The sequence below is a fragment of the Paenibacillus sp. J22R67 genome (assembly GCF_059692175.1).
In genome coordinates, this window is sequence record NZ_JCAUAX010000003.1 from 288357 (window position 1) to 346027 (window position 57671).

The 57671-nt window shown below is 46.5% G+C and carries 53 protein-coding genes (2 of these 53 cut by a window edge); 46 read left to right on the forward strand and 7 right to left on the reverse strand.

The features are described from left to right. From AC58VC_RS13240 to AC58VC_RS13290, 11 genes are all read left to right on the forward strand, one after another. Positions 1 to 193, forward strand: partial view of a glycoside hydrolase family 95 protein gene (locus AC58VC_RS13240; RefSeq protein ID WP_497369236.1) — the 3' portion only. 2195 nt of this gene lie to the left of the window's left edge; the window shows 193 of its 2388 coding nt (coding positions 2196-2388); its start codon lies off the left edge, out of view; it ends in the stop codon at positions 191 to 193. Positions 194 to 502: 309 nt separating this feature from the next. Beyond that, on the forward strand, positions 503 to 1357 hold the full coding sequence (locus AC58VC_RS13245; RefSeq protein ID WP_161409899.1) for an ABC transporter permease subunit: 855 nt from the start codon (positions 503 to 505) through the stop codon (positions 1355 to 1357). Positions 1358 to 1379: 22 nt separating this feature from the next. Further along, positions 1380 to 2279, forward strand: a complete 900-nt coding sequence (locus AC58VC_RS13250) for a carbohydrate ABC transporter permease (protein WP_497369237.1) — start codon at positions 1380 to 1382, stop codon at positions 2277 to 2279. Positions 2280 to 2395: 116 nt separating this feature from the next. Further along, positions 2396 to 4057, forward strand: a complete 1662-nt coding sequence (locus AC58VC_RS13255) for a type 2 periplasmic-binding domain-containing protein (RefSeq protein ID WP_497369238.1) — start codon at positions 2396 to 2398, stop codon at positions 4055 to 4057. A 76-nt stretch (positions 4058 to 4133) separates the two neighbouring features. After that, complete coding sequence (locus AC58VC_RS13260) at positions 4134 to 6515, forward strand: glycosyl hydrolase family 95 catalytic domain-containing protein (protein WP_497369239.1); 2382 nt, start codon at positions 4134 to 4136, stop codon at positions 6513 to 6515. A gap of 300 nt (positions 6516 to 6815) precedes the next feature. Continuing rightward, on the forward strand, positions 6816 to 7757 hold the full coding sequence (locus AC58VC_RS13265; protein WP_497369240.1) for an aldo/keto reductase family protein: 942 nt from the start codon (positions 6816 to 6818) through the stop codon (positions 7755 to 7757). Between the two features lie 57 nt (positions 7758 to 7814). Continuing rightward, on the forward strand, positions 7815 to 8711 hold the full coding sequence (locus AC58VC_RS13270) for an aldo/keto reductase (RefSeq protein ID WP_497369241.1): 897 nt from the start codon (positions 7815 to 7817) through the stop codon (positions 8709 to 8711). Positions 8712 to 8931: 220 nt separating this feature from the next. Then, positions 8932 to 9933, forward strand: a complete 1002-nt coding sequence (locus AC58VC_RS13275) for a sulfonate ABC transporter substrate-binding protein (RefSeq protein ID WP_497369242.1) — start codon at positions 8932 to 8934, stop codon at positions 9931 to 9933. 40 nt (positions 9934 to 9973) lie between these two features. Next, positions 9974 to 11158 carry an FMNH2-dependent alkanesulfonate monooxygenase gene (gene ssuD / locus AC58VC_RS13280; RefSeq protein WP_497369243.1) on the forward strand — a complete coding sequence of 395 codons (1185 nt, stop codon included), beginning with the start codon at positions 9974 to 9976 and terminating at the stop codon, positions 11156 to 11158. Then, positions 11124 to 11909, forward strand: coding sequence for an aliphatic sulfonate ABC transporter permease SsuC (gene ssuC / locus AC58VC_RS13285; protein WP_497369244.1), 786 nt, complete (start codon positions 11124 to 11126; stop codon positions 11907 to 11909). The genes ssuD and ssuC overlap by 35 nt, the downstream gene beginning before the upstream one ends. Before the next feature lie 20 nt (positions 11910 to 11929). Then, positions 11930 to 12709, forward strand: coding sequence for an ATP-binding cassette domain-containing protein (locus AC58VC_RS13290; protein WP_497369245.1), 780 nt, complete (start codon positions 11930 to 11932; stop codon positions 12707 to 12709). A gap of 63 nt (positions 12710 to 12772) precedes the next feature. Here the strand turns inward: AC58VC_RS13290 and AC58VC_RS13295 are convergent, their stop codons facing one another. Both AC58VC_RS13295 and AC58VC_RS13300 read right to left on the reverse strand, forming a co-directional pair. Next, positions 12773 to 13585: a WYL domain-containing protein gene (locus AC58VC_RS13295; RefSeq protein WP_497369246.1), complete on the reverse strand. Its 813-nt coding sequence runs from the start codon at positions 13583 to 13585 to the stop codon at positions 12773 to 12775. Next, a complete protein-coding gene (locus AC58VC_RS13300; protein ID WP_497369247.1) occupies positions 13560 to 14885 on the reverse strand; it encodes a helix-turn-helix transcriptional regulator in 1326 nt (441 codons plus the stop codon). Before AC58VC_RS13300 ends, AC58VC_RS13295 begins: the two co-directional genes overlap by 26 nt. Before the next feature lie 163 nt (positions 14886 to 15048). On the opposite strand from AC58VC_RS13300, the gene AC58VC_RS13305 reads away from it, so the two are divergent. From AC58VC_RS13305 to AC58VC_RS13340, 8 genes are all read left to right on the forward strand, one after another. Continuing rightward, positions 15049 to 16461, forward strand: coding sequence for an RtcB family protein (locus AC58VC_RS13305; RefSeq protein WP_497369796.1), 1413 nt, complete (start codon positions 15049 to 15051; stop codon positions 16459 to 16461). Between the two features lie 222 nt (positions 16462 to 16683). Beyond that, positions 16684 to 17538, forward strand: coding sequence for a nucleotidyltransferase domain-containing protein (locus AC58VC_RS13310; protein WP_497369248.1), 855 nt, complete (start codon positions 16684 to 16686; stop codon positions 17536 to 17538). Positions 17539 to 17553: 15 nt separating this feature from the next. Then, positions 17554 to 18975, forward strand: coding sequence for an RtcB family protein (locus AC58VC_RS13315; RefSeq protein WP_497369249.1), 1422 nt, complete (start codon positions 17554 to 17556; stop codon positions 18973 to 18975). Positions 18976 to 18989: 14 nt separating this feature from the next. Further along, positions 18990 to 20285: an ATP-binding protein gene (locus AC58VC_RS13320; RefSeq protein WP_497369250.1), complete on the forward strand. Its 1296-nt coding sequence runs from the start codon at positions 18990 to 18992 to the stop codon at positions 20283 to 20285. 29 nt (positions 20286 to 20314) lie between these two features. Then, positions 20315 to 20893, forward strand: coding sequence for an RNA 2'-phosphotransferase (locus AC58VC_RS13325; protein WP_497369251.1), 579 nt, complete (start codon positions 20315 to 20317; stop codon positions 20891 to 20893). Beyond that, positions 20886 to 21680, forward strand: coding sequence for a TatD family hydrolase (locus tag AC58VC_RS13330; protein WP_497369252.1), 795 nt, complete (start codon positions 20886 to 20888; stop codon positions 21678 to 21680). Before AC58VC_RS13325 ends, AC58VC_RS13330 begins: the two co-directional genes overlap by 8 nt. Before the next feature lie 738 nt (positions 21681 to 22418). Then, the gene (locus AC58VC_RS13335) at positions 22419 to 23510 is read left to right on the forward strand and encodes a hypothetical protein (protein ID WP_497369253.1); all 1092 of its coding nucleotides are present in this window, start codon (positions 22419 to 22421) and stop codon (positions 23508 to 23510) included. An 82-nt stretch (positions 23511 to 23592) separates the two neighbouring features. After that, positions 23593 to 24549, forward strand: coding sequence for a 3'-5' exoribonuclease YhaM family protein (locus AC58VC_RS13340; protein WP_497369254.1), 957 nt, complete (start codon positions 23593 to 23595; stop codon positions 24547 to 24549). Between the two features lie 58 nt (positions 24550 to 24607). Here AC58VC_RS13340 and AC58VC_RS13345 read toward each other — a convergent pair whose 3' ends face one another. After that, positions 24608 to 25066: an Lrp/AsnC family transcriptional regulator gene (locus AC58VC_RS13345; RefSeq protein WP_497369255.1), complete on the reverse strand. Its 459-nt coding sequence runs from the start codon at positions 25064 to 25066 to the stop codon at positions 24608 to 24610. A gap of 276 nt (positions 25067 to 25342) precedes the next feature. Between AC58VC_RS13345 and AC58VC_RS13350 the strand changes: the two genes are divergently transcribed. From AC58VC_RS13350 to AC58VC_RS13400, 11 genes are all read left to right on the forward strand, one after another. Next, on the forward strand, positions 25343 to 26728 hold the full coding sequence (locus AC58VC_RS13350; RefSeq protein WP_497369256.1) for an amidohydrolase family protein: 1386 nt from the start codon (positions 25343 to 25345) through the stop codon (positions 26726 to 26728). Positions 26729 to 26786: 58 nt separating this feature from the next. Continuing rightward, a complete protein-coding gene (locus AC58VC_RS13355) occupies positions 26787 to 27782 on the forward strand; it encodes an aromatic ring-hydroxylating dioxygenase subunit alpha (protein WP_497369257.1) in 996 nt (331 codons plus the stop codon). Between the two features lie 203 nt (positions 27783 to 27985). Further along, positions 27986 to 29077 carry an ABC transporter substrate-binding protein gene (locus AC58VC_RS13360; protein WP_497369258.1) on the forward strand — a complete coding sequence of 364 codons (1092 nt, stop codon included), beginning with the start codon at positions 27986 to 27988 and terminating at the stop codon, positions 29075 to 29077. 23 nt (positions 29078 to 29100) lie between these two features. Next, complete coding sequence (locus AC58VC_RS13365) at positions 29101 to 30480, forward strand: amidohydrolase family protein (RefSeq protein ID WP_497369259.1); 1380 nt, start codon at positions 29101 to 29103, stop codon at positions 30478 to 30480. An 8-nt stretch (positions 30481 to 30488) separates the two neighbouring features. Continuing rightward, complete coding sequence (locus tag AC58VC_RS13370; RefSeq protein ID WP_497369797.1) at positions 30489 to 31202, forward strand: NAD(P)H-dependent oxidoreductase; 714 nt, start codon at positions 30489 to 30491, stop codon at positions 31200 to 31202. Positions 31203 to 31305: 103 nt separating this feature from the next. Beyond that, positions 31306 to 32118, forward strand: coding sequence for a creatininase family protein (locus AC58VC_RS13375; RefSeq protein WP_497369260.1), 813 nt, complete (start codon positions 31306 to 31308; stop codon positions 32116 to 32118). Between the two features lie 39 nt (positions 32119 to 32157). Beyond that, a complete protein-coding gene (locus tag AC58VC_RS13380; RefSeq protein ID WP_497369261.1) occupies positions 32158 to 32961 on the forward strand; it encodes an ABC transporter ATP-binding protein in 804 nt (267 codons plus the stop codon). Between the two features lie 18 nt (positions 32962 to 32979). Next, entirely contained in the window at positions 32980 to 34317 is a 1338-nt protein-coding gene (locus AC58VC_RS13385) for an FAD-binding oxidoreductase (RefSeq protein WP_497369262.1), read from the forward strand. Between the two features lie 136 nt (positions 34318 to 34453). Beyond that, positions 34454 to 35233 carry an ABC transporter permease gene (locus tag AC58VC_RS13390; protein ID WP_497369798.1) on the forward strand — a complete coding sequence of 260 codons (780 nt, stop codon included), beginning with the start codon at positions 34454 to 34456 and terminating at the stop codon, positions 35231 to 35233. A 21-nt stretch (positions 35234 to 35254) separates the two neighbouring features. Continuing rightward, a complete protein-coding gene (locus AC58VC_RS13395; RefSeq protein ID WP_497369263.1) occupies positions 35255 to 36511 on the forward strand; it encodes an amidohydrolase family protein in 1257 nt (418 codons plus the stop codon). Between the two features lie 141 nt (positions 36512 to 36652). Continuing rightward, complete coding sequence (locus AC58VC_RS13400) at positions 36653 to 38548, forward strand: ATP-binding protein (RefSeq protein ID WP_497369264.1); 1896 nt, start codon at positions 36653 to 36655, stop codon at positions 38546 to 38548. A gap of 49 nt (positions 38549 to 38597) precedes the next feature. Here the strand turns inward: AC58VC_RS13400 and AC58VC_RS13405 are convergent, their stop codons facing one another. After that, positions 38598 to 38837: an NHLP leader peptide family RiPP precursor gene (locus AC58VC_RS13405; RefSeq protein ID WP_497369265.1), complete on the reverse strand. Its 240-nt coding sequence runs from the start codon at positions 38835 to 38837 to the stop codon at positions 38598 to 38600. 284 nt (positions 38838 to 39121) lie between these two features. Further along, positions 39122 to 40066, reverse strand: coding sequence for a hypothetical protein (locus tag AC58VC_RS13410; protein ID WP_497369266.1), 945 nt, complete (start codon positions 40064 to 40066; stop codon positions 39122 to 39124). Between the two features lie 250 nt (positions 40067 to 40316). On the opposite strand from AC58VC_RS13410, the gene AC58VC_RS13415 reads away from it, so the two are divergent. The 3 genes from AC58VC_RS13415 (at position 40317) to AC58VC_RS13425 (ending at position 43799) form a co-directional block, all read left to right on the forward strand. Beyond that, the gene (locus AC58VC_RS13415; RefSeq protein WP_497369267.1) at positions 40317 to 41240 is read left to right on the forward strand and encodes an ABC transporter permease; all 924 of its coding nucleotides are present in this window, start codon (positions 40317 to 40319) and stop codon (positions 41238 to 41240) included. Between the two features lie 43 nt (positions 41241 to 41283). Further along, a complete protein-coding gene (locus tag AC58VC_RS13420; RefSeq protein ID WP_497369799.1) occupies positions 41284 to 42153 on the forward strand; it encodes a carbohydrate ABC transporter permease in 870 nt (289 codons plus the stop codon). A gap of 74 nt (positions 42154 to 42227) precedes the next feature. Beyond that, the gene (locus AC58VC_RS13425; protein WP_497369268.1) at positions 42228 to 43799 is read left to right on the forward strand and encodes an extracellular solute-binding protein; all 1572 of its coding nucleotides are present in this window, start codon (positions 42228 to 42230) and stop codon (positions 43797 to 43799) included. Between the two features lie 42 nt (positions 43800 to 43841). Here the strand turns inward: AC58VC_RS13425 and AC58VC_RS13430 are convergent, their stop codons facing one another. Continuing rightward, the gene (locus tag AC58VC_RS13430; protein ID WP_497369269.1) at positions 43842 to 46109 is read right to left on the reverse strand and encodes an AraC family transcriptional regulator; all 2268 of its coding nucleotides are present in this window, start codon (positions 46107 to 46109) and stop codon (positions 43842 to 43844) included. Between the two features lie 202 nt (positions 46110 to 46311). Between AC58VC_RS13430 and AC58VC_RS13435 the strand changes: the two genes are divergently transcribed. The 6 genes from AC58VC_RS13435 to AC58VC_RS13460 all read left to right on the forward strand — a co-directional run bounded on the left by AC58VC_RS13435 (position 46312) and on the right by AC58VC_RS13460 (position 50902). After that, a complete protein-coding gene (locus AC58VC_RS13435; protein WP_497369270.1) occupies positions 46312 to 46755 on the forward strand; it encodes a MarR family winged helix-turn-helix transcriptional regulator in 444 nt (147 codons plus the stop codon). Between the two features lie 36 nt (positions 46756 to 46791). Beyond that, positions 46792 to 47121, forward strand: coding sequence for a DUF1904 family protein (locus tag AC58VC_RS13440; RefSeq protein ID WP_497369271.1), 330 nt, complete (start codon positions 46792 to 46794; stop codon positions 47119 to 47121). Between the two features lie 9 nt (positions 47122 to 47130). Next, positions 47131 to 48051: an AEC family transporter gene (locus tag AC58VC_RS13445; RefSeq protein WP_497369272.1), complete on the forward strand. Its 921-nt coding sequence runs from the start codon at positions 47131 to 47133 to the stop codon at positions 48049 to 48051. 92 nt (positions 48052 to 48143) lie between these two features. Next, positions 48144 to 48446 carry a hypothetical protein gene (locus AC58VC_RS13450; protein WP_497369273.1) on the forward strand — a complete coding sequence of 101 codons (303 nt, stop codon included), beginning with the start codon at positions 48144 to 48146 and terminating at the stop codon, positions 48444 to 48446. Between the two features lie 36 nt (positions 48447 to 48482). Then, positions 48483 to 48848 carry a DUF423 domain-containing protein gene (locus AC58VC_RS13455; protein WP_497369800.1) on the forward strand — a complete coding sequence of 122 codons (366 nt, stop codon included), beginning with the start codon at positions 48483 to 48485 and terminating at the stop codon, positions 48846 to 48848. A 200-nt stretch (positions 48849 to 49048) separates the two neighbouring features. Beyond that, a complete protein-coding gene (locus tag AC58VC_RS13460; RefSeq protein ID WP_497369274.1) occupies positions 49049 to 50902 on the forward strand; it encodes a putative bifunctional diguanylate cyclase/phosphodiesterase in 1854 nt (617 codons plus the stop codon). A gap of 39 nt (positions 50903 to 50941) precedes the next feature. Here AC58VC_RS13460 and AC58VC_RS13465 read toward each other — a convergent pair whose 3' ends face one another. Continuing rightward, positions 50942 to 51445, reverse strand: coding sequence for a hypothetical protein (locus tag AC58VC_RS13465; protein ID WP_497369275.1), 504 nt, complete (start codon positions 51443 to 51445; stop codon positions 50942 to 50944). Positions 51446 to 51560: 115 nt separating this feature from the next. Here AC58VC_RS13465 and ybaK point away from each other — a divergent pair, with 115 nt between their 5' ends. The 7 genes from ybaK to AC58VC_RS13500 all read left to right on the forward strand — a co-directional run. Then, entirely contained in the window at positions 51561 to 52034 is a 474-nt protein-coding gene (ybaK, locus tag AC58VC_RS13470) for a Cys-tRNA(Pro) deacylase (RefSeq protein WP_497369276.1), read from the forward strand. Positions 52035 to 52380: 346 nt separating this feature from the next. Continuing rightward, positions 52381 to 52683 (forward strand): YunC family protein, encoded by a 303-nt coding sequence (locus tag AC58VC_RS13475; RefSeq protein ID WP_145659671.1) that lies wholly within the window; start codon positions 52381 to 52383, stop codon positions 52681 to 52683. 217 nt (positions 52684 to 52900) lie between these two features. Then, on the forward strand, positions 52901 to 53695 hold the full coding sequence (locus AC58VC_RS13480) for a basic amino acid ABC transporter substrate-binding protein (protein ID WP_497369277.1): 795 nt from the start codon (positions 52901 to 52903) through the stop codon (positions 53693 to 53695). Positions 53696 to 53776: 81 nt separating this feature from the next. Beyond that, on the forward strand, positions 53777 to 54424 hold the full coding sequence (locus tag AC58VC_RS13485) for an amino acid ABC transporter permease (RefSeq protein ID WP_477498319.1): 648 nt from the start codon (positions 53777 to 53779) through the stop codon (positions 54422 to 54424). Between the two features lie 13 nt (positions 54425 to 54437). Further along, positions 54438 to 55160 (forward strand): amino acid ABC transporter ATP-binding protein, encoded by a 723-nt coding sequence (locus AC58VC_RS13490; protein WP_497369801.1) that lies wholly within the window; start codon positions 54438 to 54440, stop codon positions 55158 to 55160. Positions 55161 to 55606: 446 nt separating this feature from the next. Continuing rightward, entirely contained in the window at positions 55607 to 57364 is a 1758-nt protein-coding gene (locus tag AC58VC_RS13495; RefSeq protein WP_497369278.1) for a sensor histidine kinase, read from the forward strand. Then, positions 57361 to 57671: the 5' portion of a response regulator gene (locus tag AC58VC_RS13500; protein WP_497369279.1), read on the forward strand. Its footprint extends 1243 nt past the window's final position; the window shows 311 of its 1554 coding nt (coding positions 1-311); the start codon lies at positions 57361 to 57363; its stop codon lies beyond the right edge, outside the window. The genes AC58VC_RS13495 and AC58VC_RS13500 overlap by 4 nt, the downstream gene beginning before the upstream one ends.

Genomic DNA, 57671 nt, shown 5'->3' on the forward strand with positions numbered 1-57671 from the left:
CTCGTGGGAGGAAGGCGCTCTTCAGGAAGCAGAGCTCGAAGTGCAGTTTGGTGGAGGCTGCCGCATTCGCACCAAGAAGGCTTTGCTCTCGATTGAATCGGAAGGCAAGCAAGTACCTTTTGAACGCTTGATGGACGGTGTTATCCGTTTCGATGCGGAGGCCGGTCGAACGTACACGCTGCGCTGTGTATAAATGCTTATTATCAAACGGCGGGTTCCATCCGGATCCGCCGTTTGGTGTTTCTTCTGAGAAATGTACCTGTCAAATCCAAGTGTACCTTTTCTGATTTCAGCGGGTGTACGCACTATTTTGAGGTGTACCTTTACGCTGGAGGGAGAAATGTGGTCTTGTAGAGATAGAAAGCGCTACCAAACAGGAGGGATTGATCTGGATACCGTATCCGTCAGAGAAACACGCGCTCCGAGTGTCACCAAGAAGAAGTCCAGGCTGTGGATGGAGGCGAGAAGGAGCTTTCGGAAGCACTGGCAGTTCTACTTACTTATTATACCGGCTGTTCTTTACTTCCTTATTTTTAAGTACATTCCGATGGTGAATGCGGTCATCGCCTTCAAGGATTATAGCGTTGTCAAAGGGATTTGGCACAGTCCTTGGGCTGGTTTCAAGCATTTCAACCTGTTCTTCAATAATCCGCAATTTTGGGTGTTGATGAAAAACACGCTGTTCCTTAGTTTATATCAGATCGCTATTGGCTTTCCCGTTCCGATTCTGCTCGCCTTGGCGCTAAATGAAGTACGCAATGGCATTTTCAAAAGAGCCGTACAACTTGTCACCTACGCGCCTTACTTCATTTCAACCGTTGTCATGGTCTCCATGATTATGCTGCTTCTCTCCCCGAGATTAGGCGTGATCAATATCATTTTACAAAGCTTCGGCTTAGAAACGATCAACTTTCTTGGCATCCCGAGCATGTTCCGTAGTGTCTACGTATGGTCTGACGTATGGCAAGGTGCAGGGTACTCAGCGGTTATTTATTTGGCCGCACTGGCTGGGGTTGACCCATCGCTGTACGAAGCGGCTAAAGTCGATGGAGCTTCTCGTTTTCAGAAAATTATTCATATTGATATTCCCGGTATTATGCCTACAGCCGTCATCATTTTGATATTAAGCGTAGGGAACATTATGTCTGTCGGGTTTGAAAAAATTTATTTGCTGCAAAATCCGCTTAATCTCGAAACCGCTGAGATTATCGCTACTTATGTCTATAAAATCGGTTTGCTGAATGCGAACTTCAGCTTCGCAACAGCCGTCGGTTTGTTCAATTCGGTTGTGAATTTGATTCTGCTCTTGCTGGTTAATGCCATAGCCAAAAGAATCTCTAGTACAAGTCTTTGGTAAAAGAAAGGAGAGGACCCGCCAAATGATCAAGATGGGGCGTCGTATTCGCGAATCGACTGGGGACCGGCTGTTCCTAACGGGCGTGTATATCATTCTGGGAATCGCACTGATCGTCGTTCTTTATCCGCTAGTATTCATTGTCAGCTCATCCTTAAGCAGTCCGCTCGCTGTTTCATCAGGACGTGTGTGGTTATGGCCAGTGGATCTTACATTCGTGGGATACAAGGTTGTATTAAGCAATCCGCAGGTACTTCAGGGCTATGGGAACTCGTTGTTTTATGCCTTCTTCGGCACATTAATAAGCGTTACGTTAACGATTATTTTGGCTTATCCGCTATCGCGAAGAACTTTCTTTGGACGCAGCGCACTTATGATGTTCATTACATTTACAATGCTTTTCTCTGGCGGTCTAATACCTACGTATTTGGTCGTCAAACAGCTTGGTCTGCTCGATACGAGGTGGGCACTGCTTATCCCGCAAGCCATCTGGGTATGGCAAATCATTATTGCCAGGACGTTTTTCCAGTCTTCCATTCCAGATGAACTGGCGGAAGCGAGCGAAATGGATGGTTGCAGCGACTTTCGTTTTCTGTGGAGCGTTGTGCTTCCCTTGTCCAAACCGATCATCGCAGTGCTGATCTTGATGTATGCCATCGGGCAGTGGAATGCTTACTTTGATGCTTTGATCTATTTGAAAACACAAAGTTTATATCCGTTGCAGTTGATTCTTCGCAGTATTCTGATTCTCAATTCGGCGGCGTCAGGCAACATTGATGCGGCTGAGCAGCTGAGAAGACAGCAGTTTGCTGATTTGACCAAATACTCGCTCATTGTCATAGCAAGCTTACCTGTGTTGATCATATATCCTTTTGTGCAGCGGTATTTCGTCAAAGGGATGCTGATTGGCTCTGTGAAGGGATAAGAGACACCTAGGAGAGGTGGTGGTGCGGCCCCGAGATTACACGGAACAAAGCGTAATAACTTGGATAATAGCACATGCAGGGGTTACCATTTGACAACGAAAGGGAGAGGGCGCATTTGAAAAAAACAGTTTCAACCTTATGGATAATGCTGCTAACGATCAGCTTAGTTCTCACAGCTTGTACATCCCCAACTGCTTCTGATACGAGTACGCCGGGCGCAACGGGCGTGGCGAAACCATCGGAGGGCACTGGCGCTCCGGTTCCGATCATGATTTTTGCTCAACAAGATGCGAATATCGACCTGGCGACAAACAGCTTCTCCAAATTGGCGGAGCAGAAATTCAATATTAAATTTTCATGGCAGACGGTTCCTTTCGATGGTGCGGCTGAGAAAAGACAGATTTCACTGGCCAGTGGCGATTATCCGGATCTGTACATGCTGATTCCGTGGGTTGATAAATTTTCACAGACCGATATTCTTCGGTATTCCCAGCAGGGCGTGATTCTTCCGCTTGACGATCTCATTAAACAATATGCACCCAATGTACAAAAGGCTTTGGACAAATACCCCTACTTTAAGGCGATGAACACCGCGCCGGATGGCAAAATATATGGATTAACGCAATTGGTCGAATGTTACCACTGTTCGTATCCGAATAAAATGTGGATCAATTCGTCCTGGCTGAAAAAGCTAAATCTAACCATGCCCAAAACGCTGGATGATTACAAAAAAGTTTTGGAAGCGTTCAAAACAAAGGACCCGAATGGCAATGGCAAAGCGGACGAAGTGCCGCTTAGCGGATCTATTGAAGACTATGGGGTTCACATCATCCCTTACTTTATGAATGGCTATATCTATGATGACGATCGCACCTATCTCCTGCTGAATGATGGCAAAGTGGATGTAGCAGCTAACAAGGAAGAATGGAAGCAGGGACTACAGTTCGTGAAGTCTATGTATGACGGCGGCTTGATTGATAAGGGAGCATTTACTCAAAATGCTACAGCCTACAAGAAAATCGGCGACAATGCGGATGCGCAAATTTTAGGCGCTGGGGTCGCTATGCACCCTTACATTTTCATCACAGGCGGATCCGATAGTTCCAAAACGTACGATGCCGTTCCACCGCTGACAGGGCCGAATGGGGCGTTAGCGACTTATAATTATCCGAGCGATCCAGGCGCGACCTTCGTTCTTACGAATAAAGCAAGCAAGGAAGCGCAAATCGCCGCTATTAAATTAGTCGATTACATGTTTACGCAGGAAGGCCAAATTCGCGGTCACTTCGGTGAAGAAGGGAAAGACTGGCGGAAACCGAAGGATGGGGATTCTCCTGTAGAGAAGTCAGCGACTCCTCTTCTGGCGACGATTCCTACGCCAACGGGGGAAACTCCGCATAACTCGGCTTGGGGCCCGATGGCGCAATATTTCCAACCGAAGGAGTTCCGGGACAGTTGGGTTGCGGCTACGGATATCTATGACACAACTGGTTATGAGCGCAGATTGCAAGAAGCTACGCATCTGTATGATGGCAAGCAGCCAAAAGATGTATTCCCGCACTGGGCGATCTGGATCGATCCGTCAACAGCTGACGAAGCCGCTATGCTGAAGACGAATATTAAAAACTACATCGATCAGAATTCGCTGCAGTTCGTCACAGGCGCCAAAGATTTGAACAAGGATTGGGATGCCTATGTAGCTGGTTTGAATAAATTAAACCTAAAACGTTATATAGAAATCATGCAGCAATCCTACGATAAATCATTCAAAAAATAAGGCGATGGTCCTGTACGGCCCAGTGGTCGTACAGGACTTTTACGCTGCCAAATGATGGGTAAGGGAGAGAGTAACCATGAATAGTAGTGAGCAAGCGAAGCGACACCCAATTCGCTATGAGAAGCCAGCACCAGATTTCTTTGAGGGTGCATTGATGGGGAATGGCGGCCTTGGCGCCGTCGTCACAACACGTCCAGATGCGGTTGTCATCCATTTTGGACATAACAATGTGTGGGACATTCGAATTGCCGAGAATAATCAAGATAAAATTGGCACTTTTCAAGACGTGTTTAAGCAATTGAGGCAGATTCCGAATGAGCTGGAGTCGTTCCGAGAGAACGATTGGTATCGCGAATACTGTGATATGACGGCGGAGAACTACAGCAAACCATACCCTCGGCCTATGCCGTGCGGCTCTCTTCTCCTCGGCTATGACCGACGCAAGGCGGAAGTTCTTGGCCATAAAGTACATATTCACAACGGTCTCTGTGAAGTTTATTTCAAGCTGGAAGCGGGGGAGGCCACCCTGCAATTGTTTATCGAACCTGAGGCGGATCGGATGTGGATGAAACTTGTTTCGCCGGAAGGTGCTGTCGGCGGATTGTTCGACCGGGTCAAGCTTATCCCCGATCCAGATACGCCGAAGGAGCTGCCGGTTGCGCAGAAGGCGGTAGAGGCTGAGCGGAGTCAGCTTAGCTTCAGGCAGACGCTTCCTTGTGCGCCAGAGGGGAATAAACGCGATCCAAGGGATAAAGCGTTCCGCTTGGATGTTCGTGTAGCCGAGGACATGGAGGCAGCGGATACCGCAGGCGGCATACAAGCCAAGCTGCTCCAAACGGCGTCGTTCCTGGCTTGCGTGGAGCTGACAGAAGGCTTAGACAGTTCCGTTGCGGCAGGAGGGCTGCAGGAGCTGGAGGTTCCTACGGTGCAAGGGATTGCCGCCGCTTTCGCTGCTTGCGAGAACAATTGGGCATCGTATTGGAACTGCTCAGGCGTGAGTCTCGGTGATGAGTTTCTAGAGCAGATTTGGTATTGGAATTTATATTTCTATCACTGCTCTGTCAAACCCGAAGCGACCTGTCCGGGTCTGTTCGCGAATTGGAGTTATCGTTCCATAGGCTCGGAGTGGCATGGCGACTACCACATGAACTACAATACGCAGCAGCCGTTCTGGCTTGCTTTTTCCAGCAACCATGTCGATAAGCATCTGGCCTATGTCAATATGGTAGATCATATTCTGCCTGTGAGCCGAAAATGGGCGAGTGAATACTACGGCATGCGAGGAGCCTATTATCCGCATTCTGCTTACCCGGTCGAAATGAACATAATGCCTTATCCAGTGCCGCATTGGGGCTGGGAAGTTTGTGAAACTCCTTGGACGGTGCAGAGTCTGTGGTGGCATTACCTTTATACGATGGACCGGGATTTCCTGGCGAATCGAGCTTTGGAGCCAATAAAAGAAGCTGTGCTGTTTATGGTGGATTACATGAGCAGACCAGATACGCACGGAGAGGCGTGGGGGGATGATCGTTATCACATTTTCCCTACGGTCGTTCCTGAATTGTACGAATTGACGCCTGGTTTTAAGAAAAATTATGACTGCCTTGTTGATTTGACGCTGACCAAATTTGTGTTCCATGCCTTTAAAGAAGCTTGTGAAACACTCGGTATCGAGGAGGAAGAGGCGGATTTGCTGGGCAGCGTCCAAGAGATTTTAAGTAAATTCCCTGAATATGCAACGGCAGAATCGCAGCGTGGAACGGTATTCGTATCGGTGCCAGGGGAGGATGCCGAGGTTGTCTATAACACGCCGAACGGCATTATGACGATTTTCCCGGGAGAGGAACATGGCCTCCACTCAACAGGTGAAGCGTATCAAATCGCGCTCAATTCCTATCTGAATCATCGGAATGAAGGCGGTAACGAGCTTGTCTTCTACCATCTCGCTGGAGCACGAATGGGACATCTGGACCTGGAAAAGTTCAAACGGCAAATTAGCTACTGTCTGCTGCCTAACGGCACGTGCACCGACCGTGTTCTGCTGTCCGGCGGCAGGTACAGCGATACGCTGAGCTTTGATTTTATGAGCAGGGTCGGGATTTGGTTTGAGAACTTCGCGCTGCCGGTCGTCATTAATGAGTGCCTGCTGCAAAGCTATAACGGCATTCTTCGCCTGTTCCCGAACTGGCCAAGCGAGCAGGATGCCGAATTTGCCACGCTGAGGGCGGTCGGAGCTTTTCTGGTGAGCGCATCGATTTCAGGAGGCGAAGTGCAGTGGGTCGAGATTGAAAGTGAGGCGGGTGCTGAGCTGAGGTTCTATAATCCATGGGAGCACGGGGCCGTGTGCAAGCAAGCTGGCGGAGATGTGACCATCTACGATAATATTGTTCAGTTGTCTACAAGCCCTGGCGAGAGAATCCGGTTGGTGAAAGCTAACGCTCAAGTAGCGGCAAGTTGAGCAGAAAATGGCCTGATCTCTGTGCCGAAGGGCAGGGAGTTAGGCTATTTTCTTTCGGAAAATAGGTGCGTTTGCTGGTGTGGTATATCGGAGCCAGCCACCTTAACTCATTCATGAGGCTGAGCGCCCCCCACGAAGCTTTGCTTTCAAACTATTGAGGAGGCGATTACTAGTTACCTCCACGTAACTAACTTAATTATTTGATATTATGTGAGAAACTTTTCACTACTTATATTCCTTAACCAACTATTGATATAATAGTAGAGCCTGTAATTGAAAATATTAGGAGGAAGAAATGAGATGAAATATCGTAAATTAGGGCTTTCAGGGTTAAAGGTAAGTGAAATTAGTTTAGGTAGCTGGTTGACATATGGTGGTTACGTTGAGCGTGAGAATGCAGTCAACTCCATTCATAAAGCTTATGAATTGGGAGTTAATTTTTTTGATACAGCGAATGTGTATGAGCGTGGTGAAGCGGAGAAGGTCGTAGGCGAGGTTTTGAAAAATTATCCGCGTCATTCCTACGTGCTTGCTACCAAGGTGTTCAGTAAAATGGGTGACGGGCCTAATGATAAAGGCCTTTCTCGCAAGCACATTTTTGAACAGCTGCATGCGAGTTTACAGCGACTTGGTACGGATTATGTGGATGTGTACTATTGCCACCGCTATGATCCGGAAACTCCGATTGAAGAAACACTGCGGGCACTCGATGATCTCGTTACACAAGGGAAAGCGCTGTATATCGGGGTAAGCGAATGGACAGCCACTCAAATGGCCCAAGCATTAGCCGTAGCTGATAAGTATTTACTGGATAAAATTATCGTTAACCAGCCTATTTATAACCTTTTTAACCGTTATATTGAGAAAGAGGTTATTCCGTTAGGTGAGAAACAAGGGATTGGTCAGGTGGTCTTCTCGCCACTCGCGCAAGGCTTGTTGACGGGTAAATACAAATCCGTTTCTGACATCCCACAAGATAGCAGAGCAGCGAAGCTGGATAATTTCCGCAAAGGTTTGACCGAGGAAAATATCGCCAAAGTGCAACAGCTTGAAGCCGTTGCAGCAGATTTGAACATTTCTATCGGGAACTTAGCGCTTGCTTGGATCTTGCGTCAACCGAATGTTTCTAGCGCCTTAGTAGGTGCGAGCCGTCCTGCACAGGTTGAGGACAATGTGAAAGCTTCGGATATTACCTTATCTTCAGAAGTTTTAGAGCGCGTAGAAGCGATTATGACGAAGTAATAATAGTTAAATCTTAATGCTCTTCATCTTAAATCTCTTCAAAGGAGAAAAGCTATCATGGAAAAGCGTCTATATGGCAAAACAGGCATGCAGGTAAGTGTTCTAGGCTTTGGCGGCGCTGAAATCGGCTTTTCCTCGGCTTCAACCGAAGACGTGGACAAGCTTCTAGGCAGTGCGCTAGATGCTGGTTTAAACGTGATTGACACAGCTGAATGCTATAACGTGAGCGAAGAGTTAATCGGTAAAACGGTATCGCACCGGAGAGATGACTACTATTTATTCACCAAATGCGGCCATGCGTCTGGGTTTGACCTCCCTGACTGGGACCCTAAGCTGCTAGAAATGAGCATTGACCGCAGCTTAAAACGTCTGAACACAGACTATATCGACGTGATTCATTTGCACAGCTGCTCGGAAGAATTACTTCGGCGGGGCGAAGTGATTGAGGTTTTACAGCGCGCGAAGGAGCAAGGGAAAACGCGTTTCATCGGCTACAGCGGTGATCATAAAGCGGCTCAGTATGCGGTTCAATCCGGCTTATTCGACTCGCTTGAGACTTCCATCAATATCGCCGATCAGGAAGCTATTGAACTTACCATCCCGGGTGCTATTGAAAGAGGCATGGGTGTGGTTGTGAAACGTCCGATTGCCAATGCAGCTTGGAAAACAGGGGAGAAGCCGGAGAGTGCTTATCATCACCCTTATTGGGAGCGTCTGCAGCAGTTGAAATACGAGTTTCTGCAGGCGGAGCTGCAGGAGACTATTGAAGTTGCTTTGCGTTTCACGCTGTCTGTACCAGGTGTCCATACCGCAATTGTCGGGACGGCTAATCCGGGGCGTTGGCTGGAAAACGCGAAGCTGCTGGAACGAGGCAATTTACCTCAAGAAGCTTATGAGACTATCCGCAAAAGATGGCAGGAGATTGCCGAAGTCGATTGGATTGGTAAAGGTTAACCCTAGTTAACCAACTGTGGGTATTTGACGGTTGGTCTTTTTTTTCCAAAAAAAGTATTGACGAATGCGTATATTGTTGGTAAATTAAAACCAAGTAAATTGATCAGAATAATTATGTATCGACCGGACCACCGGAGACACATGCTTAACTTCCATTACGGGAGAGCTGTGTCTCTTTTTGTATTGTTCAGTGCGCTAGATAGAAAAGGGAGGTTCTTTTATGAAAAAAAGTTTAATCGTTTCATTTATTTTATCCACGCTTCTCGTCACAGCGTTAAGCGGTTGCGGATCGGCTTCTAAAGCGGTGACAGGTTCTGCAGATACGAAGGCGCCAGCGACTGCCAAAACAGAGAAGAGTACAACAATTCGAATTGGCTATCAGAAATACGGTACGGTGAATTTCCTGAAAGCAAATGGGGAGCTCGATAAAGTGTTAAAAGAAAAAGGCATCACGATCCAATGGACAGAGTTCCCCGGTGGTCCTCAATTACTGGAAGCTATGAACGTAGGGAGTATAGATGTGGGGCATACCGGAGAAGCGCCGCCGATTTTTGCGCAAGCTGCTGGCACGCCGCTCGTTTACTTGGGTCATGAGCCGGCAAGCCCTGCCAGTGAAGCGATCCTCATCCCGGAGAAGTCGGAGATTAAATCCGTTGCTGAGCTGAAGGGGAAGAAGGTGGCCTTGAACAAAGGTTCGAACGTTCACTATTTATTAGTGAAGCAGCTTGAAAAGGCTGGTTTGAAATATGAAGATATTCAAGTCGTGTTCCTCCCTCCGGCAGATGCCAGAGCCGCTTTTGAGAAAGGCAGTGTAGATGCTTGGGTGATCTGGGATCCATTCTTTGCAGCGGCTGAGACTTCAGCGAAGGCTAAGATTCTGGCTGATGGCAAAGATACCGTTGCGAATCATGAGTTTTATCTGGCTACCCGGTCCTATGCACAAAGCAATCCAGAGACGGTAAAAACGCTCCTGGAGCAGCTGGCGAAGGTCGATACTTGGTCCAAGGATCATCCGAAAGAGCTGTCCGAAACCTTGTCACCGCAGCTAGGCATTGATGTCCCATCTCTGGAACGTGCAGCGAAACGCAGGACATACGGCATTCAACCGATTGATGATGCTCTGCTCAGTGAACAGCAAAAAATAGCTGACAGCTTTTTCAAACTAGGCCTTATCCCTAAAGAGATTAATGTGAAAGATGCCGTATTGCCGGCTACGAAATAGCTTCGAGCTAACTAATAACGAATAAAGGGAGACGATGGAGATGGAAGTATTCTGGTTCATTCCGACACACGGGGACAGCAGATACATTGGAACTACGAAAGGGGCACGCGCAGTCGATTATGGCTATATGAAGCAAATTGCGCAAGCAGCGGATAGGCTGGGTTATGGTGGTGTTCTGTTGCCAACTGGAAGATCGTGCGAGGATGCATGGGTTGTCGCCTCATCCTTGATTCCAGCAACAGAGAAGCTTAAATTCCTTGTTGCCGTTAGACCGGGCTTGATGTCGCCCACCCTTTCTGCCAGAATGGCTTCCACCTTCGATCGCCTGTCTGATGGGCGTCTATTGATCAATGTTGTGACCGGAGGAGACACCCAGGAGCTCGAGGCAGATGGTTTATTCCTTGATCATGATGCCAGATATGATTTGACAGATGAATTCCTGCATATTTGGCGCAAGGAGCTTGCAGGCGAGCAAGTCGATTTCGCCGGAGAACACTTGCAAGTAAAAGGCGGGAAGATCGTCTATCCACCAATTCAAGCACCGTACCCGCCGCTTTATTTCGGCGGTTCCTCGCCGGCTGGGATTGAGGTTGCTGCGGATCATGTTGATGTTTACTTAACGTGGGGAGAGCCTCCTGCTCAGGTAGCGGAGAAAATTAAAACAGTTCGTGAAGCTGCTGCCAAACGAGGCCGAACGGTGAAATTCGGAATACGGCTGCATGTTATCGTGCGCGAAACAGCGGAGGAAGCATGGGCGGATGCCGATCGTTTGATTTCGCATCTGGACGATGAAACCATTGCCGCTGCGCAGAAAATATTTGCGCGCATGGATTCGGAAGGTCAGCGCCGCATGGCTGAACTGCATAAGGGCGACCGTACGAAGCTGGAGATTAGTCCTAATTTATGGGCAGGCATTGGACTTGTCCGAGGTGGTGCGGGGACGGCTTTAGTAGGTGATCCTGAGGCTGTTGCAGCGCGAATGAAAGAGTATGCTGAGCTAGGTATTGAGACTTTCATTTTCTCGGGTTATCCACACTTGGAGGAGGCTTATCGGACGGCGGAACTGCTATTCCCGCACCTGCCTCTGAAGAAGGGTGTGAATCGAGCGAACGAAACTGCCAACTACGTAAGCCCGTTCGGAGAGCTAATTGCCAATACGGAATTGCCAAAGCCGACGAAGGGGGTTCAGTATGGTGAAAACCAACCTGCCAAAGTCTCTGGGTAAACAATTACTCCCATGGGTACTTCCAATAGTGCTTATCGTGCTATGGCAGCTATTGGGACAATTTGGGGTGATATCCACTCGCATTCTATCTACACCTACGGCAGTGTTTACAGCGGGTGTTCATTTAGCGCAGAAAGGAACCTTATTTGAATATATCGGCGCCAGCTCCAAACGAGCTTTTATCGGTTTTGCTATAGGAGGCAGTATTGGATTTGCACTTGGCTTAATTAACGGCCTTATTCCCATTCTTGAAAAGATTACGGATACGTCGGTACAAATGCTGCGCAATATACCGCATCTCGCGATGATTCCTTTGGTTATTCTCTGGTTTGGCATCGGGGAAGAGGGTAAGCTCTTTCTGGTTGCGTTAGGTGTCTTTTTTCCGATTTATTTAAATACTTTTCACGGTATACGTTCTGTAGATCCGGGGTTAATTGAGATGGGCCGTGTTTATGGGCTTCGCCATTTCCATCTATTTCGTAAAGTCATCGTTCCCGGTGCGCTGCCCTCAATTTTGGTCGGTGTTCGCTTCTCATTAGGTATCATGTGGATAACTTTGATCGTGGCAGAAACGATATCATCCAGTTCGGGGATAGGTTACATGGCGATGAACGCCAGGGAGTTTCTGCAGATGGATGTCGTTATTCTGAGTATTCTGGTTTACGCCTTGCTAGGCAAAATATCCGACTATATGGCGAAGCTGCTGGAGCGCGCTTGGCTTCAGTGGCATCCGAATTTCTTGAAATCTTAGCGTAGAGGAGAGTGAGCGTGATGGCTGACACGAAGGGCATTCGATTGCAAGTGAAGCAGACGGCGAAGCATTTTGGTCAAAAGCATGTGCTGCATGAAATAGAGCTTGATGCAGAGCCAGGTGAGTTTATTGCGATTGTCGGACGCAGCGGTTGCGGCAAAAGCACGCTTTTGCGATTAATTGCTGGGCTTGATAAACCATCAAGTGGACAGATTGAGGTGGACGGCCAGCAAGTGAAGGGCATCAACTCGGATACACGCGTGTTATTCCAGGATGCCCGCTTACTCCCATGGAACCGTGTGCTTGCGAATGTTCAGGTCGGCGTGCGAGATGGCTCGCGCGTAAGGGCAGAACAAGTTCTTGCACAGGTGGGACTCGCGGACAGAAGCAATGAATGGCCCGGCGTCTTGTCAGGCGGGCAGCGCCAACGCGTTGCTCTGGCTCGTGCATTGGCCGGGCAGCCCCGATTGCTTCTGCTGGATGAACCACTTGGCGCTCTGGATGCATTGACACGCATTGAAATGCAGCAGCTGATAGAACGCCTCTGGTTTCATCAGCGGTTCACGGCTTTGCTTGTCACGCACGATGTTTCAGAAGCGGTTCAACTTGCGGACCGCGTGATTCTAATCGAAGAAGGCAGGATTGCCTTAGATGTGAAAATTACGCTTCCGCGCCCTCGCGTACGGGACAGCGGTTTCGCCTATTTTGAACAGTTGATTCTGGATCGCATTTTGGTAAAAGAACAAAATCCTCATTTTACAGATGTAGCAGCAAACAACAAATACGCCTTTTCCATTTAGGGTTTGCATCGTTAAATGAAAAAACCACTTCAAGGCGGCTGCCTTAGGAGTGGTTTTTTTGAATTAGCTAGTGGTTGATGGCGTTTCATACCTAGCCAAAGCCTTCTGAGCGGATTCCAGCATCCTCTTTTGCAAGTACTCACCCTGCGTGACGCGCACCCGTTTGCCAAGAAACCGCAGCTTGCTCAGCACGTATTCGGCTTCATTGTTTAGATAGGTTAGCCGAATTGTATATGTACCCTCTTTATCGTCATAGTCGACCTGCTTCTCGAAGCAAGAGAATGCATAAAGAATCCGTGACAATTCTCGATTATATGATTTGATGACAGCGATGGTTGCATGGATGTGACGTTTTTGCAGCAGCTTTTCAATTTGTACGTGTACCTCGGCAGCCCGCTCGGGGGAGAATGGCAGATCATGAATGGCTTCAATGTTGTCCAGCTTTGAGCTCATCATGGCGCGGTGTCTGAGATGATACCAGAGCAAGTACCAATCTTTTTTGACCTGAGAGTATTCGAGTTTGTATGGGAAAGCCATTTCATTGATAAAAATACGCTCATCCTTCACGCGGTAAGTAAGCCTGATGGCACCTTGTCGTGTAATAACTCGGCGGAGTGTGCGCAGCTGCGGATGAAACACATGTTTCTCTTTACTTCGCGCTTTCTCCGTGAACGCTTCAGACAAATCCAGGGCAGGTTCTATATCCAGAACCCTCTGAAGCTTCTCTAAAGCAGCAGGCGTGAAAGCATGTAAGGCAGCACTGTGATTCAGCATCGTTTTTAGCCAGGACCGCTCCACAGAAGTCACCATGAACGTCCCTGAATTTTCCAATCTCATGATCATATCATAGTTAAATATTTTCTCGAACAGGTTCATAATAGCCCGATAACTCCTTCCACTCCGCAATCATCTCCTGCCGGAATTCTCTGGGTTCTAGCACCTCACAGCTCGAGCCAAAACTTCGAATCCAAGGCTTAATTTCCGTAGTCCCATTGACGGTGATCTCGTAAACGAACGAATCTTCCAGCTCCTCTGTGATTTCTCCCCATTGTCCTTGTAGAAATACACGCTCTTTGATGAAATTCGGCCCAGATCGGCCCGGGTTGTAGAAGCGCGCTTTTACCGTTACAGCACTCCCTGTGTCTATGACCCAGCTTAGCTTAATTCGCTCCTCTAAATCCAACTTTTTCTCATTGAAAAATGAGGCATCGACCAGCTCGTCATGCTCAATCTGTGTCATCCCTTCGACCCGGAATTTACGGATGCCATGGCGCGAATCATTGGCTAGCAAATACCATCGCCCATACTGGTGATCGTACACGATTTGCAGCGGCAGAGCCTTCTGCAGCTGTCCTTCCATTTCCCGTTCGAATAAGGGATTCGTATTTTTTGAAGCGTAAGATTGGCCATTTTTGGGTGAAAAATAAAGGAATTGGATCTTGCGGCGCTGGGTGATCGCAGACAACAATCCGGACAAATGGGCTTCGTCCAAAATCCGAGAGTAGTACTGATATTTATACAAAAATGGCTCTGCAGCCATTAGTTCGGCTGAGTTCCGATTCATATGCTTTTTAAGCCCATCACGCAGTAAATAGCCTTGTACCGAAGGCACCTGTGTATTGGCCATCACATCTATGAAATCATAGAGATCAATAAGCTCATCCTGGGAAAGCTCGTCTATGAACGCATTATGTATACGGTACCGATAGGGGCGTGACCCCGAGGTTTTCATAATGACGCCGACTTCCTCCAGATATTTCAGGTCGTTTCGAATCGTTTTCTCATCCGGAAGAGTTGCCTCGCTGGGGATGCCTTTACTGCAAGCTTCAAGCAGTTCAATCGCGGTCAAAGGCTGCTCATTCAAAGCGGCTAGCAGCACAGCGATCCGCTGGCTTTCCGACTCTTTCAGCGATTTGGCCCGAAATAAGAACAGCAGCATGGGGTCCGTTGAATCGAAATAGCTGTAGCGCAGCATATCGGCAAATTCTTTGCGCTGCGCATCCTGTGCTTGCTGGTACATGGTCGAGATGATTTCTTTTAACCGGCGTAATGTTTTATCAAACGTATGTACCGAAATTCCGAGTCTCTCAGCAAATTGCTGCCGGCTATACGCTCCGCTTGTCAGTACGAACATTCGCAGAAATTGGATTTCTTTATCAAAGCTTTCCCTGGCCACACAATCCCCTCGCTCTTCCTCTAACCTGATCTTATTGTAGCAGGGGTGCGTTTAGGAGAAAATGGAAAACTTTTCAGGTGTCGTCATACTTTCGCCATGTTCGCAACATCCTAAATAAGAGAAGATAGCTGTAGAAGACAAACGGAGGAGAAATAAGATGGAAATGAAAATGAATCATCACGGCAACAATCATTATGAAATGGAGTTGGCTCATGGGCGCCTTCACGTTTTTGCTAACAACGAGGTGTTCCAATCTTTTGAGAATCGTGTCTATGAAATGGCGGACAACAACCTGCGGATTCCCCGCAATTTGCATATGAGCTACACGCCGGATGCTCACGTGGGGATTGGAACGTGCATCGGAACAACGGCTGTTTGGAGTCTGAAAGACGGCTTCGTTTCCCCCTCCATTGTGGGTGTGGACATCGGCTGCGGGATGCGTGTTCACACTACGTCACTGCACAAAAAAGATATACAAGACAAAGGTGTGCGCCGGGAGTTGATTAAAGCTATTGAGAAGTATGTGCCGACCAATGAGCGCACGAATACGAATTATGCTGACATTGACATTATGGAAGTTGTGAAACATGGATTAAAAGGACTTCCTGACTCGTATATCCCGAGTGAACGGTGGATGACGCATGTCGAGGAATCTACCTTCCAGTTCGACCATACTTATCTCGACAGATTGCCTGAGAAAATCGGGAAATATGCGCATGGCCAGCTAGGGACGCTAGGCGGAGGGAATCATTTTATCGAAATTCAATATTTGGAAATAGCCGAGAAACATCAGCAATTGGCAGCACAGTGGGGATTATTCGATGGTCAAGTGGTCGTCATGATCCACTCCGGCTCTCGCGCATGGGGGGCTAGATTAGGCCAAGAGTTTACCAAAGTTTTCAGAGAAGCGATGCAAAGTTGGGGGATTGAAAATCCTGACCGGAATCTCCTGTATGCTCCAATTTCGAGCGTTGAAGGCCAGACTTACTTAAATCTGATGTATTCAGCTTTAAACTTTGCAGTTAGTAACCGGCATATGATTGCCTTCGGTGTGCGCGAAGCGTTCAGGGATGTTTTTGGCAAAAAGGAAGAGCTGCCAGTGCTCTACGATCTCATGCATAACTATGCGCTAAAAGAATTTCATCGCAATCAGCCGATGCTTGTACACCGCAAGGGCGCGACAAGGGCCCTGCCAGCCGGACATTTCCTAAATACAGCTGCGTACAAAGTTACTGGCCATCCGGCCTTGATTCCGGGTTCGATGGGAACCTCATCCTTTATCATGGTGGGGCGAGAGGAAGGTCTCAAGAACTTTTACTCCATATGCCATGGCGCTGGTAGAGCAAGATCACGAAGAGCAACGAAAGAGCTGGTCACGGTCGATGAATTCGCGCAATCACTCAAAGTTGGTACAGAGGAAGAGATACTAGTGAACCATCGTTCCTTGCAAACGATCCTGGATGAGTGTCCGCAAGCTTATAAGGATGTGGATCAGATCATTGACAGTGTGGTAGGCGCTTCCCTTGCGGATGTGGTGGCGACTTGTAAGCCTATGGTTGGGATCAAAGGGGTGTAGACAAATAAGTATAACTAATCTTTCCGCCTCAGGGTGATTGACGTGATGTAGGTTTGGCTCGTATGATGTTTGTAAATGAATGGAAAGGAGGCCGACGATATGATTCGCAATCAAATTTCTATCCGTAACGTGACAATAGAATTACTCAGCATACCTTCGGTCTCAGCCGGGTTTGTGACGAATACGTAGGTCCTCTGTGGAGTGGCTTCGTTTAAATTTGACATGAAAAGCCGTAGACGATGTTGGTCTATGGCTTTTTTGTATGCACATTTTGAAGAAGAGAGGGTGAGCCCAGTGGCGTTGGATGTTAGTAAAATATACGCAGAACTTAAACAAATCGAACAAGAAGAGGGCGTTCGGATCTTATATGCCTGTGAATCTGGCAGCAGAGCATGGGGATTTCCATCCAAGGATAGTGATTATGATGTGAGGTTCATCTATGTAAGACCAGTGGAATGGTATTTGTCTATCCTTGAAAAACGGGATGTTATCGAGCGCCCGATCAGTGAGCTTCTCGACATCAACGGTTGGGATTTGAAGAAGGCGTTGAATTTGTTCCGTAAATCGAACCCGCCTTTGCTCGAATGGCTCCAATCGCCGATTCCATATCTGGAGCCGTTCAGCGTGACAGAGAAGATCCGCCAACTCTCTCCGCTGACTTTTTCCCCGCGATCGAGCATGTATCACTACCTGCATATGGCCAAAGGGAATTTCCGGGCATATTTGCAAGGCGATCTCGTTAAAATCAAAAAATATTTCTATGTGCTGAGGCCCATACTCGCATGTGGATGGATTGAGAAATACGGCACGATGCCGCCGATGGAATTTGAAGAGCTGGTAGAGCAAATGCTTCCAGACTCGACATTGAAACAAGAAGTATACACCTTGTTGACTCGGAAAAGGGCTGGCGTCGAATTTGACTTAGAGCCGAAAATATCGGTGATCAACGACTTTTTAGAGCGGCAAATCGCTTATTTTGAGGAAACCGCCACACACATTTCAGTCTCTGGAGAAAAGCAGGATCAAGCTTTAGATGTTTTGTTTCGAGATGCGCTGAAGGAGGTTTGGGGTTCATAGAGAGGATAAAATGGAATGAAAGAAAATTATGTCCAACACGTTCAGCTCCCTTCGGGGGTTGTCCATGTTTATGCAGCGCCTGAGCTGTTTAAAACGTTAGATTTTCAAATTTTTCAGATGGCTAACAACAATTTGCAGATCCCGAATCAAAAATTTATGAGCTACTCGCCAGACGTGCATGTCGGTGTAGGCACATGTATCGGTACAACGGCTGCGTGGCATGCCCACGATGGTTATGTGTCGCCTTCGATCGTCGGCAGCGATATCGGCTGCGGCATGAGAGTGCATATGACGAATCTGCATAAGGATGAGCTGAAAGATGTGAAGCTGCGTCGCAAACTCGTGAAGACCATTGAGAAATATTTGCCTGTGGAAGATCACGCGCGTGGTCACTTCTCCGATGTGCGTTTGGAGCATGTTGTAACCAAAGGTCTGCACGGCTTGCCGAAGAAATATATCCCGGATGGCTATACGCCAAGGAAGGCGACTTCCCTTACGCATGTTGAGTGCAGCAAATTTACATTGGATGAAAATGTGTTGAATCGCTTCCCGGATGCCGTCTGGCATCGTTCGCACCGACAGCTTGGGACGCTTGGCAATGGGAACCATTTTGCTGAAATCCAAGCGATTGAGATCGCTGAAGAGAACCGTGAAGTGGCGGAAGCATGGGGGCTGTTTGACGGCCAAGTCGTTGTTATGATCCATTCCGGATCACGTGCTTGGGGCGGCTCTGTTAGCCAAGTAAGCAGCAGCGACATGGGGAAGGTTATGCGGACGCTGGGATTAGGAACCGCAGATCCGAAGCTGCTTTTTGCTCCGCTCGAGCATCCGGTAGCTCAGACCTATGTTAACTTGATGTACTCAGCGCTGAATTATGCTGTTGTGAATCGCCATCTCATCGCTTATGCGATTCGTGAGGCTGGTAAAGATGTTTTTGGCTCAAAGTTTGAAATGACGACCTTATATGATCTCATGCATAACTATGCCTGGGAGGAGAAACATGGGGGCGAGTCCTATTTTGTACACCGCAAAGGGGCGACGCGTTCGCTTCCCGCAGGACACCCGGATAATCCGCAGCCTTATATGCACACAGGGCACCCCGCGCTGATTCCAGGTTCGATGGGAACGGCTTCGTATATCATGGTTGGAGCGCCTGGCGGCCAAGCCAACTTTCACTCCATTTGCCATGGCGCAGGCCGCATCCGTTCGCGAAGTGCAACGAAAAGGTTGATTACGCTGAGTGAATTTGCCGCTTCCATGCGTGTTGGGACCATTGATGAAATCGTTGTGAATCAAAAGTCATTAGAGGCGATTCTCGATGAATCTCCGCAAGCTTACAAAGATGTCGATCAAATTATAGAGAGTGTCGTCGGAGCGGATTTGGCTCAGGTTGTAGCGAAGTGCAAGCCCATGGCGACAGTAAAAGGTGCCAAATGAAGAGGGATTACAACGTGAAAATAAGAGAAGTAACTACGGCGGCCGTATCCGCTCCGAACGGTTCTGGAGGCAGCCCGCTTACGGCATATGGGGATTATGCTTATGTGCTGGGGAGCATTCAAAGCGTGCTGAGCGATTTATTTGGCAAGTATTTTGAACCCTATGTAAGTGATGATGGGAAGGAAGAATATTGGGAGTTGTTGGAACAGGATATCAAAACGGGAAGTCCTCATGTCCAACATGTTACGAAAATTTTCGATCATATGGAGTCTCGTGCATTTGGCATGCAAGGGGATAGTGAAGCTTCGGCATACCGTACATTTCCGACCTTGCGCAATAACGTCTTTGCCTATCCGGCTTGGGGCATCGCGCTGGCAAGGGTACCTATTTTTCGGATGCATGGGATTGGTGCTGAGGATTTTGTTTTTGCTGTGGATGACGCCAGTCTTAAGCGGTTTCTGGAACAGTCGCGGCAGCGCCGGAGAGATTTGGATCGGCGGCAAGTGACGATTTTTACAGATGGACCCCATGGTATGGAAAAAGAACTTGCACCTATAACTCGCATGGTCGACCGTACCGAAGTCATTATGAAGGATGAAGTGAAGCGAGAGATCTACCGATCCATCGATCAGTTTTTTGATGAGGATCGCACCTTTTTTAAAGAATATCAGCTTCCTTATAAAAGAGGCATTCTCCTCTATGGCAAACCAGGGAATGGGAAAACAACGCTTGTGAAGTCGATCGCAGGCAGTGTGAAAGCACCTGTTGCTTATTGGCAAATCACAGAGAATACGTGCAGCGATTCCATACAAGAGGTATTTCAAGCGGCGGCGAATCTAGCACCCATGATTCTTGTTATTGAGGATATCGATGCGATGCCCCAGCGGGCTAGGTCTTATTTTTTGAACATTTTGGACGGCGCAACATCGAAAGAGGGCATTTTTCTCATTGGAACGACGAATTATCCGGAACAAATTGATCCAGCACTGATGAACCGCGCTGGGCGTTTTGACCGCGCTTATGAAATTAAGCTTCCTGATGTGACGCTAAGGCAGATCTATTTGGAGCAAAAAGGGATCGGCAAGCTGTTATCCGATGATTTTATGAAGGTAACTGCGAAGCAAACGGAAGGATTTACTTTTGCCCAGTTAAATGAATTGTACGCAGCGGCAGCGCTTCAGTGGCATTATGAGCAGAGTGTGGATATAGAGAAGCTGGTGAAATCAATGAAATCAGATTTGCAAAAGGGGCAATCGATGTCGTGGCTGAAAGAAGACTCGGAGGTTCGGGTTGGATTTATGATTCGTTAGTAAATACAGATTTAAGGATGTGATTCAGGATGGTAAGTACACATGTACAAACAAGGTTAAGTAAGTTGATGAGTAAAATACTGCGGCATTCTCCGGAAAAATTCGGGCTGCAGCTCGACTCTGTTGATGGTTCTTGCGCGGTTTCAGATTTATTACAAGTGATTCGCACCCAGACGGAGTGGTCCGAGCTTAGCTTGCAGGATCTAGAGGAAGTGGTCGAGCGCTGTGAAAAGCAGCGCTTTGAGATCATTGGCGAACGCATCAGAGCAAGGTATGGGCATAGCCATGATAAAGTGAGCTACCCTACTGGAGTACCTCCAGTAGTGCTCTATCATGGTACGAATGCGCAAGATGCGCCGAAGATATTGGAGCAAGGATTGCGCCCTATGCAGCGTCAATATGTTCATTTGTCTGAAGGGCTGCATTTTGCGACACTGGCTGGTAAGCGCAGAGGGGAACTTGTGATTTTAAACATCGATTCGGTGAAAGCAAGCCTTGCGGGGATCAAGTTCTATTATGCAGGTAATGAAGTCTGGCTTGCGGACGCCGTTCCTGCGGAGTTTTGCAGCATTTTGGGCATAGAGGAGAGGAGTGGTCGGGGTGAATAAGCTTATTGACATCGGAGTTAATTTGATGCATCGATCTTTTGAAGGGGACCGTGATGTGGTAGTCACACAAGCACTTGAGGCAGGTGTATCGCCTCTGATCCTGACCGGCACAAGTGAGCGGAATAGCGATTCGGCTGCGCGGTATGCGGCGAAATTCCCTGGGCAGCTGTTCACGACAGCTGGCATTCATCCGCATGATGCGCAGAATTGTACATCGCAAACGCTGGATACTTTGCGACGATTAGCGACGAAACCGCAAGTTGTTGCGATTGGGGAATGCGGCTTGGATTACAACCGCGATTTCTCGCCTCGTGATATCCAGCGCAAATGGTTCGAGGAACAGATTAAGCTTGCCTGTGAGCTGGAAAAACCTCTCTTTCTGCATGAGCGAGAGGCTCATCACGATTTCGTGCGTATTTTGAAACCTTACTTAAGCAAAGGGAATTATAAAGCTGTTGTCCATTGCTTCACGGGGTCAGCTCAGGAGCTTGAAGCCTATCTGCAGCTCGGTATGCATATTGGGATTACGGGTTGGATTTGCGATGAACGTAGAGGCAAGCATCTGCGCGAGCTGGTGAAGCGGATACCATTGGATCGTCTGATGCTGGAAACCGATGCCCCTTTCCTGACGCCTCGTGATTTGCCCGTTAAGCCGCAGGATGGCCGGAATGAGCCGAAGTTTCTTCCGCATGTGGCAGCAACCGTTGCTGCTTGTTTAGGTATCTCGGTGGAGGAGGTTGCGGAAGCAACGACGAGTACGGCGAAGGCGTTTTTTGGACTGCGTTAGCGTCCAATGCTGCCTCTCCGCCTAGCACCAAAGTAACGCTGAATTCTTGTCAGCGTAATGAGTTCTCCTCCTCATGAATATTCGCTGCTACCGCGCTCTTAAACAAACTTAACTACGGAGGAGAAGCTAACTCCTCCAATGCTTCATTCCTCCCCGGGCGAAGGGGAACTACAGAGCGCTATTTCGATGCGATGCTGGTATTTGGCCACATGAAGGGAACTATGGTGCGCTATTCGTCCGTTTTCGGGGAGAAAACGGGGTTTGGCGGGCAAATAAGGCCCTGTAGTTCCGCTTGGATGCGGAAAAGGGCTGAGTTTGCTGGAATAGCATACCGTAGTTCCTCGAAGATGGCTCGTCAGCCAACTTAACTCAGGTCTAACGTCGAACCCCTCCGCCTAGCACCACAGTAACGCTGAATTCTTAGCAGCGTTACGAGTTCTCCTCCTCATGAATATTCGCTGCTACTGCGCTCTTAAACAAACTTAATTATGGAGGAGACATTCTAACTCCTCCAATGCTTCATTCCTCCCCGAATGTAGCTCGTCAGCCAACTTAACTCAGGTCTGACGTCGAACCCCTCCGCCTAACACCTCAATAACGCTGAATTCTTAGCAGCGTACGTTATTACTGTTCTATTCAAGGTGACAAAACCATACCCATGAAAAAGGAAAAATTGGGAACTATGTGGAAACAGTTTCTATGACTAAGCATAATCTGGCGCATAAGGAGGTCCTACTCTTGAAAAAATGTAAACAAGCCTTTATCTGCATCGCATTCGTACTAGGTTTGCTAATAGGCTTCAACACGCCATCAGCCTACGCTTGTTCCCGCGGTCCGACAACGCTGGAGGCGGAATTTTTGACGGCGAGCGCCATTTTTACGGCAAAAGTGACTAACGTGGAAGCTGTCTATCCCTCACAAAAAGTGGCCAGCGTGGAAGCGTTGAACATCTACAAGGGAAAGGCGCCCACCTTTGTGGTGACCAATGATGATTCAGACCAATGCGGCGCGGGGATCGAGCCTGGAAAAACATATTTGTTTTTCGCTCAAGGATGGGCTATTCCTTACGTAAGCGTATTTGATGCACATGCAGCAAATACGGATCAGACAAATGAGCTAGTACGCTGGCTCGCAGAACGAATGAAGGAGCAGCCGACGCCGAGCACTGAATCGCTTCTTGCCTATAGGCAGGGGGAAATCAGGCTGTTTTTGAATAAGCAGGATATAGGTTTAATAACCAAAGCGTTCATAACGGATAATTCCGTCTATGTATCGATATCTTTTATAAACGATATGTTTCCCGATTCGACCTTCGATTGGCAAAATCAGACGCGCTCAATCGTTCGAGGCGATGACACGTTCATCCCTTTGCGCGACGCCGCTGAGACATTAGGTTATGAAGTAGAATGGATCGACGCCACATCGTCTGTCATCCTGCATACCCCGCTTGAACAGCGGAGCGGGTCCAAAACGCTGGCCATGCGTTACATTGTTAACGTCGGACTGGAAGGTACTCTGGAAATTGATCGATTAACCGCAGACGAGATCACTTATCGGTCTTACAATGGGCATTTGCCGGAAGGGGCGGAAGTAAAGCCGCAGACGCATCCTTTTTCAGACGTGTTAAAAGCAGAGTTGGGCTACCGCCAGTACGTTCTTCAATTTTTTGTGAAAATGGAGCAGGGCGAGGTGAGGCTGTTAGTGGCTTCTGATCTCCTCAGCCGAATCGAAAATGACCCGTCTTTCCGAGAGAAAGTAGGAGCGAAACTAGGTAAAAAGATAGAAACGCTGCCTGCGCATAGGCTGTTGACTGCTGCGGATTTTGAGTGAAAAAGCCGAATCTATGAATGAATTCAGCCATTTTGTCATTTTCATAGTATAATAGTTCCTAATGACATATGGAGGAACTAAAATGACATTAATTAAGCAGCTTCAAGCACCAGAAGAATTTGTTGGTTATTATCTCATCAAAGAATTAGAAGTCAAGCAAACAAACACGACGCCTGCTAAGGATTTCATGGATATCGTGCTGTGCGACGCCAGCGGGCAGATTTCAGCGAAAATGTGGGACGTCAGTGCCGCAGATAAGGAAACCTTTTTCCCGATGACATTGGTGAAGGTTCAAGGGGTCGTTCAGACCTATCGCGATAGATTGCAAGTAAAGATTGCTAGAATACGCAAGGTACTGCCAGAAGATGGCGTGCAAATGACTGAGTTCATCCGGTCGGCTCCTATAAGTCCTGCCGATCTTATTCATACCATAAATGGCGTTTTGGAAAGCATCGAGCATCCAAACATTAAATCGATCGTTTCTTTCTGCGTAGCGAAGGTTGGGGAGAAGCTTAATCATTATCCTGCTGCCAAAACGCACCATCACGCCTATTTCGCGGGGCTAGCCTATCACATTGTGCGGATGCTGGAAATTGGCGAGTTCATATGTAAACAGCGCCCATTTCTTAATCCGGATCTAATTAAAGCAGGCATCATTTTGCATGATATCGCGAAACCCGAGGAAATGATTGCGCAGCTGGGCATCGTGACGGAGTACAGTGTGCAGGGCAAGCTGCTCGGTCATATCTCGATGGCGTCGAATTGGATTACGGAGGCGGCTTTGCACCATGCCTTGGATTTGCAATCCGACGTTGTTATCGGTCTGCAGCATATTGTGCTGTCGCATCATAATTTGCCGGAATGGGGAAGCCCTGTGCTGCCGCAAATTCCCGAAGCTGTTGCTTTGCATTATATCGATTCGATGGATGCGAAGCTGCAGATGGTCGAGGATACTTTGCAAGTGACTCCGGAGACGGACGCTTGGACACCGATGATTCGCGGATTAGAGAATAAGGCGATGTATCGTTTGAACTTATAATATAAAACCGTCAGGGCTATTGAAGCCCTGACGGTTTTTTTGTGTTTAGGAACAAAGGTTAAAGCTCCAGCCCTGTCCCCTGCTTAAAACGCTTGATCACCACTTGCGTGTTCACGCGAACAACGCCATTCAGTTTGTAAATGTTTTGATACAAAAATGCCTCTAACGCAGCTTCATCTTTCAGCAGAGCATGCATATGCAGTGAACTGGTTCCTGTCATTTGATAAATCGAGATGACATTGGGATCAGCTGAAAGCTGATTGCCCACCTCTTCGGCAAACCGCGGTTCTACCTCCACTTCGAAAAAAGCGCTGACGACCTTTCCTAATTTTGTTGCATTCAATCGAATGGTGAAGTTCTCGATGACTTCATTGTCGATCAGGTTTTCTACCCGTTTTTGAATGGCTACACGCGAAAGATTGAGGATTTCGCCAATTTTGGCGTAGGAAAGGCGGCCATTCTCATGCAGCAGCCTGATAATTTCTTGATCCACTTGATCGAGATGAGGAAGGTCCATTATGACACAACTCCTTACATAGAAAAATATATACAGTTGATTATAAAAATAATATTTTCACGAAAAAACAACACTATTAGCGCCGAAAATCAAAAACTGTTAATTAGTTTTCCTTTAATCCACTAAAAAACGTTACATATTGTTTGGTTTTCATTTACAAGTGACGTTGACGGAAAAGATTGCCGCTCCTATAATCATGTTAATAAACATAACACATAAAAAGTAATTTTTAAACCATGTAATGAAAGTTAACGCAAGAAAGGTGGTGGCAATCGAGTGTCCAAGAAGCTGATTTACAACGGTACGATTTTGACCATGGATGCCACCAATCAGATATTCAAACCAGGCTATGTCTATCTGGAGCACGATATCATCGTGGAAGTGGGCGCATGGAGCGAAGACGGAAGCATGGATCACCTGAAGGTGCAAGCGACGTATGTTTACGATGCATCGGGAAAAGTTGTGATTCCTGGAATCATTAATGGGCATACGCATTTGTTTCAAACGTTCATGCGAGGTGTTTCTGATCACTCCCCGCTTGCACAGTGGCTGAAGGAAATTATTTGGCCGATGAGCCTGGCGATGGAGCCGGAAGATTTCTATTTAGCTGCATTGATTGGATGTATTGAAAATCTGAAATCAGGCGCCACGTATATGATGGACCATCATTATATCCATACCTACCCGGAGAATGATGCGAGTGTGCTGCGAGCCATGGTCGATTCCGGCATTCGCGGGCATTTGGCCCGAGGAGGGTCAGACTTAGCAGGCGAAGTTCGATTGCGGGAGACCGAGGAGCAAATCTTTGGTGCTACGGATCGCTTGCTTGATGAATGGGAAGGGGCTGCTTCAGGACGTATCCGCATAGCACTTGGGCCGCTGAATTTATACGGCTGTTCGCGTGGCTATCTGGAGCGAGCGGCGGTTTTTAGCCGGGATCGCAATCTCATTTCACACGTACATGTGGCGGAAACGAGCGAGCAAATCGATACGACGATGGCACGTTACGGGCTGCGCAACCTGGAACTCCTGAATGAAGTTGGCCTTCTGGGCGAGCATACGCAGGTTGTGCATGGTGTTTGGCTGGATGATGGCGAGTTAGCGTTGATTCGTGACCAAGGTGCATCGGTGATCCATTGTCCTGTCTCCAACATGTACCTTGCATCTGGCGTGGCCCGAGTTCCGGAAATGCTGCGCATGGGTATAAATGTCGCACTGGGGACGGATGGTCCCGGCAGTAATAACTGCCAAGACAATTTAGAGGTTCTAAAGTTTACAGCTTGTTTGCACAAGGTAAATGAGCTGGATGCTACGTTGCTGCCTCCGATGGAAGTGCTGCGTATGGCGACGGTGAATGGCGCGAAGGCGGTTGGGAGGAGCAATGAATTGGGCAGTCTGGAGCCTGGCAAGAAGGCAGACTTAGTGACCGTAGATATGAGGAAGGCACACATCAGTCCTGTTCATCGCGCCTCTTCCGCATTAGTGTACAATGCGAACGGTAATGATGTGGATCTTGTCATAGTTGGCGGTAAGGTGGTTGTAGAAAAAGGGGCATGCTCCTGGGTGGATGAGCAGGAAATTTTACAGAGAGCACAAGTGAGGGTTGATATCCTGCGTGCCAAATTAGCGGGAAAGTATCCTATTTTCGCAGAAAACGAGTAGTTTTCTCCCTATTTTCATATTCACCTAATTTCATAAATTCTGTAGGAGGATGATAGTTATGGCCTTACAACGTCTACATGATCCTGTTCTTGAAAATGATTGGCATGCGGTGTACCTCGCGTCAGAACTGAAGGAGCAGCCTGTCGGTGTCATTATTTTGGGCGAAAGAGTGGCGGTTTACCGTTCCAGCAAGGGGGTTCATGCCATGCAGGACCTATGCGTTCATCGTGGAGCAATGCTTTCCAAAGGCTGGGTTCAAAACGATGCGCTAGTCTGCCCTTACCATGGCTGGCAATATGATTCTTCCGGGCAATGTGTGTGTATTCCCGCACAGCCAAAGGGGGAGAAAATACCGCCAAGAGCCAAAGCCCAGCTTTTTCATTGTGAAGAAAAATACGGTTTTATCTGGGTGTGTATCGGTGAGCCGACAGCGCCGCTGCCTCATTTCGACGAGTTTGCCAATCCTGCGTATCGTCCACTGCCATGCGGTCCTTACAAGGTGGCGGCAGCAGGTACGAGAGTGATCGAAAACTTTACGGATTTCGCCCATCTGATGTTCGTCCACCAGAATTTGCTTGGACACCCGGATTATGCGGAGCTGCCTGATTTCGAGGTCGTAAAGGAAAAGGAACGCATTTACATTGAACAGATTCCAATTTTTCAGCCTGTAGCCCACTCCGGTTCAGATAAAAGTGAAGGAACGACTTACGTTTATATGAAGGAAGTGTACCGGCCTTTGTCGGCACGTTTGTCCAAAGCAGATCCGAGCAATGGCCAAACCTTATGGATCATGCTCACGGTGCTCCCAGTGGCCGCAGAAGAATGTATTGTTCACATGATGGTATCACGTAACTATGCATTTGATGTGGATGATGCGAATTTCATCCGATTTCAGGATATTGTATTCGATCAAGATGCGAAGGTCATTGAGACACAGAAGCCTGAGCTGCTTCCGCTTGATTTACAAGTGGAACTCAATCACAAGGTAGATCGATTCTCCATCGCCTATCGCCGTTGGTTGAGGGAACTGGGAGTCAAAGTTGGTGTCATATAAATTCATTAATGTTCGTTTTTAAGGCATGAATACAGCTTGTCATTGATGTAATCCTTGAAAATATTATAAAAAGACGTACTTTTATTGTGATTAAACACAAAACGTTAGTATCTTCGTTGACGTGTATAGACGATCAATTCTATATTTGACTAAAGGTCGATAAGTACTTTGTAGAGATAACCAAATATGGAGGGGATGTTCAAATGAAACGATTAAATTATACGAATCCGCTAGTCGCCAAACGCCCGGTACTCTTGTCAGTTAGCTTCATTGCGATCTCAAGCATGCTTGCAGCCTGCGGTAGTGGAAGTACCTCAGTTTCAACATCGCCCAGTGCACCACCTTCCACAGCGCCAGCGGCTTCTACAGCTCCTGCCGCATCAACTGCTGCTGCGGCGCCGAAGGCTATCGTTCCAGCAACGGTTGTTTTGAACTGGTTCGCTGAGCCAGAGCACGGCGGGAACTTTGCAGCGTTAGCCAAAGGTTACTACAAAGATGCAGGCTTGGATATGACGCTGATGCCAGGCGGACCTCAGGTGTCTTCTACACAGATTGTTGCCTCAGGCAAAGCGCAATTCGGGATGGCCAATGGCGATGATATTTTGGTGGCCAGACAAGAGGGAATTCCAGTCGTCGCGATCGCAACCTCCCTGCAGAAGAGCCCGCAAGCTTTGTTTTATCACAAAGATTCAGGCGTGAAAGATTTTGCTGATCTAAATGGGCACAAAGTTTATGTGGCTTCCACTGCGAGTTTCTGGCAGTTCATTAAGAAGAAATACAAATTGGACTCGGCGCAAGAAATGAAATACACAGGCCAATTAGTCAATTTTGTCAATGATAAAACATCGCTCACGCAAGGTTATGTGACTAGCGAGCCTTTCACCCTTGATCAGCAAAAAGTGGAATATGGCACTCTGCTTAACGCCGATTCCGGTTATAACATTTACGGTGGTGTTTACTTCACAACGGAGAAGATGATCGCTGAACATCCGGATCAAGTAAAAGCTTTCGTGGAAGCTACAGTCAAAGGGTGGGATTACTACAAAGACCATTCGGAAGAGATTAACCCAAGCATTCAACAAAAGAACCCTGATATGGGCTTAGATATGATGAAATTTAGTGCTGCAAAAGAAATGGATTTCGTGTTTGGCGGTGATGCTGCAACCAAAGGAACTGGCGTAATGACCAAGGAACGCTGGGAGGAAGTTCAGAAGCAATTAGTTGATGTTGGTGTGCTAAAAACGGCTGAAAGTATTGACAAGGTGTTCACAACGCAATTTTTGCCTAAGAAATAATAAATGATCAGGGGGTGGCGGCATTGGCTTCTGTTACGAATTTGGATTTCATCAACGTTCGATTACCCATGGAAGATGAGGGGCATTTGTTTCGCCTATCGATTCGAGACGGGGTTTGGACACAGATTCTCAAGCAAGAAGGAGATGCTGCCCCGCCTGGCGCCGTTTCTTTGGAAACATGGAATCCGACGCAAGCCTTCCTAGAGCCGAGTAGGCCTATCATTGATTTGGAGGGTAAAATCATGCTGCCAGGCTTTGTGGATGCTCACATGCATCTGGACAAAGCATTCTCCTTAACTTCAGTTGAGAATCGAAGTGGAACGTTAGAAGAAGCTGTGCAGAATTACTCGCAAGCATCGCCTTCTTTTACCAAGCAGGAAATCAAAGCAAGAATGATTCGTTCGGCTATGCAAGCTTTATCGTTTGGTACGACACGTATTCGGACGCATCTGGATTTTAACCTGAGAGTTTCCCGGGAAGTTGCCTTACGAACGATTGAGGCTGCGCTGGAAGCGAAAGAAGCACTAGCCCCTTACCTCACTTTGCAGTTATTTCCGATGTGTCCTTACAACTTTATGTCCATGGATGCAGACGCGATCGAGGAAGCATTAAGGATGGGCGTTGATGGGATTGGGGGAGCACCGCATTTATCCATGACCCCTAAAGAAGATATTGATTATGTATTCCAATTAGCTGAGAAATACGACGTACCGATTGATCTTCATTGTGACGAAACTGACAATCCGGCTACTCGCACGATTGAGCATATCGCCTGCCGAACGAAGGCGGAAGGCTACGGAGGACGAGTGACCGTTGATCATTTATGCGCGCTAGCTTCAATGACCGATCAAGATGCACACAACATCATTACTCAAATGGCGGATGCGGGGCTCAAAGCAGTTAGCCTACCTGCGGTGAATCTGTATTTGCAGGGAAGACATGACAGCTTTCCAATTCGACGTGGGGTTACAAGACTGAAAGAAATATGGGAAGCAGGCATTCCTATTGCGGTAGCTTCTGATAATATTCACGATCCTTTTCATCCATTCGGGCGAGGTGATTTGCTGCAAATTGCTTTAATCAGCTCTTACGCCGCTCATATGGGAAGGCCTGACGATCTTCGCACTTTGCTGCGCATGATTACGGATGTTCCGGCTAACGTTCTGGGACTTACCGATGATGCCATTAAGGCGGGCAGTGAAGCGAACTTTGTTATCATGGATGGCGGTACGCCGGAAGAGATCTTCACCATGCTGCCGGAACGTCGCTGGGTGTATAGCGGGGGAAGGTGGGTGCGCATGGCCGCAGCCAAAACCAAATGGCAGGACAACACGTTAGCCCGCTATTGGGATGAGGCAACACAGAGGGTCTCCTTCCATAAACATGAATTCGCGAAAGGGTGAAGTTGAAGGTGGCTAACGTGCTCGTCATTTATTACAGCGCATTCGGTCATGTCTTTCAGATGGCGCAAGCGGTTGCCAATGGGGCCAGTCAGTCAGGCGCTCATCAGGTGAAGATCGTACGTATTCCCGAAATGGTCGCTCCTCACAATCGTGTCATTAAGCCAGATAAGGAGAAGCCTGCAAGTAGCAACGGCAAGGGCTTATCCAATCAATTTCGACTGACTGATCGCTATAGTAAATATGAAGCAGCAGGTGCGTTACAGGACAATATTCCCTTCACAAGCAATGACGATTTACGGTGGGCTGACGGCATATTGTGGGGGTTTCCTACGTATTATGGCACGATGCCGGCTCAAGTTAAGCTGTTTCTAGAAATGGCTGGAGAGCTTTGCGTTGAAGGGGCCTTAGAAGGGAAGCCAACGGGTATTTTTAACTCGACAGCTTCTATCCATACCGGCCATGAGGCAGCGATTTTGACCGCCATGGTGCCTTTATTTCACTTCGGCATGATTTTCGTGGGTCTTCCGTACTCCGAAAATCCAGAATATTTGACAGCGGACGCGATTGGCTGCTCGCCTTATGGAGCTTCTACCTTGGCAGGTCCTGACAGCTCATTGTCTCCCGATCCGAGGGAGCTGCTAATGGCTGCTCGATTAGGGGAGCGGGTTGCGGATGTTGCCGCAGCTTTGCAGCTTTTTCGGTCAAAAGAGGCTTTTCATTGAACAATGTTACATGGAAAGTTAGGATCCGCTCTTGTCAATGAGACTGGGTCTTTTTTCATAGAGGTGAAAAACAAACCATACGACGTATAAGGAGGCGCTCATTGTGACATTCAGTCGCTATACAGGAAAAGCATGGGATCGCCACTTTTTTCCTCGTTTAAGTAAGCAAGAGGTAGCGCAAATTCCCAAAGATGACGCCTTGGTTGTTCTCCCGGTGGGCGCGGTTGAGCAGCATGGTCCGCATATGCCGGTGTTTACAGACACGTTAATCTCCGAGGTGCTGCTGACGGAAGCCTTTCATCAGCTCCCCGATGAAGCGAATATCTGGCTGCTGCCGGCCATCCCGTATGGCAAAAGTACGGAGCACCTCGGCCATCCTGGAACGATCACCTTATCAGCAACCACGTTGATGGCTGTCGTCATGGATATCGCCAAAAGCCTTGCTAGAAGCGGCTTTCAAAAATTAGCCCTGGTAAATACGCATGGCGGCAACACGGATTTGCTCAATATGATGGCTCGTGAAATCCGAATTGAAACTGGATTGGCTGTCTTCCGGTTAGACCCAGGCGGACTTGGAGGTGCAGATGAGTGGATTACTCCGCAAGAAAAGCAGGCGGGTATTCATGCGGGTGATATGGAAACGTCGCTAGTGATGTCCGCAGTCCCTCATTGGGTGCACATGGAAGCAGCGCCTACGGAGTTTCCAAATTATCCGGATTCCCGATATTTAGGACTGCGCAATCGTGCTTTTGCATGGGTGATGGACGATTTATCCCATTCCGGCATATCTGGGGACGCTACACAAGCCACGGTTCAAAAAGGTGAAGCGATGACAGCTGCCTATGGTGCGCTGATCGCCGAGGCGCTGCTCGAATTTCAAGCCTTTGACATGAAGTCACTGAAAAAGTACCTATAGATAAGCAGAATCCAAAAACAAGTATAGGAGATGATCGATATGGCCATGAATTCCCCCCTCATCCACGATCCAAGTAAGCTTGGAACTAGTCCTACATTTGTAAGCATGGAAAATCTGTCTAAAACGTACCCGAACGGAACGATTGCCTTGCAGGATGTGAATTTATCGATTCAAGAAGGGGAGTTCTTATGCTTCGTAGGACCTTCTGGCTGTGGGAAATCAACGATTTTCAAAATGATTACAGGGCTTGCCAAGCCGAGCAGCGGCACGCTCGACGTGTTTGGGACGACGCCGAAGGAAGCGCGAAAACAAAGCGATATCGCCTTCGTCTTTCAGGATCATACGCTGCTGCCTTGGTCTACGGTCGAAGCGAATGTTAGATTGCCGCTTGAATTACGGGGGGTAGACAAGAAGACGCAAAAAGAAGAGGCTCAGCGTGTACTTGAGCTCGTCGGTTTGAAGGATTATATGAAGGTGCTGCCCAGACAGCTTTCCGGTGGTATGAAAATGCGTGTCTCGATCGCGCGCGCGTTGATCTCCAGGCCCAAGCTGCTGCTCATGGATGAGCCTTTTGGCGCTTTGGACGAAATTACCCGTCAAACGCTGCAGATGGAGCTGCTCAATATTTGGCAGCAGGATAAATCGATGACGGTGCTGTTCGTTACGCATAATGTGTTTGAATCCGTGTTTTTATCCACAAGTGTTGTTGTAATGACACCGCGTCCAGGTAAAATATCGGCACGTCTGGATATTATGGTTCCTTATCCACGGGATGAAAGCTTCCGAACGACGGCGCAGTTCAGTGATTTGGTGCGCGAAGTATCAGCAGCGTTAGAGCATTAAGACGAGAGGATGACGCAGATGGCGATGCAAATGAACTGGGAGCAAATCATGCAGGAGCGGCTCGGAGATGAGATCGTACGCGTGGATGGCGAAACGAGAGAAAAACTTTCCAAGGATTATTACTGGTATTCTCCTGTGCTTAATCGACAATTGCAGCATATAAAAGCAGCGGATGCCGTTGCTATACCTCGCTCTGAGGCTGAGGTGGCTGAAGTTATAGCTTTCGGTTACCACCACAACATCCCGGTGACGGTACGTGGAGCAGGGACAGGCAATTACGGTCAGGCGGTTCCCCTACACGGCGGCATTGTTCTTGATCTAAGCCGCATGGATGAAATTCTGGAAATCAGGCCTGGCTACGCACGGCTTCAATGTGGAGTGCGACTGGGTGTCATTGATAAAAAGGCACGCGAGGTCGGGCAGGAGATTCGTATCTATCCGAGTACTTATGTCAAAGCAACGGTTGGCGGTTTTGTCAGCGGGGGTTCCGGGGGAATCGGTTCGATCACCCACGGCAATCTGTGGGATGGCAACGTACTTGAAGCTGTAATCTATACAATGGAGGAGACCCCGCAGCGCCTAGTGATCCAAGGTCGTGATTTATACAATTATATTCATAATTATGGAACGACCGGCATTCTAACAGAGGTGACGATCCCGCTTTCCCCGCGCACCGAGTGGGCTCAGGTTATCGTAAGCTTCGATACGCTGCAGCAATCAATGAGGTTCGGGGAGGCATTAGCGAGAGAGGAATCGATTCCGAAGCGTTTGATTGCGCCGATGGAATGGCCGATTCCATCCTATTTTGTTCCATTTGCCAAGGTGATCAAAGCTGGCAAGGCGGCTGTTATGCTTGAGATTGCGGAGGGAAGCATGGACTCTGTTGAAGCGCTGGTTGATAGCTATGGCGGACACATCGACCATTTCATAGAAGCCAAGCAATATCGTAAAACGATTGGCGTGTCGGATTTTACATGGAATCATACGACATTATGGGCAATGAAGACGGATTCCTCTATGACCTATTTGCAAGCAGGCTTTGAATTGGGTCGCTATGCGGAACAGATCGAGCTTCTCAAAGCGAAGTGGGGCGACGAAGTTTATCTGCATTTCGAATGGGTGCGAAGCGGTGGGGAACTCGCGCTTAATGCGCTTCCGCTCGTTCGCTTTCAAAGCGAAGAACGCTTGTACGAGATCGTTGCCTTTTGTGAATCTATCGGGGTCAAAATCTTCGATCCTCACACTTGGGTGCTCGAACAAGGCGGACGGGGTGAAGTTGGCAGCATGGCGCGCAAGAAACGCGAGAACGACCCCAGAGGACTTCTGAATCCAGGCAAAATTAAGGTTGAGCCTTAAATGAAGGGAGACACGACAAATGGCTGTTGATTCTAACTATCTGAAAATCCTGCCCGACGAAATATTTCCTGCTCGTGAGCGTACAGCTTGGGCTAACCGACTCGATGAAGGCGCCTCGCCGGGCTATCGCTTCCTCATGTTGTTTAAGCATCTGCTTCCTCCCTTGGTTGCTTTTGTCGTATTCATTGGTGGCTGGGAACTCATTGCTTATTTAGCCAAGGCGCCTGTTTATCTGTTGCCCAAACCGTCTGACATCGTGGCTGCTGCTTTGGAAAATAAACATGCGTTATGGGTGTCTGTCTCAACCACGACGCTTGAAGCTGTGCTCGGATTTTTCCTCAGCATCATCATGGGGGTAGCAGGTGCCATACTGCTTGCCAGTTCCAAGTGGATTGAGAAAAGCGTGTATCCATACGCCATTATTTTGCAAACCATTCCGATCGTTGCTATCGCTCCCTTAATTGTCATCTGGTTCGATGCGGGCATGAATGCTATTGTTATCATCACCTTTTTGATCGGGTTTTTCCCCATGCTTTCGAATACCTTAATCGGTTTGAATTCGACAGATCAGAATATGAGCAACTTATTTTACCTGTATAATGCCAATTCGTTTCAAACGATGTGGAGACTTCGCATCCCGGCTGCTCTTCCTTATATTATTGCGGGGCTGAAAATCTCCTGTACCTTATCTGTTGTCGGCGCCATCGTCGGTGAATATATCGCTGGAATTGGCGGAGGTGCAGGCGGGCTTGGTTATGCGATTACGTATGCGGCTGCCCGGTTAAAAACAGCGTATTTATTCGCGTGCGGGCTTTCGGCTTCAGCGCTGGGTATTTCCTTTTTCCTCTTGGTAAATGCTTTCTCCAAATGGGTACTTAGCTCTTGGCATGAATCTGAAATGAAAAAAGACAGCTAATGAACACGCCACACGAAGAAGGTGATCGTACTGCTTGATTTAATTATTCGACATGTACGTCTTCTGGATGATCCAGAGGGCCGAGGTGTCGTCGATGTTGGTGTAAAGGACGGCAGGATTGTCGGGATTGGCGTTATTGCAGGTAAAAGTGAACGGGAAATCGATGGCAGCGGTCTTCTGCTGCTCCCTCCATTCGTGGAGTCGCACATTCATTTGGACACTGTTCTAACGGCGGGGGAACCCGCGTGGAACGAAAGCGGCACGCTTATTGAAGGCATCGGGTTATGGCAACAGCGGAAGCAGTTGCTCACCTATGACGATGTCATGAAGCGGGCAGAGAAGGTGCTGCAGCTGCAATTAGCAGCAGGCATTCTCCATGTTCGCACGCAGGCGGACATTTCGGACCCGGACCTCACGGCGCTGCGGGCGCTTCTTGACTTGCGAGAGCGTGTGAAGCCGCACATGCAGGTGCAGGTCATCGCTTTCCCGCAAGACGGCATTCGCGCATGCGCCGAGAATGAGCGCCGACTGGAGCAGGCGCTTGAGCTTGGCGCTGATGGGATCGGCGCCGTTCCACATCTTGAGCCTACGCGTGAGGAGGGTCTCGCGTCGCTCGACATTGTTTTCCGCTTAGCCGAGAAGCATGGCTGCTTCGTCCATGTGTTCTGCGATGAAATGGACGATGAGCATTCGACCTTCCTAGAGAGCACGGCTCATTTGGCCATTCGTTATGGCCTAAGGGAGCGCGTTACCGCAGCGCATGCGAATGCTTCCGCCTATTATAGTGAGGCCTACTTTCAGAAGGTGTTAGGCCTGACGGCTCGATCCGGCGTGAACGTCGTCTGCTGCCCGCTCATCAACAGCGCCATGCAGGGGCGCTTCGACCGTTATCCCAAAGGGCGCGGAATCGCCAGAATCAAGGAGATGTGGGCGGCCGGGGTGAATGTGAGCATCGCACACGATGACATTCAAACACCTTTCTATCCGCTTGGCACCGGAAATATGCTAGTAGCAGCTCACATGGCGGCACATCTAGCGCATATGACCGGGCGGGAAGAAGTTGCTGAACTTGTGCGCATGGTTACGGTGCGCGCTGCGAAAGTGCTGCAGCTTCGCGAATATGGGCTGGAAATTGGCCAGCCGGCTTCATTCATCCTGCTGCCTGGACGGGATGCCATGGATCTTGTACGGGTCCAGCCAAATTGCCGATATGTGATTAGCCATGGTAGTGTAATAGCTGAAACAGAGCCGGCTCGAAGCCGCGTATATCTTATGTAATAGCCACCCCCTAATTGGTAGGGGGTGGCTATATTTGTTTGACTATTGTTTACTTGGTGAAAGAAGGGAATGTACGCATTTTGTCGAATTTCATTTATTGTTAAACATTGTAAGTTCAGTTTGGACAAGGATGGTGTAAACATGAAGCGGTTTTCTCGAACGCTTTGGTTATTGGTACTAGTTGCCGTGTTGAATAGTGTGTTTTTAATGTCGCGTGCATTTGCCAACGAACATCCAGATGATATGAAAGCGATTTCAGAGTACTCAATTCTGTGGGGGGATCCATCAGAAGGTTTGGAAAGTGTTATGGCTTCCTCGCCTGAGCGATGGAAGGCGGTGAAGAGCGGTGATACTTTTCCTGATAAACCTGAACATACCTCATCTGTGTGGATTAAATTCCAACTGCCTACACAGTTACCCAAAGACTATGGGATCTATATTCAGGACATTCGTACGCAGAAACTGAAGGTTTATATTGGCGCTCATTTAATTTGCGAAACGGAGTATGATTTTCCATATGACGCGCAGAGGAGTTTATTCCCAATTAGTAGTGAGGAAAGTGGAGAAACTGTATATCTAAAGTTGGAGTCAACAATGAACCGATTGAGTATATACTCAGCTATCAGGATAGATCAATACTCGAATCTGATGAGGTCGTATGTACTTCAAGATTTGCAGAATATTATTCTCGGTAGTGCTTTTCTATTCATTGCACTGATTATGCTGATTGGATCTATCTTCTTAAAAAGAGGCCAGCTTCAAAGCTGGATTCTAATAAGTGTATTAAGTTTGTCAGTAGGAATAATTTTTATTACTTACTCCCCTTTTGTATATGCCAATTTTACTAATTATGGAGGATTGTTTATCAATTTGTTCGATGTAGCTCTCAATGTGTTTTTACCAGCGCTAACTTGGTCTTTCGAGCAAATCTTCGATAACGGTAAATTTAAATGGGTGCGTCGATTTCGGAAATTTCAGGTTGCTTATTCTGTTCTATTAATCTCATTTATGTTCATCAATCAATTGAATCATTATCAATTTAATAAAGCGTACTTTTTTGTAGCGGTAACCGTTTTAGGCTATATGATGATTTTCCAGTTTGTTTTGATCATTGGATTATGTTTTCAGCTTATGCGAAAAGGAAACAAGGAAGCTGTTGTGTTTTCAATCGGTTTCGGCACGTTGGCGTGCATGAGTATATTAGATCTTATTAACTTCTACGCATCTTCACTGTATTATCAATTCTATTTATGGAAGTGGGGAGGCATTGCCTTATTTATTACCCTCATTGTTATTTTAGTCCGACGTTTTGCTTTGAATCAGGAACTTTTAGTTAATTACTCGAAAGAACTAGAATTTTATAATCATCAGCTTCAACTCTCAGAAAGAACGGAAATCATAAGCTCTTTGGCTGCTTCCGTCGCTCATGAGGTGCGAAACCCACTACAGGTAACACGTGGTTTCTTACAGTTAATCGGTTCACGGTCGGACGAGAAAGAAAAAGAATATATACAAATAGCGATCGAGGAACTAGATCGAGCCTCGGTTATCATTACAGATTTTTTAACCTTCTCTAAGCCACAGTTGGAAGAAAACGTCGATATCGATGTTAATCAAGTAATTAAACAAATCGAAGGAATTATTATGCCGTTGGCAACTTTACAAGGTGGACGTATTGCGGTAAGTGTTCCGCCTGGACTTTATATACGTGGAAACGTATCGAAATTTAAACAAGTCCTGATCAATCTTATTAAAAACGGAATAGAAGCTTTTCAAGACGATGGGGAAGTGCAGATTCGAGCATATGAGAAAGAAAGCAAGGTCTACGTTCATATTAAAGATAACGGTCAGGGGATTGAAGCCACTGAGTTGACGAAACTAGGTGAACCTTATTTTACAACAAAAACGAAGGGGACGGGTCTTGGACTTATGGTGACATTCCGGATAATAGAGGCAATGAAGGGGGAAATACGATTTGAAAGTCAGAAGAATAACGGAACTGAGGTAATTATGAGTTTTCCAAAAGTAATACAATAAATAGCGAAGAAGCTGCAGATCATTCTGCAGCTTCTTCGCTATTTATTTTTTACCAGTTAGGATTATCAGCACCCGCAGTCACCAACACCTTAGCCGGATTCGCCGGAATAACAAGCACAAACTCCGTCGAAGTCTCTTCTACCGCTTTCACTGTGAAATCGTCGGGGAGCGTAATACCAAAGCTTTCCTTAAGGGCCGCCTTTGGGTTTGCAAGAAGTTGGTTTTTGAATGCTTCATCTTCCCAAGCTTTTTGAATAATTTTGGCTTTTAACTGTTCATGTGATGACATGATAAGTCACTCCCCTTTAAAGGTATCGGACCTGGAAGCCGCTATTTCTGATTATTAGGGACGAAATTGGATGTTATCGGACTGAGGGGACGTTATTCACTGTTACTACCCTTGTTATGGGCTATTTCGAGAGGAATAGCGTCGCACGGGTCCGTTAAATCCTGTTCCGAGCTGAAAAGTCATAAATAGGGGGATTTCAGTCCGTTAGGCTCAGCGTTCTTACGTGAGCTGTTGGTTAATATTACCAACAAAAGAAGTATAGCATGAATATTCAAAATATTCTATCAAAAATTGCTAGATTCCGACAAAAAATAGTATAAACCGCCAGAAAGAAGAAGGTTCCGCTTTTCTTTGATCTCTTTTGCCGTCATGCGCAAACGATCCACAAGACTAAAATGAAAGAGAGCAAGCTCCTTCATTGATATCTCTAACGCTAGCAACCTTTCATGATCCACAACGGCAATCTCGCTATATCCATCCAGTTGATCACAGACATATACTTGTTGTTTGACCCACTCGGACGTCAAAGAAACATCCTCTGATTCACCTAATGATCCACTCCCACGCAAAAATGCAAGCAAACAATTATAAGAACCCTCGTCCAAATCTTCCTCCCAATCCGCCCAGTCATCAAGCATTTGCAGTGTCACAAGCACTTGTTCAACGGCGCCCGTCACAACGGGGATCAGCTCAGCCTGACCAGCGAGAAGCAGCGCTCCAGTGCTGGCGTTTTTGACAGGACTAGCTTTCCAGGCAACCTTCCTTTTATCCGTGTGAAAGTAATCGCCACCCAGCTCGCCTGCAACTGATTCGGCCCATTCCAGTACGTAAGTCTCGTAATAATCCCAGAAAGGGGATTGCGGCAGGAACAACGCTCTATACATCATTTGAAACTGCAATTGAAATAAGTTTGCGAGCGGCAGCTTACCCTGATGCTCCCCTTTGGCAGCATCCATAATGTCATCTACAACAAAATAATAAAGCATAACGAACACATTTGCTAAACTCAGCTTCTTGACCCTATCTGTCGGCAGATGGGTTATTTCCTGCATCCAATAAGGAAGCAGGTAGCAGATATAATTTTTCGTACTCTCTTGCTGGCGCAGGTCAAATTTAGCGAAATAGGCGAGTCCGTGATGATTCAGCGGCTCAGGAAATGCGCGAATAACATTTTCCGCTTGTGCGAATACCTCATCCATATTGTCCTTATGAGCAGAGAGCCAATCCATAGGTCATTATCCCCTTTATTGGTATATTTTTGAAACAATCGTAGCATGAAAGCGACACGGTTACAATTCAATTCGATCTTAAACCCCGTCGTATCAACGATTTATCACATGCAGTTCACTAAAGTTAAGATTATTCATACGCCAATTCACCATATTGTTCACACACATAGCGAGGCTTCACTATCCGGTTTCTTTGCGCTGGTTTATGATCGTCTCAAGACACATGCCCCAAGGAGGATCGCACCCAAACATGCTCAAACGCAGAGGTTTTCTTTATGAAATCGTAACGAACAGAATCATGTTTCTCATGCTGCTGCCGACCCTGATCTTCTTCTTTATTAACTCGTATATTCCGATGGTTGGCATCTACTATGCATTCACACGGTTTGATTTCAATGCCGGCTTGTTCGGCAGTCCTTTTGTAGGCTTGGATAATTTCTCTTTTCTATGGAAATCCGGGATTTTAATTAAATTAACGCTTAACACGCTTGGGTATAACTTAGCTTTTATCCTATTTGGCAATGTTTTCGCCATTGTATGTGCTGTCCTGCTGAGTGAAATTCGTAGCGCTTGGTTTAAAAAAATAGCTCAGTCAGTGATGTTCCTGCCCTATTTCATCTCCTTCGTTATTCTGAGTGTCATTGTTTACAACTTATTTAACTATGAGAGCGGATTTCTCAACACGATGTTAAAAGAATTCAGTTCTGAACCTGTCGATGTGTACAACACGCCTTGGGCATGGGTTTTCCTCATTGTTATCTTTTATTTGTGGAAAAATCTGGGTTACAGCATGGTCATCTATCTGGCAGCGATCACGGGGATCAGTGAAGAATACTATGAGGCTGCCAAAATCGACGGTGCGAATATTTTCCAGCGAGTCTGGCACATTACGATTCCAATGCTGAAGCCGACTTTTGTAGTGCTTCTCTTATTCTCTTTAGGCAGTATTATGAAAGGCCAATTCGACTTATTTTACCAATTGATTGGAAATAACGGAGTTTTGTTTAATGCAACCGATATCATTGACACTTATGTGTACCGTTCATTGAAGGTCACTTTCGATGTTGGTATGGCGACTGCGGCAGGGCTGTATCAATCCCTGTTCGGATTCATCCTGATCATTACCGTGAATGCTATCATTCGAAAAATTAATGACGATTACGCTTTATTTTAGGAGAAGAGGTGCTGGTGGCTTGAGAATCAGGGACGAGAAGTATATGTATTTGTTTCAAACAATGGCGTATGCCGTGATCATCATCTCTTTTCTAGTCTGCTTGTTTCCTTTCCTGATGATTATTTCGGCTTCGTTTACACAGAATGAATCCATTATTCGCAGTGGATATCACTTCATACCGAAGGTTTTCTCCATAGAAGGGTATAAGACGGTATTTCGATTTCCAGAGCAGGTGCTCAAGGCTTACGCTGTAACCATTTTCGTGACCCTAATCGGCACTGCGCTCGGATTGTTTTTCATGACGATGACAGGTTATGTTCTTCAGCGCAAAGATTTCCGATACCGGAATCAATTCTCGTTCTATATCTACTTCACGACGTTATTTGGCGGGGGCTTAGTCCCTTGGTATATCTTGCTCGCCAGCTATTTGAAGCTGACGGATACCTATGCGGTACTTGTGCTGCCGGGGCTCATGAGTCCGTTTCTGATTATCTTGATGCGAAGTTTCATGAAATCTGCTATTCCCGAAGAGCTCATTGAATCCGCCAAAATCGACGGTGCCAATGATTTCAAAATTTACTACAGCGTCGTTCTTCAATTGTCGATGCCCGGTATCGCGACCGTTGGGCTGTTCCTTGCGCTGCATTATTGGAACGGTTGGCTGCTGTCATCGCTGTTCATCAATGATCCTAATAAGTATGAGCTGCAGTACTACTTGTACAACGTGATCAACACGATGCGTTTTGTCTCTCAAATGGGCGCAGGCACAGGGGTTGTTATGACAGGCGAAATGCCGACGGAGTCAACGAAAATGGCGATGGCTATCATCGTTACAGGACCGATTCTCTTTCTGTATCCGTTCGTTCAGCGTTATTTCGTCAAGGGATTGACAATCGGTGCTGTCAAAGGTTAGAACCGAAGAAGGAGCTTACAGATTGACAACCTTCTCGGCTGACATATAACTACACATCTAAAGGGAGGATTCAAATGAAAAAGTTAGCAACACACCGATTCTCCGCCATTCTTTCCGGGGCGCTCTTGTTCACGGCTCTTACAGGCTGCAGCAGTTCGCCAGAACCTAAACAAGGGGACGCAGCACCGGCAGCTAGTGCAGCTGCGCCGACAGCGACAGTCAAGACGGAAGCGCCAAAGAGAGAGAAGGTCGAGCTGCAATTCTACATGCTAGGTAACGCTCCCAAGGATCTGCAAATCATTCAGGACGAGGTCAACAAGCTAGCATTGAAAGATTTAAATACAACGGTGAAATTCAACTATACAACTTGGACGGACTGGGATCAGAAATATAAGCTTCTGCTTTCTTCTGGTCAGCAAGTGGACTTGATTTTTACAGCTGACTGGACACAATATCAATCCTACGCGAAAAAGGGTGCCTTCCTGCCGCTTGACGATATTTTGCCAAAGGCTGCGCCGACGCTGAACAAATATGTGCCGAAGGATATGTGGGAAGCGGTAAAAATTGACGGCAAAATTTATACGGTACCAGCAACGTTCAAAGAGTATGTTACGAACGGCTTCGTTTGGCGTGAAGACTTGAGGGTCAAATACAATTTGCCAAAGCCGACATCTATTGAAACCTTCGAAGCGTACATGGACGGCATCAAGAAAAATGAGCCAAACATCTTGCCTTTTGCCAGCGGCGGAGACGGTAATTTAATTGTTAACGGACTTCGTGACGTCGTTCATAACAGCGTTGGAGCACCACTTTACGGCATCGGCATCAACTACAATAAACCAGGTGAAGTTTACTCCTATTGGGGCTCTGAAGAGCACATGGGCGACATCAAAATCGCCAAACGTTGGATGGATAAAGGTTTTATCCCGAAAAACGTGCTGAACGTGAAAGACTCGACGTGGGATCAGCTTGTCAGCGGCAAAGCAGCTGCAGAATTTGGCGATAACCCGGCACGCTTTAACGATTCTTTGAACAAGATGAAGTCGACCCACCCAGACTGGAATCTTGACTATTATGCATTCCCGACAATCAAAGGTTATGCGCAGCCTGTTCATCCGATTCACAATGGCTTTGCCATTCCTAAGAGCAGTAAAAATGCTGAGCGTGCACTTGAATTCTATGAGAAAATGGTAACGGATAAAGCGTACAATTGGCTTACTTCCTACGGTATTGAAGGTAAGAACTTCCAAGTCGAAAATGGCTACTACAAAATGATTGGCGATAACAATTCCAATGGCTTCCCTCGTGAGTCGATGAACAGCTGGGCATGGCGTAACCCTGATTTCATGCTGTTCGAGAAAAGCTTTGATGGGGTAAAAGCGATCTATAAAGATCTGGATAAAATTCAAAAACCTGATATCTTCACTGGGTTTGCTGAGGATTACAGCTCTTACCAGGCGGAGAAAGCAGCGCTGGAGCAAGTAGAGAAGCAGTACTTATGGCCATTGCAATTGGGGCTTGTAGCTGATCTAGATGCAGGCATGAAAACATTCATGGATAAGGCGAAGCAAGCTGGCCTTGAAAAAGTGCAAGCGGAGTATAAGAAGCAATGGCTTCAGTATGTGAGCGAAAAAGGTATTAAATAATAGGAAACGGCCGCCCTGTTGGTTGCAGGGCGGCTGTTTATGCTAGGTTGAAGCTTGATTACCGTTGCTGGGTTCAAGACCGGTTTTGCGATAATCGGTGGGGGTTAAGCCAAAATTCTTCTTGAACATTCGGTAGAAGTAAGAGCTGTTGGTATAGCCGATCCGTTCGGCGATATCGGCGATGGCTAAATCCGAGTGCTTCAGCAAATCTTTGGCGCGTTCCATTCGCATCGTGTTAATGACATCCACAACAGCGTTCATGGTGTTCTGTTTGTAGACACGGCTTAGATAAATCGGCGACATAGCCATCTCATCGGCGATCCAGTTTAAGCATAAATTCGGATTGGCGCAATGCTGCTCAATCATATCGTTGATTTTACGAATAAGATCGTCTTGCTTCATGCTTCGCTTGTCATCTAGACGTTTCTTCATTTCATCGAATAATTCAAAGAGGACAGCTTCAATTTCCTCAATTGTCTCCAGCTTGGCTAATGCATTTCTGGATAACTGTATGCTCATGGAGGCATCGAGGGAGTTGTTTTTGAGAATCGTGTGCAGGACACCATTCAAAGTAATCGTTAAGCGGGACAGTGTTGCTTGAAAAACGCTTATCGGATACGGTCTTGTTTCCTCAATAATGACGCTGTACAATTTCTTAGCTTCAGCCATTTTGCCAGTCATTAAAGCGTCGATCAGTTTCTTCTCTTTTTCAACTGTAAATAGATAGTCATCTGTTTCCGGATACTGGTGATCCAGAGAAGCAATCAAACTGCCAGGTCCAAGAAAAACGCGATGCTCAGAGGCATCGACAACCCTTCGATACAGGGACACCAAGTCCTGAGGCTGAGAGCTAGGTGGACTGTAGGTGACGGAAAGACTTATTTTGAGCAGCTCGTTAACGGCTTTTTGAATCTGTTTTAGAAGTGCTAGAAACATGCTCTGATCACCATCGAGAGGTGCACTTCGGGCATTAATCAGCAGCACTGTGCTGTCATTCCCGATATCGACCGTTTCCACTTGATACGCTTGCGAGGCTATTTCCGAGGAAATATTCATGATCGCATATTTGTACACGTGAAGGTCGTCTTGATGATTCTGCACAAAGGGTTGAAAACCATCGATACGAAGCAGAATCAGACGATAATCGCTTTGGAAATCGAACAAAATGCCTAGCTCGCTGCGTTTTTCCCGCATCATTTTCACCGTAATAGGCTCATGCCCTTGAATCAGCTTCCGCAAAACATCTTGCTTTAATGTAAATAAAGAATTTCGTTTATCCGACTCCAAGGATTTCATCTTCGTAACAATACGATCAATAGGGACATAAAGCTTACGTGATAATAGCCAAGAAACTAATAATCCAGCGACTAAAATGGTGGCGCCAATGTAAATCGTCGTTGTGCGAATTTTATTGATTTTCTCCGTGATTGTTTGATATGGTGTAATGCGGATGTACCGCCACTCTAAGGTGTCCGGTGCTGTAAAAGAGATTAAGGATTTCTTGCCACCCACTGTATCAATGAAGTAACCGGAGCCTTTACTACTCATAATCCGTTTGGTAATGGTTGATTCGGCTGTTAATGCTTCTGCATGATTGGGAAGATCGCCGCTAAGCGTCCTGCCTTTATTATCGATAATAAAAGAGCTGTTCGTTCCATTGCTTTGGTGCTTGCCGATATCTTTATTGATCCAGTCTGTTGTGATATTGACGATAATGGCTGAATTGAGCGCATTGTTATTGCCGATTGCATCGTAACAAAGGTACGTGTAGACATTGCTTTTTTGCGTGCTTGACGCGCTTTTTAAGTAGGTACGCGGTATAGGTACGAAGGGCTTGAACTCCTGGAAATGATCCAGAACGTTCAAAATATCTTTGTCGACCAACTCTTCTTTGGTCATTAATCCGTTCTGCCCAGAGCTAGAGACTATGTACACATAGTTGGCTTTCGGGTTGTAGACATAGATGGAGGCAATGTAAGGCATGGAATTCAAATAATTATTCAATTCTCGCATGGCAGCAGTGGTATCATAGATATCTGGGTTTTCATAAAACATCAGTTTGCTGATATTGCCGTTTCGGTACAGCTGAAATGTAAGCGATTGCGCACTTTCCGTCATCGAGATGACTTCGCGGCTCGTTTGGGTTAGATTTTCTAAATCGGTTTGATAGACCTGGTTCAAGTTAAGGTTTCTGTAATTCACAAAATAAATCGTGGAGGATACCAGCAGCGTAAGAACCGTACAGAGAATTGTAGTCAGTAGAAGTTTAATGTACAATTTGCGATTGTCTCCGGAAAAATTCACATTCACAGGCGCGCCTCCCCGCACGGACTAAGGGTTACAGTGATTTCAAGTAGTATTACCATATCACCCTAATAGAGAATGGCACAAGATGGAATCATACAACATTTATGAACTTATCTGACTATTCACATTGACAGTAGAGTTATTTTTATATACATTTGAAACAAAACGATTGTTCACAATATGACTTGGAAAGGAAGCCGATCGTATGAGCACCAATGAATTATTAAAACTTGAAAATCAGCTCTGCTTTAGTTTATATGCAAGTTCAAGAGCTATTACCCGGATGTATCGTCCCTTCCTAGAAGGTTTGGGCATTACGTATCCCCAGTATTTGGTGCTGCTCGTTCTGTGGGATCAAAAAGAGAGCACCGTCAAGGAGCTCAGCGAGAAGCTGGATCTAGATTCAGGCACGTTGACGCCGATGCTCAAACGGATGGAAACTCAGCAGTTGATTCAGCGGAAAAGGTCAGTCGAAGACGAGCGTGTTGTGAACATTGTCATTACGGAAATGGGCTTAGCACTTTATGAAAGAGCCTTGTGCATACCACAGACACTGCTTGAATCCAGTGGACTGTCTCTAGAAGAAATTCACAATTTCAATGTACAATTGAAACGTATTATTACCAGCGTTAACGCATCAACGAAGTGAGAAGCCTTACGGCAATAACGGATTGGAGCTAGAAGCATGCCTAGATTAACGTTTAGAGGACTATCTGTTGAACAAGTTTGTGGAATGAGTGAGAGCTTAGTTGAACAGCTTGCTGCTATTTGCGAATGTGACACTGATAATTTTACGCTAGAGTGTGTGCAGCATCCGGCGATTTTCGGCGGTAAAATCGTTCCAGCCTACCCGTTTGTTGAAGTCGCCTGGTTTGAAAGAGGGGACCAGGTCAGGGATGCTGTCGCTGCGGCAGTTACGACCCATGTCCTTGACTTTGGCTTGCCTGAGGTTGAAGTTGCCTTTACGACCTACAGCAAGGATGCGTACTACAGCAACGGAACTTCATTTAAGTGAGGGTCAGAAATGAGTTATTTTATTTATATTTTAATTAATAATATTGTGCCGATTTCAATCATGATTGCCATTGGCGCTGTCATGTATCGTGCTTTTCATCTTGATATTAAAACATTATCGAAGCTCAATTTCTATGTGTTTTCTCCGGCTATCGTTTTCGTGAAGCTGTACGAGTCAGAAATGAACTTAAATGTCATTTTGCAGGTTCTTTTGTTTTTCGCTTTGTTTTTTAGCCTTCTTTTTGCGGTGATCGAGATCTACATACGGATTAGAAAAATGCAGCGAGGCATGCGGATTGCCATGCGAAATAGTGTTATTTTCTATAATAGCGCCAATTACGCACTGCCGCTTAATCAAACCGTATTCGGCGGGAATGCCTATACCCTTTCCATTCAAATTATCATTATGATTATGCAAAATTTGATTCCTAACACGTACGGGATTTACACGCTAAATGCCCACAAATCAACCTGGAAGGCAACGATGAAGACGATCTTGTCTTTACCTGTCATTTATGCCATTCCGGTTGCACTGCTGCTGAGATATTTCCATTTGCCAGTCCCATCTTCCATTCATCTGCCGTTAACCTACATTTCCAACGCCTTCATGGCAACTGCGCTTTTAACACTTGGGGTACAGCTTGGCGGGATGAAGTGGGAATTTCATTTCTCCAATGTGGCTGTCTCGAATATTTTGCGGCTGATTGCGGGGCCATTGCTCGGGTTTTTTGTTGTGTGGATGCTTGGGATCAATGGACTGACCGCACAGGCGTTAGTTCTTTCATGTGCCGTGCCAACCTCCCTTAGCAGCGTGCTGCTGGCGATTGAGTATGAGAATGAACCGGAGTTTTCCTCACAGGCTGTGTTCACATCGACCTTGTTTAGTATGTTTACCATCCCAGTTGTCATCTATTTCACTGGTTTTCTGTGAACATTCTTGGTCATACTGAATGATGCAGGAATTTCGACATTTTCCGGCGAATTGGTAACAAAACTTTACTAATTCTGAGGGGGCAGTTATGGATGAAGTACCAATTTTGCCAGTATGTTACGATTGTGGACATGAATGAAGAAATTTTATCCGAGGTATTGTTTGAACACGGGGAGTTCGAGTCTAACGCACTTTCCATCGGTTCTTCCGCTCTGACTTATGAGCTGGGACTTAAACAATTCGAGGTCGTTTATGACAAAAGAGAAGGCAAAATAGCCCGCAATAAAATTGTAGATATTGAGATTGATTTAATTAAACAACCGACAATTACCAAGGTTTATTTGGAGCCTGTACGCCTAATCGTCGGGCAACATGATATCGGCGAAGTGGAATAAATTAAAGCTTTAAAGAAGGGAAGATTGGAAACCATGATGAAACTTTTTGTGCTGATTGGCAGTTTGAACGCTTTTCTTTCTGTCGCACTGGGCGCGTTCGGGGCACATATCTTGAAGCAGAAATTAACGCCAGACAAACTAGATGTTTTTCAAACGGGTGTGCATTATCATATGATTCATGCCGTTGCGCTAATCGCCATTGCTATTTTGTCAGACAAGTTAGGGAACACTTCGATGGTGAATGCTTCCGGATGGGCGATTTTTATCGGAATCATCTTATTCTCTGGTAGTTTATATGCGCTTAGTTTGACAGGCATCAAATTTTTCGGACCGATTACACCGCTTGGCGGCTTGAGTTTCTTAGTGGGATGGATTCTGCTTGCCATTGCCGCTCTAAAATAATAAAACTGGAAAGAGTCAGGAGAATCCGACTCTTTTTTCTTTATTTTGTGCCCTATTTGCAGGAAAAGCTCGACTTATGTAGAAAGTAGTGAGTAACGAAAATGGATTAAATTACATAGTGACTTGGTTGTATGTCGGATGAATCACACAGTGTGACGCTTCCTATTACCTAGAGTGAGATCGTAAGAGGAGGCAAATTTGTGAAAAACCGGCTCTATATTGGCGGATATTTGATTGTCGCCATATTCGTAAGTCTTTACGTAAAGCCGTATGCTGTATGGATATGTGTTCTAGGTGCTCTTCCGTTGTGTATTCAGCTGCTGAGAAAAGAAAGGGACATTCAGCGCTTATCAAAATCAGATCTGCAGCCCCCATCCTATCATCATATTCTGGATTCTTTATTTGAGCATAATCCGAATGCGATTGGGATTTTTGATCAAGAAGGGACATTCGTTCGGATTAATGCAGCCGCGGAATCGATCCTCGGATATTCGGCATCTGAGCTGCTGGAGAAACGCTTCAGTCATTTCGTGACACAAGAGCAGTATGAGCTGACGTGTAGTCAAATTCAACTTGCGACGAATGGAGAACCGCTTACTTTTGAAACCTCTGTGTCCCATAAAAGCGGTTATCGGGTTGACCTGCACGCAACGGCAGTTCCTGTTCAGCTGAGCAAGGATGTTAGGGGCTTTATTCTCATTTGTCAGGATATAACGGAACGTAAGCGCGGCGATGAACAAGTCCGGTATATGGCGTATTATGACGACATGACGGGTCTGCCCAATAGGCGTATGTTTAGAGACAACCTGAACGAACGATTGAGTCTGGCTCGTTCACTGGGGCAACAGGTTGCCGTCTTTTACTTAGATATTGATAGGTTTAAATTAGTCAACGACAGCTTCGGCTACGATTATGGCAACATGCTGCTTCTGCAGCTTGCTGAACGATTCACAAGGTGCACCACCGAAAATGATTATTTAGCGCGGACGGAAGGCGATGAATTTGCCTTTTTCTACACGAATGTAGCCGACTCCAATGATGTCATTGCTGTCATCGCCGAGATTAATCGCGTTCTGGAAAAACCATTTGTTCTTGAACAGTATGAGCTGCATATTACAGCAAGTATTGGTGTCGCCATCTCATCGGCAGATGATGAAGATGCGGATACGCTGATGAAATATGCCGATATCGCACTCGCCAGGGCGAAAGAGAAAGGGCGCAATGATTATCAGATTTTCAACTTCGATATGAAATCCGTCTCTATCAATCGGCTCAAGCTGGAAAATGAACTTCGCAGAGCGATTGCGGGGGAAGAGTTTGTTTTATTCTATCAACCACAGGTTGATATTGAGACGGGACGCATTGTCGGTGTAGAGGCGTTGATTCGCTGGAATCATCCAGAGAAGGGGCTGATCTCGCCGAATCATTTCATTTCCTTTGCAGAAGAATCCGGGTTGATCGTGCCGATTGGGGAATGGGTACTGCGCGCGGCATGCAAGCAAAATAAAGCCTGGCAGAATCAAGGCTTCTCCAAAATGCCGATTTCCGTAAATCTGTCGATGCGGCAGTTTTTCCAGCATAATCTGAAGGGCAAGATTTCTCATGTGCTGGAGCAAACGGGGCTTGAGCCGCAGTATTTGGAGCTTGAGATTACCGAAAGTATGACCATGGATGTTGATCACGCGATCCAATCCTTACTAGAGCTCAAACAGTTAGGTGTTCACGTGAGCATCGATGATTTCGGGACCGGCTACAGCTCCCTATATTATTTGAAGAAATTCCCGATTGATAAGCTGAAAATTGATCGCTCCTTTGTCCGTGACATTATGGTGGATCCCAATGACGCGGCCATCGTAACTACGATTATTGCTATGACGCACCATCTGAACTTGAAAGTCATCGCGGAAGGTGTAGAAACGGAAGAGCAGCTGCACTTCCTGCATCAGAACCGCTGCAATGAAGTGCAGGGCTATTGGTTCAGCCCTCCTGTGAACGCAGCCCAGCTGGAGAATATGCTAAGTCATGGCGTTCATGCCGCGGCTTCGGGCAACTAACACAAAGAGGATGTCCCTAGTAGGGACATCCTCTTTGTGTTAGAAAGCGACGTAATCGTCGATTTCATTTAGTCGAAACGAGTAAACTTTCTTCTCATCCACATGATACACGGTAACATTTTGATTGCTGCTGTCATAATTCAAAATCCGGCAGGGTAGATTGAGTTTAATGCCCTGACCCTTGATAACGGTTAGTCGAATCAATGTGTTGTTTGCTTTGTAGCCTTCGAGCTCTGTAATAATGTGTTCGGCCGCTCCGCTTGGCGCTGTTGACTTCATCGTTGGCGCGGGAGTTGCAGGCGGGGGAGAAGTTATTGCCTTTTTGCCAGTATATGAAGGAGGCGTGCTCTTTTTTGTCGTTGTATTTAATTCGATTAATTTACCGAGCTCGATGCCCTTGAGGATTTGATAATCTTTGACCGTCTGTGTCTGTGCGTTAAGAAGATGAAGGAGCTTTTCCATCGCAAGCCCATTAGAAGCCTCTTCAATTAAAATTTCTACAGTGAATAAATGACCTGTGTGGTTAGGTTTACCTTGACTCATATGGCCTCCTTGCAGCCTAGAAATTGCTCATGTCCTAACTATATCATGTTATGATATCCAAATATAGATTGGTTTTTCATTCGTGCAACTTTTGTATACAAAAGAGGAGGAACTTATGTCAAACAAAACGAATGCCTGCCGAATCCTCGATTCTCTCCAAATTACTTACTCGCTTCATGAATATGATTGGGATGAAGATCAGTTGGATGCTGCTACCGTGGCCGCCAAAGTGGGCCTAAAGCCTAGCCAATTATATAAAACTCTCATTTTAAAAGGAGACAAAACGGGTGTACTTGCAGCCTGCATTCCCGGCGATCAGGAACTGAACTTAAAGAGCCTCGCTTCCGTAAGCGGAAATAAGAAAATTGACATGGTGGCTGTCAAAGACATCCAATCGCTTACAGGCTATATACGGGGCGGCGTATCACCTTTGGGCATGAAGAAGAAGTATCCCTTTTACATACATGTATCTGTCGAATCCATGGAATTGGTTAGTATTAGCGGCGGCCGCAGGGGGCTGCAGATTTTCCTGCAGGGTGGAGATTTGGTAGCTGCCTCTGAGGGACGGCTTGTGGATATAGCTTATTAAACAGGGGATTCGAAAGTAGTTCAGGGCGTATTGTCGTGGCTTGTGGAGAGCGTTAACGGACCTCATTGCCGTTATTTTCGATAAATGGCCCTCATCGCAAGTCTAACGGACTGTGGAGTCGTTACTTGGTCAATAGACAGCCAAATTACATGCTGATGATGTGAATTACTGCTGTGGTGTCCGTTAGAATTCGAGAATCCCTTATTTGCCGCAAATAAGGGCTGCTGTGTCCGTAAGCTTACCATACATCCCAGTGAACAAAAATTCTTTTTCCACCAAACATCACACCGTACTAGCCGCACGCGCATATACTACCGTAAGACTGCAAAGAGGAGCTGTGCAGAGCATGATGCGCGTAGAACCTATTCTCCTTGAGGGACATACTGCAATTGCGATAGAGGTTAAATTGCCCAAGACGACGCTGCTGGTAGTAACGACAGATAAAGGATACATTATGTGCGGTGCTTTAGACGTTGCACTGCTCAACGAGCGTTTGAGTGAACGCAACATTGTCGCGGCAAGAGCTACTGGCGTCCGCACGATTGAAGAGCTGCTGGAAGCACCGCTTGAATCGGTGACGCACACGGCGGAGGACCTGGGCATTTTTGCTGGAATGACGGGAAGAGAAGCCATTTTGAAAATGATGTAAATTAAACGCTTCGGATCACGAGATCCGGGCGTTTTTCTATTTTGTATCGGTAAAAAGAACAAAGATCGTCCAATTCTGTTGTGCAAAAAGCCAAAAATGAACAAGAAAGGTGATTACCTGCAATTTCCTGAGTAATTTTCTAGACACAGACGTTGTCATTTTATTGACCAGATGTTAAAATATGATTCGTTCCATACATAGCACGGGGGGAATTTTAATGAAAAAAATATCATTTCTTGTTTTGACAGCAGCTCTAGTAATCGGATTAACGGGTTGTGGGGCTAAAGATACCGGCGCCGGCGGCACGAAGTACAAGTTTGCAACAGATGCTGCTTATGCACCAATGGAATATATGGACAAAGACAAGATGACCGGTTTTGACATCGATTTTCTTGCAGAAGTTATGAAGGAAGCAGGACTTTCCTACGATGTAACGAATACAGGTTGGGACACAATGCTTACAAGTGTTAAACAAGGTAAAGAGTATCAAGGTGGTATTTCCAGCGTTTCGATTACAGATGAGCGTAAACAATCTTATGATTACTCCATCCCGTACTTCGAATCAACCAACATGATTCTGGTCAAAGAAGGCAGTCCAATCAAAAGCGCGACTGACCTGAAAGACAAGAAGGTTGCTGTTCAAATCTCTACGACAGCAGATACGCTTATGAGCAAAATCATGGGCGAGAAGAACCCATCTTTGAAACGTCTTGATAACAACACGCTTGCACTGTTGGAACTTGAAAATAACGGTGTAGACGCGGTTGTCGCGGATATCGCAATCGTTCGTGAATATGTGAAAAACAATCCGAACAAAAAATTCGTTACCATTACGGATGCGACAAATTTTGAGTCCGAATACTACGGTATTCTGCTTCCTAAAGGCAGTGAGCTTAAAGCGAAGCTTGACCCAGCAATCAAGAAAGTGATTGAAAACGGGGCGTATGCAAAAGTGTACAAAAAATGGTTCGGTCAAGAGCCAGATACGAAAAAGTTGCTTGAACAAAAATAATAAAAGAGCAGCATGCGTGACTCAACCTACGCATGCTGTTGTTCTGTTATCAGCATAATAAGGTAAGAAAGGAAGTGTGGAATGGAGTTTCGTTTTGACATTATTATTGAATATATACCGCTTTTATTAAAAGGTACGCTTTGGACCATTGGGATATCGATTTTGTCCATCTGTTTCGGTTCCGTGCTGGGGCTGGCTGTTGGACTAGGCAAAATGTCTCACAGAGGATATCTAAGATGGCCAACTAGCATATATGTGAACTTTTTCCGCGGCACACCGCTGTTGGTACAAATTTTGCTCGTGCATTTCGGGGTCGTTCCCTTATTTCTTGGCACAACTAATGCCATCATTGCTTCTATTGTTGCTTTATCTCTGAACTCCGCAGGATATATGGCCGAAATCTTCCGGGCAGGTATTCAGTCCATTGATAAAGGGCAAACCGAAGCGGCGCATTCCCTAGGGATGACACATTATCAAACGATGAAAAAGGTTATTTTGCCGCAAGCGATTAAGCGGATGATTCCTCCATTTGGGAATGAGTTTATCGTGTTGATTAAGGATTCTTCTCTGTTTGCGGTTATCGCCGCCCCAGAATTGATGTATTGGTCTAATGCGATGCGCAGCCAATATTTCGCTGTATGGGAGCCGTATCTGACTGCGGCATTCATTTATTTCATCCTCACTTATTCTCTAAGCAAGCTGCTTAGCTATGTGGAAAGGAGAGTGTAGAGATATGACCGCGATGATTGAAGTTAGAAATCTTAAAAAAGCATTCGGCAGTAACGTCGTTTTGCGGGATATTTCCGCAGATATTCAGCACCAAGAGGTCTTGGTGGTGATTGGTCCTTCAGGATCGGGGAAATCGACATTTCTGCGTTGTCTGAACCTTTTGGAGCAGCCTAATGGCGGTTCCATCAAGATTGAGGGCAAAGACATTATGAACCCAACGAATAAAATTAATGAGATCCGCATGGAGCTCGGCATGGTGTTCCAGCGTTTTCATTTGTTCCCGCATATGAAGGTTATTGATAATATTATGCTGGCGCCGATTCAAGTGCGTAAATGGTCAGAGGATAAAGCGCGCAAAAAAGCATTGGAGCTACTAACGAAAGTTGGGCTCGAAGATAAAGCTGATGCGTATCCAGATTCGCTCTCCGGAGGTCAAGCGCAGCGTGTAGCGATTGCTCGCGCACTCGCGATGGAGCCGAAGATTATGCTGTTCGATGAGCCGACATCCGCTTTGGATCCCGAAATGGTCGGTGAGGTGCTGGCCGTTATGAAGCAGCTGGCTAAGGAAGGGATGACAATGGTTGTCGTTACCCATGAAATGGGCTTCGCTCGCGAGGTTGGCGACCGCGTTATGTTTATGGAGCACGGCGTTATTGTGGAAGAAGGCAAGCCTAAGCAAATCTTCGAGGATCCGCAACAAGAGCGGACAAAGTCCTTTTTGTCCAAGGTGCTTTAGTACGGTGAATAGGTGAATAAGAATAGTAAGAAATAGGGGGCTATCTCATTGGGTCAGAAATGACCTAAGGGGTGGCCTCTTTTTTATTGAAGCTGAGATGCGGCGACTAGAGACTGTAGTTCACTGACATCAGTCACCCCCAGCTATTCGCCGAAATGCGCACAGTAATTCCCCTCCATCCGCCAAGACCTCGCTATTCGCCGAAATAACGCATCGTAGTTTCGCCAGGTTGGCCGTGCAGCCAACTTAGCCCTGGTGTGAGGTCGATCTTCTCCACCAAACACCCTGGTAACGCACCAGCTTTTTGCACAAATCTATTACCAGTTCCCTGACACCGCTGAATGTTTTCACATCAGCCGTGTACAGCCTCTCTTTTATGTATATCTTTTTGGTAAAAGATAGATTTATAATGAAATAACTATCAACGGCAACATGAAGGGTGACGTATGCGATCGCTGCTCAGACACGTATTTAATCGCTTTCAATTTCGTGTGCTTCTCTATATGCTTCTGGTTATCTCAGTTCCATTAGTCTTGGTCATTTATTTATTTCATCAACAATTTTCCGCATATAGCAAGAGCGAATTAACCCTTTCTGTAGATCAAATGCACGATCAAGTGATCGCTTCCATCTATCAGGGGCTGCGCAACTCTTCAGAGATTACCCACAGGGTTACAGAGGATTATGGCGTTTTAACCTTTGTCAAAATGAAAGAAGCTACTTCCCGAGAAGGGAAAGAATTGAACGAATATACGAACAGCCTGTTGTCCGATCAAATGCTTCAGAACCGTTATCTAGAGCAGGTCTGCTTGACTTTGCAGTCATCGAATCGAACGTTATGTGCTCAGAGTGCAGAGGCGACGGGGATGCTGGATACACGCATCAGAAGTGCAGAGCAGCGGTTTGAACCATTAATAGCCGAATATAGTAAACTCGATGCTTATTTGCTGACTTACACGGAATCAATCAAGGACAAGTCAAGCTTACAGGAAATTGGAAGGGTAACGTTATGGGTCAATATGAACAAGTTAATGAAGGAGTTATCTGTTAAAAATACTTCTCAGGCCTATGTTCTTTTGGACCAGAATCATCAAGTGGTTTATCGCAATGGTTTATACACGGGCGAAGAATTGAAGAGCGTAGGGCGTGCAACTGACTATTTGCACACAGATGATTCAGTGGTTCATTCTGCGAAACACGTAGAAATGATAGGGGGAGTCCAGTGGACATCTTACTATGAAACTGTACTTCCATCATTTGTTTCAGCATTTCCCTATTATCGCGCTTGGCTGATTGCTTTATTTGCTCTGGCGGTTGTGCTCAGTGCAGGCAGCTCACTCCTGTTCATGACTTATGTAACGAGGCCTCTTGATGTACTAAAAGCTTTGATGAATCGAGCAGAGCTTGGCGATTTGAGAGCGTACTGGACATCCAAAAGCTCCACGGAGTGGGGGCAATTAGGTCAAAGCTATAATCAGATGTTGAATCGGCTAGAAGATCTTATTAAGCAGGTAAAAAGAGAGGAATCGCTGAAAAAGGAAGCCGAAATGGAAGCACTCCATTATCAGTTGAACCCGCATTTTCTCTACAATACTTTGAATACGATAAAATGGGTGGCAAAAATACATAAAACACCTCAGATTTCAGAAGTCGTAAGTGCATTAGTGCGGTTGCTGCAAGCGAGCTTAGGCAAGAAGGGCGAATTTATTACTTTGCGTGAAGAAATTGGGCTGATCCGCGATTACATGGAGATTCAAAAATTTCGCTACGGGGATCGCATTCAGGTGGTCTCTCAAGCGGAAGAGCTAACTTTGGGCTGCTTGGTTCCAAGGATGTTTCTGCAGCCGCTAGTGGAGAATGCGATTATTCATGGTATTGAGCCGGCCAAGCGGGAAGGCGTCATTACGATTCGGACATGGCTGGATAGAGACCTCCTATTTTGCCAAGTGGAAGACAATGGTGTCGGGATGCAGGTGGAAGAAGGCAGTTCTGGTTGGAAGGCCATGCATGCTGCAGGAGGAACCCGATCGGATCGGATGCTGAGAGAACGAATGAGCGGTGTAGGGATTTCTCATATTCGTGAGAAGATCAAGCTCTACTATGGGCCGGAATTCAAAATGCATATTGCCAGCAAACCTGGGGAAGGAACCACGATCAGAATGTCACTTCCTATCCATCAGGGAGAGGAGTTGGAAGCAGAATGAATGTACTTGTTGTGGATGATGAACCCATCATTCGTTTGGGTTTGCGTACATTGGTGGATTGGGAAATGCATGGCTTTCATTATGCCGGTGATGCAGAAGATGGCCTAGAAGCAGTTGAGTTGCTGGAATCACTTCAAATCGACATTGTGATAACGGATCTAATCATGCCGCGTATGGACGGCATAGCGCTTATAAGAGAGCTAAGAGATTGGACAAGACCAATAAGCACCATTGTTCTAAGCTGTATGGACGACTTCACCTATGTGAAAGAAGCGATGAAGCTTGGGGCTAAGGACTATATTCTCAA

Bases quoted from the DNA above. Each gene is read 5' to 3' on its own strand.
- AC58VC_RS13250 (WP_497369237.1), top strand. From the start codon at position 1,380: ATGATCAAGATGGGGCGTCGTATTCGCGAATCGACTGGGGACCGGCTG.
- AC58VC_RS13260 (WP_497369239.1), top strand. From the start codon at position 4,134: ATGAATAGTAGTGAGCAAGCGAAGCGACACCCAATTCGCTATGAGAAG.
- AC58VC_RS13265 (WP_497369240.1), top strand. From the start codon at position 6,816: ATGAAATATCGTAAATTAGGGCTTTCAGGGTTAAAGGTAAGTGAAATT.
- AC58VC_RS13270 (WP_497369241.1), top strand. From the start codon at position 7,815: ATGGAAAAGCGTCTATATGGCAAAACAGGCATGCAGGTAAGTGTTCTA.
- AC58VC_RS13275 (WP_497369242.1), top strand. From the start codon at position 8,932: ATGAAAAAAAGTTTAATCGTTTCATTTATTTTATCCACGCTTCTCGTC.
- ssuD (WP_497369243.1), top strand. From the start codon at position 9,974: ATGGAAGTATTCTGGTTCATTCCGACACACGGGGACAGCAGATACATT.
- ssuC (WP_497369244.1), top strand. From the start codon at position 11,124: ATGGTGAAAACCAACCTGCCAAAGTCTCTGGGTAAACAATTACTCCCA.
- AC58VC_RS13290 (WP_497369245.1), top strand. From the start codon at position 11,930: ATGGCTGACACGAAGGGCATTCGATTGCAAGTGAAGCAGACGGCGAAG.
- AC58VC_RS13295 (WP_497369246.1), bottom strand. From the start codon at position 13,585: ATGAACCTGTTCGAGAAAATATTTAACTATGATATGATCATGAGATTG.
- AC58VC_RS13305 (WP_497369796.1), top strand. From the start codon at position 15,049: ATGAAAATGAATCATCACGGCAACAATCATTATGAAATGGAGTTGGCT.
- AC58VC_RS13310 (WP_497369248.1), top strand. From the start codon at position 16,684: ATGAAAAGCCGTAGACGATGTTGGTCTATGGCTTTTTTGTATGCACAT.
- AC58VC_RS13315 (WP_497369249.1), top strand. From the start codon at position 17,554: ATGAAAGAAAATTATGTCCAACACGTTCAGCTCCCTTCGGGGGTTGTC.
- AC58VC_RS13325 (WP_497369251.1), top strand. From the start codon at position 20,315: ATGGTAAGTACACATGTACAAACAAGGTTAAGTAAGTTGATGAGTAAA.
- AC58VC_RS13340 (WP_497369254.1), top strand. From the start codon at position 23,593: ATGACATTAATTAAGCAGCTTCAAGCACCAGAAGAATTTGTTGGTTAT.
- AC58VC_RS13345 (WP_497369255.1), bottom strand. From the start codon at position 25,066: ATGGACCTTCCTCATCTCGATCAAGTGGATCAAGAAATTATCAGGCTG.
- AC58VC_RS13355 (WP_497369257.1), top strand. From the start codon at position 26,787: ATGGCCTTACAACGTCTACATGATCCTGTTCTTGAAAATGATTGGCAT.
- AC58VC_RS13360 (WP_497369258.1), top strand. From the start codon at position 27,986: ATGAAACGATTAAATTATACGAATCCGCTAGTCGCCAAACGCCCGGTA.
- AC58VC_RS13380 (WP_497369261.1), top strand. From the start codon at position 32,158: ATGGCCATGAATTCCCCCCTCATCCACGATCCAAGTAAGCTTGGAACT.
- AC58VC_RS13385 (WP_497369262.1), top strand. From the start codon at position 32,980: ATGGCGATGCAAATGAACTGGGAGCAAATCATGCAGGAGCGGCTCGGA.
- AC58VC_RS13390 (WP_497369798.1), top strand. From the start codon at position 34,454: ATGTTGTTTAAGCATCTGCTTCCTCCCTTGGTTGCTTTTGTCGTATTC.
- AC58VC_RS13400 (WP_497369264.1), top strand. From the start codon at position 36,653: ATGAAGCGGTTTTCTCGAACGCTTTGGTTATTGGTACTAGTTGCCGTG.
- AC58VC_RS13405 (WP_497369265.1), bottom strand. From the start codon at position 38,837: ATGTCATCACATGAACAGTTAAAAGCCAAAATTATTCAAAAAGCTTGG.
- AC58VC_RS13410 (WP_497369266.1), bottom strand. From the start codon at position 40,066: ATGGATTGGCTCTCTGCTCATAAGGACAATATGGATGAGGTATTCGCA.
- AC58VC_RS13415 (WP_497369267.1), top strand. From the start codon at position 40,317: ATGCTCAAACGCAGAGGTTTTCTTTATGAAATCGTAACGAACAGAATC.
- AC58VC_RS13420 (WP_497369799.1), top strand. From the start codon at position 41,284: ATGTATTTGTTTCAAACAATGGCGTATGCCGTGATCATCATCTCTTTT.
- AC58VC_RS13425 (WP_497369268.1), top strand. From the start codon at position 42,228: ATGAAAAAGTTAGCAACACACCGATTCTCCGCCATTCTTTCCGGGGCG.
- AC58VC_RS13435 (WP_497369270.1), top strand. From the start codon at position 46,312: ATGAGCACCAATGAATTATTAAAACTTGAAAATCAGCTCTGCTTTAGT.
- AC58VC_RS13440 (WP_497369271.1), top strand. From the start codon at position 46,792: ATGCCTAGATTAACGTTTAGAGGACTATCTGTTGAACAAGTTTGTGGA.
- AC58VC_RS13445 (WP_497369272.1), top strand. From the start codon at position 47,131: ATGAGTTATTTTATTTATATTTTAATTAATAATATTGTGCCGATTTCA.
- AC58VC_RS13450 (WP_497369273.1), top strand. From the start codon at position 48,144: ATGAAGTACCAATTTTGCCAGTATGTTACGATTGTGGACATGAATGAA.
- AC58VC_RS13455 (WP_497369800.1), top strand. From the start codon at position 48,483: ATGAAACTTTTTGTGCTGATTGGCAGTTTGAACGCTTTTCTTTCTGTC.
- AC58VC_RS13465 (WP_497369275.1), bottom strand. From the start codon at position 51,445: ATGAGTCAAGGTAAACCTAACCACACAGGTCATTTATTCACTGTAGAA.
- ybaK (WP_497369276.1), top strand. From the start codon at position 51,561: ATGTCAAACAAAACGAATGCCTGCCGAATCCTCGATTCTCTCCAAATT.
- AC58VC_RS13475 (WP_145659671.1), top strand. From the start codon at position 52,381: ATGATGCGCGTAGAACCTATTCTCCTTGAGGGACATACTGCAATTGCG.
- AC58VC_RS13480 (WP_497369277.1), top strand. From the start codon at position 52,901: ATGAAAAAAATATCATTTCTTGTTTTGACAGCAGCTCTAGTAATCGGA.
- AC58VC_RS13485 (WP_477498319.1), top strand. From the start codon at position 53,777: ATGGAGTTTCGTTTTGACATTATTATTGAATATATACCGCTTTTATTA.
- AC58VC_RS13490 (WP_497369801.1), top strand. From the start codon at position 54,438: ATGATTGAAGTTAGAAATCTTAAAAAAGCATTCGGCAGTAACGTCGTT.
- AC58VC_RS13495 (WP_497369278.1), top strand. From the start codon at position 55,607: ATGCGATCGCTGCTCAGACACGTATTTAATCGCTTTCAATTTCGTGTG.